Source organism: Klebsiella sp. Q11 (assembly GCF_964241505.1).
GTDB lineage: Bacteria > Pseudomonadota > Gammaproteobacteria > Enterobacterales > Enterobacteriaceae > Klebsiella > Klebsiella michiganensis.
On sequence record NZ_CAXSXW010000010.1, the window covers coordinates 57672 to 115342 of the forward strand.

Genomic DNA, 57671 nt, shown 5'->3' on the forward strand with positions numbered 1-57671 from the left:
GATAAATGTGAGGTTTTCCATCAATAGACAAAACTTACCGGCGCTGCGCCAGCCGGATGCGGCAGGATCCCCATCGGGATGCCGTAAATTTGTTCCAGGGTTTCGCTGCGCATCAGCTCCGCGGGCGTTCCCTGAGCGATCATCTCACCGCCGCGCAGCGCAACCAGATAGTCGCAGTAGCGCGCCGCCATATTGATATCATGCAGTACGGCGATCACCGTCAGCCCGCGCTGCTGGCTGAGGCGATGGACCAGCGCCAGCACATCCACCTGGTGGGCGATATCCAGCGCCGAGGTCGGTTCATCGAGCAGCAGGCAGCGGCTATCCTGAGCCACCAGCATGGCAATCCACGCGCGCTGGCGTTCACCGCCGGAGAGGCTGTCCACCAGCCGGTGGGCCAGCGGTTTTAGCCCGACCAGCGCAATCGCCTCTTCCACTTTCTCCCGATCCGCCGCGCCAAAACGCCCCAGCGCTCCGTGCCACGGATAGCGGCCGATCGCCACCAGCTCCCGCACCGTCATGCCTTCCGCCGGCGGCAGCTGCTGCGGCAGATAAGCCACTTTGCGGGCAAAGGCTTTACTGCCCCAGCTGTCGAGCGGCTGACCGTCGAGCAAAACCTCCCCGTCCGAGGGCGCCTGATGGCGGCCAAGCATTTTCAGCAGCGTCGATTTGCCGGAGCCGTTATGGCCAATCAGGCCCGTGACTTTTCCCGCCGGGAAGGTTAACGACAGAGGATGCAGCAGCGTTCGGCCGGGCACGCGGAAGGTCACGCGGTCCAGTGAAAACGTCGTATCGGAGTGCGGAGTGATTTCCTGCATAACGGAACCTGGTCAGAGGCGCGGCGAACCGCGCCCGTTAAGTGGTTAGAAACGGAAAGTCGCGGTCGCCACAACCTGGCGCTCAGCGCCCCAGTAGCATGCGTACTCGCTATAGCAGCTGGAAACGTATTCGCGATCGAACAGGTTGTTGACGTTGACCCCGATCGACGAACCCGGCAGACCAAAGCGCGCTAAATCATATTTCACGGTGGCATCCATTAACGCGTAGCCCGCGACGTTGAAGGCGTCATCTTTTTTCCCCGTCGAAGTATCGTTTTTGTAATAGCTTACCGTTGAACCGACATAGCGCGCCCCGGCACCCACCGTCAGGCCGCTCAGCGCGGTTTCGTGGAAGGTGTAGTCCGCCCACAGCGACGCCATGTTGCGCGGCACTTCCGCCGGACGCTTGCCGTTAAAGGTGGTGTCATGCTGGTATTGGGCGTCGGTATAGGTATAGGAAGCCGTCACGTTGACGTTGGCGTTAACCGCCGCCTTCGCCTCCAGCTCAATCCCGCGAGAGCGGATTTCGCCCGTCTGGATGCTGAACGAGGCGTTGTTCGGATCCGCCGTCAGGTTTTTATCTTTGGTCAGCTGATATACCGCGGCGGTCAGCACGACCGGCATATCCTTCGGTACGTACTTCACCCCGGCTTCATACTGTTCGCCGTGGGAAGCATCGAAGGGTTTGCCATCCCGCGACGATCCGGAAACCGGCTCAAAAGACTGGCTGTAGCTGAAGTATGGCGAGATACCATTATCAAACAGATAGTTAATACCGCCGCGCCAGGTGAACTGCTGATCGTGATTTTTGGCGAGGGTATTCGCAGGGCGCGTCAGGGTTGAAGCCATTGCATAGTCGTAGCGGCCCCCCAGCGTCATCACCCACTTATCCCACGCCATCTGATCCTGGGCATAGAGACCGGTCTGCTCCATACGGTTCAGCACTGAATAGGGGAAGTTAACGCTAACGTTTGCATTGCCATACTGCGGGTTTTGCATGTCAAGCGCGGAAGCCGTCCCGTAATCGGCGTTCACATCATTGCGCATGCGCGAATAATCCACGCCGGTTAGCAGAGTGTGCCCTACAGCGCCGGTAGCGAAATCAGACTGCAGCTGGGTATCAACGGTAAATGTATTAAGGTTCTCATCGGAGCGAACGTACGCACGGTTGATTTTGCCTGTCGGCGTATATCCGTTGCCGTAGACCGAACGGTAGAGGGTATGGACGTTGGCATAACGCAGGTTCTGACGTACGGTGAAAGTATCATCAAACTGATGCGAGAAGCTGTAGCCCACCATCTGCTGACGGCGGGACATCTTATTATCCGCCTCGCCTTCGTTAAAGTCCGTCGGCAGCTTATGCGCCTTACCGTTGGCGTCGTAATACGGCACCACCGTCCCTTCACGCGGCAGCCAGCCGTAATATCCGGCATACGGATCGCTCTGGAAATTACTCAGGAAAGTGAAGTCCGTTTTGTCATCCGGACGCCAGCTAAAGGAGGGGGCGACCGCGTAACGGGTAGACTTCGCCATTTGCTGCTGGGCGTCCTGGCTGCGGCCCAAACCGGTCAGACGATAAGACCACACGCCGTCATCATCAATGGCGTCGCTGAAATCAAATCCCGTCTGCCACAGATTATCGGTGCCCATTTTAAACTGGATTTCTTTCAGCGGCTCAGTGGTCGGACGCTTGCTGACCATGCTGACGATACCGCCAGGGTTGCTGTTGCCGTACAGCACCGACGTTGGCCCGCGCATCACCTCAACACGTTCGAGGAAATAAGGGTCCATCGATACTTCGGAATAGTTATTACCCTGCAGCTTCATCCCATCCAGATACTGGTTGGTATTCACCGTTGTCGACGTGGTGAAACCACGAATCGTCACCACATCATAGGTGGTTGAGCTGCCGCGAGTCGAGAATACGCCCGGCGTATAGGCCAGCGCTTCTTTCACCGTCGTCGGCTGCTTCATCTCCATTTCCTGACGGGTCACCACGGAAATAGACTGCGGCGTTTTTTCGATGGGGGTATCGGTTTTTGTTGCGGTAGCCGAATGTTTCGCCGCGATGGTCGCTGCCGGTCCCCAGGCGCTCTCCTGCGGGGCCGGAGCGGCGGTGACGGTAATGGTTTCTTCTTTCGGTTCAACTGCCGCCTGTGCATAAACAGACATGCCGCTAACCGCCGTGGCTACTACAACTGCGATTTTACGCAGCGAGTGATTTGGCTGAGCAGTTTTAAGACGCGCCATGGGTATATCTCTAATAGAAGTGAATGATAACGTAAACGAGAATTATTATTATAACGGGTGACATAATAGGCGAAACGCGCGCGGCAAGGCAAGAAATATGCCCCCTGTGAGCGATCAAAGGATGAATAAATAACCAGACGGTAAGTGTGGGGTTAAACGGCTGTTAATTAAATGACAGAGATAAAAAGGCCCCCTACTACCGGGGTAGTAGAGGGCCTATATTTCCGCCTCCATTTAACCGACACAGCGCCGGTTTACAGGATGCAGCGGCGGGTTAATTGCTGCCGAACATATCCTTAATCCAGCCCGCTACGCCATCGCTCTTCTCCTGCTTCGGCGGTTGCTGCTGCTGATTTTGCTGCTGCGGCTGCTGCCCGGACTGATTGAACGGGTTATTCGCCTGCTGCTGCTCAAGCTGCTGCTGTTGGATCTGTTCGCCCTGGCGGCACAGCGCGTCCGGCGTGGTCGTCCATACCGGCAGCGAGCGCATGCCGCCGCTGCAGACAAAGTTACCGCTGCCATCGACGCCCATATCCACCACGTCTTCAGGCGGAGTCAGCACCAGCGGCGTCGGCGTCTGGTTAGCCAGGTAGCGCTGATAAATTGACATCGCGCCGCTGGCGCCGTACAGCTTGGTCGGCTGGTTATTATCGCGACCCACCCAGGTAATGGTCACCTGACCGCCGTCAATACCGGCAAACCAGGTATCAACGTTGTTGTTGGTGGTCCCGGTTTTACCCGCCAGATGCAGGCCCGGATACTTCGCGCCCAGCTGGCGACCGGTACCGCGCTGCACCACCTGCTGCATGGTCCATAGCGTCATATACGCCGCCTGCGCCGGCACCGCGCGTTCCGCCTGCGGATAGCTCTGATAGAGCACGGTACCATCTTCAGCGATAACGGAACGCAGCGCGGACAGCGGTGCGCGGTTACCCCCGCTGGCAATGGTCTGGAACGCCTGCGCCACTTCAATCGGCGTCAGGTTCAGCGCCCCCAGCAGCATAGACGGCACGGCGTTCAGCTGATTCTTCGGCGCGCCCAGCTTAGTCCAGGTATCGACCACCGCCGGCAGACCCAGCGCCATCCCAAGGTTCACGGTCGGCACGTTCATTGAACGCGTCAGCGCGTCAACCAGCATCACTTTACCGCTATCGCTGTAGCGACGATCGTCGTTCTGCGGCGACCACGTCTGGCCGTTGGACAGGCGAATCGAGATAGGCGCATCGGCAATCCAGGTATTGAGACGATACTGGTTCGGCTGGCTTAGCGCGGTCAGATAGGTCGCCGGTTTTGCCAGTGAACCAATTGAACGGCGCGCCTGCATCGCGCGGTTATAGCCGGCAAACTGCGGCTCCGCGCCGCCGACCATCGCCCGCACCTCGCCGGTGAAGCGGTCGACCACCACCATCGCGGTTTCCAGATCCGGCAGCTTACGCTGTTTCTTCAGCGCCGGAATACCTTCCGTCGCCGCTTTTTCCGCCGCGTCCTGCGCGACCGAGTCGAAGGTGGTAAAGATCTTCACGCCGGAGAGATCTTTTACTTTGTCGCCCAGTTTCGCCTGCAGCTCCTGGCGCACCATCTGCATAAACGCCGGCTGCGGAGAGATCACCCCGCCGCGCGGCTGTACGCCCAGCGGACGCGCGCTCAGCATGTCATACAGCTCCTGATCGATAACCTGCTGCTGCTGCAGCAGACGCAGCACGAGGTTGCGTCGCTCCAGCGCCAGCTTCGGGTTACGCCACGGGTTGTAGACCGACGCGCCTTTTACCATCCCCACCAGCAGCGCCTGCTGATCGAGGCTCAGCTCTTCCACCGGACGACCAAAGTAATAGAGGCTCGCCAGCGGGAAGCCGCGGATCTCGTTATCGCCGCTCTGACCGAGGTACACCTCGTTCATGTACAGCTCAAGGATACGATCCTTGCTGTAGCGGGCATCGACGATCAGCGCCATATAGGCTTCATTAATCTTGCGCCAGTACGAACGTTCGCTGGAGAGGAACAGGTTCTTCACCAGCTGCTGGGTCAGCGTACTCGCCCCCTGCACCGTACGCCCGGCGGTCAGGTTCGCCAGCACCGCGCGGCCAATCGAGTAGAGGCTGATGCCGTCGTGTTCGTAGAAATGACGATCTTCCGTCGCCAGCAGGGTATCGACCAGCAGATCCGGGAAGCCGTTGCGCTTAACAAACAGACGCTGTTCGCCGTTGGCCGATTGCAGCATGGTGATCAGGCGCGGATCGAGACGGAAGAAACCGAACTGGCGGTTGTTATCCATATTCTCGATGGTGTCCAGACGATCGCCATTAAAGGTCAGACGCGCGCGCACCTGCCCTTCTTTACTGTCCGGGAAATCGAACGGACGGCGGATCATCTCGATACTGTTGGCCTGTACCGTGTATTCGCCCGGGCGCGTCATCGCACTCACCTGGCGATACTGCGTGGCATTGAGCAGGCGCACCATTTCGTTTTTGCTGATCTGCATATCCGGCTCAAGGTTGACCATCCGGCCATAAACCGCCGCGGGCAGATCCCAGACTTTACCGTCGATGCGGCTGCGGATTTTCTGATCGAGGTAGACGCCATAGGCGGCAATCAACACCGCGCAGACGACCCCAATCTTAATCAGCAGCCATAGCCAGGCGCGTTTACGACGAGGGGGTTTGCCGCCTTTGCCTTTTCCTTTCCGCGGCATCGGTTTTTCATCCTCATAGTCATCATCATCGTAATCGTCGTCGTAGTCCTCTTCCCGGACCCGACGGCGAGTTACCTTTTGTTTTGCCGGGCGCGAGGGTCTCCCCTTACGTCCGATCGGCTCGCGGTCATCTCCCGCCATGCTTTTTCTCCGCAACTTACAGGCGTAAAGGCCTGATTCTCAATGTTTCCCCGATTGGGGGAAAGAAGAAATCTCTCAAATTGACGCCCGACCGTTTTGGCTTTCAGGCGACCATTTATGAACTGCGCGACGCGTTATCATGTCGCTCGCATGATTTTCACTTTAAAAATTCACCATACAAATCACATTGTTACCGGCTTCATCGACAGAATAGTTAGGGACACGGTACTTGTTGTCCAGGCGATACAGGATAGCACTAAACCGCGACATTCTTAACCAGCATTTTACATGCTCATCAGGTAACAAAAGGGAAATTATTATGTTTTTTAACAACATAAACATGTCCGTCCGTATCCTTCTACATGCCGCCAAAAGAAAGCGGAACGGCAACGCCGGAAAATAGTATTTCCGCCATAAAAGAAAAATCATGCAGGTGAAAGAAAAACAAATTTAAAAGACGACAATGATAAAAAAGCGAGCCGCTTAACATTGATAATTTGGCAGATTTTCTGATGACTGCGGACAAATATTTGTTAAACTGTCAGCCAATTAATTTTTCCGATTAATATATTATGCGCAACTTTATTCTATTCCCGCTTATGGCGGTCGCCCTGCTCTCAGGCTGTCAGCAAAATCGTTCGACAACCCTCAGTCCTGCCGTGAGCGGTCAGGCCCAGCTTGAGCAGCTCGCCTCCGTCGCCGCCGGGGCGCGCTATCTGAAGAATAAATGCAACCGCAGCGATCTGCCCGCCGATGAAGCGATTAATCGTGCGGCAATAAACGTGGGTAAAAAACGCGGATGGGCGAATATTGACGATAATCTGCTAAGCCAGCGCAGCGCGCAGCTATATCAACAGCTCCAGCAGGACAGTACCCCGGAAGCCACAAAATGCAGCCAGTTTAATCGCCAGCTGGCGCCATTTATTGATAGCCTGCGCGGCAATAAATAGCGCTTATTTTTATTCCGCTCGCACTATTTTATTCAGCCTGCGGACTCTCCTCAATCGCCCCGCCCGGCCAGTCATCCAGCGCCGCGAGGGTAAACGTTTTACCGTTGAAGCTAAATACGGTGAGATCCTGCTGAATCTGCTCAATAACCAGGTTCGGCAGCGGCGAGTCGCCCTCCTTCCAGGACTGTCCGTTTAATACAATGCTGCGTTTCTCCGCCAGCGAGGCGTAGACGTGCGCGCTATAGCGCAGAGGCGGCAGAGTATCTTCATCGATCGCTATTTCTGGTTCAGCCTTCATTTCTGGCTCGGCTTTAACCGCCGTCACGGCAGTTTTGACCGCCGGTTGATTCAGCGGCACTAACGCCGCATGCGCTACCGGCTGCCTTATCTGCTGCGGCTCGGGCTTATTCCGCCACTGCTCGCCGCCGAACCAGCCGAGCGCAATCAGCAGCGCGGCGTACAGCGGTACGGTCACATAGGGGATCTGCACCATTTTTCCAACTACCGTCGGGGGCGCGGACTGCGGGTACGGCTCTTGCTGACGAACAAGCACGGGCTTCTCCTTAATCAAGACACGCCATCCCGGCCCGCGGTTATGACGCCGCGGGCCGGGAGGTTCAGGTCTTACTTGCTGCTGACCGGCAGCCCGGCGCCCTGGGCATCGCCCTGCGGCATTTCCAGCACCGCCACAGACCATGCCGGCAGCGTGACCGTGCCATCAGCGGCAATCTGCACGCCGTTTGCCAGCGAATTTTCGCCCGCCGCCTGCTGGATCGCGCTCAGCTGCAGCGTTTCACCGGCAAACTCATTCAGCGTACGGCTTTCCGGCGCGGCGTTAATCATCACCACCAGGCCGTCAAGACGGCTATCCAGGCTGGCGCCCGCTTTCACTCCATCATCCACGGTCATAATCAGCAGACCGGCCTGCTGGTCTGAACCGGTATTACGGAAATCAACGCGCTTCATCACCGCGCTGCCGTCGCCTAAGGTGAACAGCGGGGAGGATTTACGCAGCTCGGTCAGCTCCTGGTAGAACGCGGTCATCTGCTTCAGCTCCGCTTCGCCCGGAGTGGCAACCATCTCTTTGACGCGAGTAATCACGTCATAGTTGCTGCCGTCATCGCTGATGCGCGGCATCCCAACGTTGTAGTTGTTATCCTGCAGGGAATAATCCACGCGGTTGAACCAGTCGCCGGAGTCGTAGGAGTCGCGGGTAAAGGATTTCGAGCGCAGCAGTTCAGAACCCTGCTGGTCGAAAGCGATCCCCTGCCCGAGCATCACCGTCGCCAGCGAAACGGCCTGCATGCGAACGCGGGTCGCCAGGTCGGCTTCCAGGGACGCTTTATAGCTGATCATGTCCCACAGCGTCTGGTTGTCGTGCTTCGAAACATAGTTGACGACTTCCGTCGGGTCTGCGGCATAGCCGCCAGGCGCGCCGTTATAGTCAATTTCGCTGCCTTTCTTCACCGCACCGTCTTTGTCGATCATCACAAAGTCAGCGAGGTTACCGGCCATGCCCAGACGGGTCAGATCGGCCAGATGACGCACCTGGTCATCGCTCAGGCTGGCGAGTTCGTTTGGCAACACGCCCGCGCCGCTGCCGACGCCCTGGTTCTGACGCAGCGCATCGCCGGAATCGAACGGGCCGCCGCCGCGCACGGAGTCGCGCAGGCGATCGGAGAACGTGCCGATGCCGGTACCTTTCAGGTTGATCTGCGAGGCGATTTCAAAGCGGTCGCTCTGGTTCGAGTCCCAGCCTTCGCCGAAGAAGTAGATATCCGGGTTCAGGGCCTTAATGCGCTCCCACGCCGAGAGAATTTGCGCTTTCGGGTGATAGCCCATCAGATCGAAGCGGAAGCCATCGATTTTATAGTCCGTGGTCCACACCGCCAGCGAATCGGCGATCAGCTTGGCGAACATCCGATGCTCCGGCGCAGAGTCGGAACAGCAGGTGGCGGATTCAACGCTGCCGGTAATTTCATTCAGACGCTGATAGTACCAGGGTACGATCTTATCCAGCACCGACGTGCGGTCGGTCGGGCCCGCGGCGTTGGTGTGGTTGTATACCACGTCCATAATGACGTTCATCCCCAGATCCTGCTTGATCGCCTGAATCATGGTGCGGAACTCTTTGATGCGCGTCGTGCCTTCCGGATCGGTCGCGTAGGAGCCTTCCGGAACCGTGTAGTGGAACGGATCGTAGCCCCAGTTGTAGGAGTCGGTCTGCGCCACCAGCGTATTCAGCGCCTGCACCTGCGGATTATCCTGGCTATCGCTCTGCTTAAGCTGATTCAGCACCTCTTCCACGGTGGAGCCGCTGTCGCAGTATCCGGCGAACTCGCTGCTTTTCACCGCGCTGTTCACTTCGCACAGGCGGCTGAACGGCTGCTGAATATCGGCGACTTTGTCGCTGAACTCGTTCACCGTTGCCAGATCGAAGACCGGCAGCAGTTCAACGTGCGTGACGCCTGAAGCGGAGAGCTTCTTCAGATGCTGCACCATATTGCTGTCGCCGGCGGTCAGCGCAAGGTATTTACCGCGCAGTTCGGCCGGAACGGTCTGGTCCCAGGCGGAGAGATCGCGAATATGCGATTCATGAATCGTCATCTTCGCTAAATCCGCTTTTGTCTTCTGGGCATGCGGCATCGTCAGGCTATCCCAGCCGTCAGGCTTCAGGGCGCTGTCGTTGAGATCGACCACCTGGCTGTACTCCGAGTTGGTCGACAGGCTATGCGCATACGGGTCGGTGACTTCGTACTGTTCAACCTTGCGCGACTGCGGGTGATAAACCGTCATCGCATAGCGGTAGAACGCGCCTTTCAGATCGCTACCGCCCTGCCACGACCACGCGCCGGAAGCGCTGTCGCGGGTCATCGGATGGCTGCCAATCACTTTTTTGTCCGCGCTGTAGACCACCACATCCACCTGCTGAGCGGTCGGCGCCCAGACGCGGAAGGTGACGCCGCCGTCGGCCAGCTGCGCGCCGTAGCTCAGGGCTTCCGCCGCTTCGGCATAGGTATCATCCAGCACGCCCGCCGTCTGTACCTGGGTGGCGGAAATCAGGATCCCGTCCTCTGCGGCGGCAATGGCGACCGTTTCACCCTGCAGCAGCTCGTCAACGTTGGCGTTGTCCGGCAGCTTAAAGGCCGCATAGCTGGAAAGGTGCGGGAAGCGCATGCTGACCTGCTGGCTGACGGTAGTCGGCGTCAGTTTCAGGTAGCGGTCGGTAAATTTGCCTTCGCCGTCGGCCGCCACTTTACTGCTGTGGCTGTAGTAGAGGCGCACGAGGGGCTTATCCTGCCCGCCCGGCCACAGCAGCGTATTTTTATCGACCCAGTGGGCTTCGGCCAGCGCGACGCCAAAAGCGGCGCGGAAGGCGTCGGCGCGGGAGTCATAGACCGCGCTGTTGCCGGCGATCACCGATACCGTACGATCGGTAAAGTCGCCAAACGACACCCGCAGGTCGCTATCGATCAGCTTATCGGTGCCGTCGCGAACGATAACGTTAATACAGCCGCTCTCTTTGTTGAGCGGGATCACCCAGTACGGGCCATATTTATCGCTGCCGCTCGGCGTGGTGCTGACGTCATTCCAGTCCGCTACCGGCGCGCTCAGCGCGTCGCAGGTTTCGTTGTTCCATAAGTAGAGGTTTTTACTGCTGTAGTCCGCAGCGCTACTGCTGGTAATGCCGGCGATATCCACCAGGTGAATGACCGCCTGCTTTTCTGTCGCCGTGGCCGCTTCGCCGGGTACGGCAACGTCAGGTAAACGTACAACCACATCCTGATTACCAGGAGTGTCGGGATTTCCAGAGGAAGAAGAAGAGGATCCGTTATCGCAGCCGCTAAGTAAAACCAGCGATCCCAGAACCAGGGCATTACGGGTATATCTGAGCATTCGATAGTCCCTATACATGCTGATTAAATTATATGAAGTGTTATATACGCGAAACTATTCCTGGCGCACTTAAGCACCATAAAAAAATAACGAGCATATCTTTAAAGCGCCGATAATTAGATATTCTTGCTCTCTCCGGTTCAATCATCCATTCGCTCATTACGTGGGGGCGTAGGCGGCCGGAGGAGAAAAAATAAAAAGGGAATGACGACCGCAACAGCCAAACTCTTTATGATTCGCAGCGACCTACGCAGATTCCCGCAATAAGCACGCTCACAATAAAAAAAGCCCCACCAATATCGGCAGGGCGGTACCTTTTGCTGAGGGAAATAGAATGAGCAAAGGAATAAAAATGCATAATTCCGTGATGAGATTAACAATATCAAATAAAAAAATAATTAATTACGCGCCTCATATTGTGACGTCCATCATATTATTTTTTATCTGCCAGCAGCTCGCCCAATTAACCTGGAAAATAATTCTCCCGGTAAACTTTACGGATAACGCATTGAGCCCTGCCGATATGACTGCGCCCGCAACCCCCTCCCCGGAAACGGCGCTGCCGCGCTTTACGCTGTTTGGCCTTGCGGAGAAAACCTCCGCCTCCGCGCACGGCGGCAACCTCGACCAGGCGCCCGTATCGGCGCTCAAACTGCGCGTTACCGGCCTGCTCGCCAGCACCGATCCCTCTCGCGCCATTGCCATCATGATGAAAGGGAATCAACAGGTTAGCCTCGGGATTGGCGATAGCACGCCGGGCGGAGAGGCGAAAATCGTCGCTATTTTCCCCGACCGCCTGATTGTTAATTACCGCGGCAGAAATGAGGCTATCCCGCTGTTTAACGACCCGCCCGCCGCCGGCAAAAATAGCGCCGCGCCGCCAGCCCGCCAATTGGCGCAGGAGCTCCGCGCGCAGCCGCAAAATATTCTTCATTACCTCAATATTTCGCCGGTCATGGTTAACGACAAGCTCAGCGGATATCGTCTGAATCCGGGCAAAGACCCGGCGCTATTTCGCCAGGCGGGTCTCAAGGAAAACGATCTGGCGATAGCCCTGAACGGCCTGGATCTTCGCGATAAAGAACAGTCCCGCCAGGCATTAGCCCAGCTACCGGAATTAACTGAAATAACCCTTACCGTTGAACGCGACGGCCAGAAACAAGATATTTATCTAGCCCTGAGGGATGAATAATTGATCATCGCCAACGTCATTCGCCCATTTTCCCTGATACTGCTGGTATTCGCCGCGCTGTTATTCAAACCGGCCGCGGCGGAAGAGTTTTCCGCCAGCTTTAAGGGCACCGATATTCAGGAATTTATCAATACGGTGAGTAAAAACCTGAATAAAACGGTCATTATCGATCCCAGCGTACGCGGCACCATTACCGTGCGCAGCTACGATATGCTCAACGAAGAGCAATATTATCAATTCTTCCTCAGCGTCCTCGATGTCTATGGCTTCGCGGTGATTAATATGAATAACGGCGTCCTGAAAGTCGTTCGTTCGAAGGATGCGAAAACCGCCGCGGTGCCGGTGGCGAGCGATGCCGCGCCGGGCATTGGCGATGAGGTCGTCACCCGCGTCGTGCCCCTGACCAACGTCGCGGCCCGCGATCTGGCACCGCTGCTGCGCCAGCTTAACGATAACGCCGGCGCGGGCAGCGTGGTGCACTATGAACCCTCCAACGTCCTGCTGATGACCGGCCGCGCGGCGGTCATCAAGCGCCTGCTAACCATCGTCGAACGCGTCGATAACGCCGGAGACCGCAGCGTGGTGACCGTTCCCCTCGCCTGGGCCTCCGCCGCCGATGTAGTCAAGCTGGTGACCGAACTCAACAAAGACACCAGCAAATCGGCGCTGCCCGGCTCAATGGTCGCCAACGTGGTGGCCGATGAACGCACCAACGCGGTGCTGGTCAGCGGCGAGCCGAACTCCCGCCAGCGGATCATCGCCATGATTAAGCAGCTCGACCGCCAGCAGGCGACCCAGGGCAATACCAAAGTGATCTACCTGAAATACGCCAAAGCCTCCGACCTGGTGGAAGTGCTGACCGGCATCAGCAGCACGATGCAGAGCGAAAAGCAGGCCGCGAAACCGGTGGCGGCGCTGGATAAAAATATCATTATCAAAGCGCACGGTCAGACCAACGCCCTGATTGTCACCGCCGCCCCGGACGTAATGAACGATCTGGAGCGGGTGATCGCCCAGCTGGATATCCGCCGCCCGCAGGTACTGGTCGAAGCGATTATCGCCGAAGTGCAGGACGCTGACGGTCTGAACCTCGGCATCCAGTGGGCCAATAAAAATGCCGGGATGACCCAGTTCACCAACAGCGGTCTGCCGATATCCACGGCCATCGCCGGGGCCAACCAGTACAACAAAGACGGCACCGTCAGCAGCTCGCTGGCAAGCGCCTTAAGCTCCTTCAACGGCATTGCCGCCGGCTTCTACCAGGGCAACTGGGCGATGCTGTTAACCGCCCTCTCCAGCAGCACCAAGAACGATATTCTCGCGACGCCGAGTATCGTCACCCTCGACAACATGGAAGCCACCTTTAACGTCGGCCAGGAGGTCCCGGTGCTGACCGGCTCGCAAACCACCTCCGGCGATAACATCTTCAATACCGTCGAGCGCAAAACCGTCGGCATCAAGCTAAAAGTGAAGCCGCAGATCAACGAAGGCGATTCGGTTCTGCTGGAGATCGAACAGGAGGTCTCCAGCGTGGCGGACGCCGCCTCCAGCACCAGCTCGGATCTCGGCGCGACCTTCAATACCCGTACGGTCAATAACGCCGTGCTGGTCGGCAGCGGCGAAACGGTGGTCGTCGGCGGACTGCTGGATAAAAGCGTCTCCGACACCGCCGACAAAGTCCCTCTGCTCGGCGATATCCCGGTGATTGGCGCGCTGTTCCGCTCCACCAGCAAAAAGGTCTCCAAGCGCAACCTGATGCTGTTTATCCGCCCGACGGTGATCCGCGACCGCGACGAGTACCGTCAGGCTTCATCCGGGCAGTACACCGCGTTTAACGACGCCCAGAGCAAACAGCGCGGCAAAGAGAACAACGACGCGATGCTGAGTAACGATCTGCTGGAGATCTACCCGCGCCAGGATACCGCCGCGTTCCGCCAGGTCAGCGCCGCCATCGACGCCTTCAATCTGGGAGGCAATCTATGACCCCCGCCGCTGAACGACGCCCGCTGCTCCCCTTCGGCTACGCCCGCGCGCACAACGTGATGCTCCTGAGCAACGGCGAAAGCTGCGAGGTTTTCTGCCTCGCCGCCACCGCGCCGCAGGCGCTGCTGGAAGCCCGCAGGGTGGCCGGGATGCCGTTCAGCCTCGAGCGACTGGAAGCGGAGGCGTTCGAAAAGCTGCTGGTGCTGAGCTATCAGCGCGACTCCGCCGAGGCCCGGCGCATGATGGCGGATATCGGCAACGAGCTGGATCTGTACACCCTTGCCGAAGAGCTGCCGGACACCGACGACCTGCTGGATAGCGAAGACGACGCGCCGATTATCCGCCTGATTAACGCCATGCTCACCGAGGCTATCAAAGAGAAAGCGTCGGATATTCATATCGAAACCTATGAACGCCACCTGCAAATTCGCTTTCGCGTCGACGGCGTACTGCGCGAAATTCTGCGCCCCCAGCGCCGCCTCGCTGCGCTGCTGATCTCGCGCATTAAGGTGATGGCGAGCCTTGATATCACCGAAAAGCGCATTCCTCAGGACGGTCGCATGGCGCTGCGCATTGGCGGACGCGCCGTTGACGTGCGCGTCTCCACCCTGCCGTCGAGCTACGGCGAACGCGTGGTGCTGCGTCTGCTCGATAAAAACAGCGTCAATCTCGACCTGCTGACCCTCGGCATGTCGCCCGCGCTGCTTCAGCAGGTGGATGGACTGATCGCCCGCCCGCACGGCATCGTGCTGGTGACCGGGCCGACCGGTTCGGGAAAAAGCACCACCCTCTACGCCGCGCTGAGCCGCCTCGATGCCCGCGAGCGCAACATCATGACCATTGAAGATCCTATCGAATATGAGCTGGAGGGCATCGGTCAGACCCAGGTTAACGCGAAAGTCGATATGACCTTTGCCCGCGGGCTGCGCGCCATTTTGCGCCAGGACCCTGACGTGGTGCTGGTGGGCGAAATTCGCGACGGCGAAACGGCGCAGATCGCCGTTCAGGCTTCGCTAACCGGTCATCTGGTGCTCTCAACGCTCCACACCAACAGCGCGCTGGGCGCCATCTCGCGCCTGCAGGATATGGGCGTGGAGCCTTTTCTGCTCTCCACCTCGCTGCTGGCGGTGATGTCGCAGCGGCTGGTGCGCCGGCTCTGCCCGCACTGTCGCCAGCAGGAACCGGCCAATGCCGACGCCGCCCGCCAGATGGAGATCGCTCCCGGCACGGCGCTCTGGCAGCCCCGGGGCTGCGCCGAGTGCGGCTTTACCGGCTATCGCGGACGTACCGGCATTCACGAACTGCTGCTGGTGGACGATCGCGTGCGTATGGCAATCCACCGCGGCGAAAACGAGGTGACGCTGATCCAGCAGCTGGGGGCGGACTATATCACCCTGCGCCACGCCGGACGGGAAAAGGCGCTGGCGGGGATCACCAGCTGGCAAGAGGTGCTGCGGGTTAGCGAACAGCAGATCGCGGAGGCCTCCTGACATGGCGCTTTTTCGCTATCAGGCTGTTGATGAAAACGGTAAAACCCGGCGCGGCGTCCAGCAGGCGGACTCCGCCCGCCACGCTCGCCAGCTGCTGAGGGAAAAGGGCTGGCTGGCGCTGGACATCGCCCCGGCAGCCGGCAGCGGCGGGCAACTGCGCTTTATTCGCCGCACCAACGCCCGCGATCTCGCCCTCGTTACCCGCCAGTTGGCGACGCTGGTCGCCGCCGCCATCCCGCTGGAAAAAGCGCTCGACGCGGTGGCCCAGCAGTGTGAAAAAAACCAGCTGAAAACCCTGATTGCCGGCGTGCGCGGCAAAGTGCTGGAAGGCCATTCGCTGGCGGAAGCGATGCGCGGCTACCCGGGCTGCTTCGACGCGCTCTACTGCGCGATGGTCGCCGCCGGAGAAGCCTCCGGCCACCTCGACGGCGTGCTGAACCGGCTGGCGGACTATACCGAACAGCGCCAGCAGCTGCGCGCCCGGCTGCTGCAGGCGATGATTTACCCCATCGTGCTGACCCTGGTGGCGGTCAGCGTGATCGTCATTCTGCTATCGACGGTGGTGCCGAAGGTTGTCGAGCAGTTTATCCACCTTAAGCAGGCGCTGCCGTTTTCCACCCGCCTGCTGATGGCGATGAGCGATGTGCTGCGCGCCGCCGGTCCGTGGCTGCTGCTGGCCGCCGTGCTCGTCGCTCTGCTGCTGCGCTACCTGCTGCGGCAGCCGGCAAAGCGGCTGGCCTGGCACAGGCTGCTGCTGCGCCTGCCGCTGATTGGCCGGGTCGCGCGCAGCGTTAACAGCGCCCGCTACGCCCGCACCCTGAGCATTCTCAACGCCAGCGCCGTTCCGCTGCTGCTGGCGATGCGCATCAGCGCGGAAGTATTAAGCAACGCCTGGGCGAAGCGCCAGCTGGAAGCCGCCAGCGACGCGGTTCGCGAAGGCGTCAGCCTGCATCGCGCGCTCGAAATGACCCAGCTGTTCCCGCCGATGATGCGCTACATGGTCGCCAGCGGCGAACAGAGCGGCGAGCTCAACGGCATGCTGGAGCGCGCGGCGGATAACCAGGACCGGGATTTGAGCGCGCAAATTCAGCTGGCCCTCAGCCTGTTTGAACCTTTGCTAATAGTGGCGATGGCCGGCATGGTGCTGTTTATCGTCCTCGCCATCCTGCAACCGATACTGCAGCTCAATACCCTGATGAGTATGTAATTGTTCTAATGGAGAAAAATATGCAACGACAGCGCGGATTCACCTTACTGGAAATCATGGTGGTGATTGTTATCCTCGGCGTGCTCGCCAGCCTCGTGGTGCCCAACCTGATGGGCAACAAGGAAAAGGCCGACCGGCAAAAAGTGGTCAGCGATCTTGTGGCGCTCGAGGGGGCGCTGGACATGTACAAACTGGATAACAGCCGCTATCCCACCACCGAGCAGGGGCTGCAGGCGCTGGTCAGCGCGCCATCGGCCGAGCCGCACGCGCGCAACTATCCTGAAGGCGGCTATATTCGCCGTCTGCCGCAGGATCCCTGGGGCAGCGATTACCAGCTGCTGAGCCCCGGCCAGCACGGACAGGTGGATATTTTCAGCCTCGGGCCGGACGGCGTACCGGAGAGCAATGACGATATCGGCAACTGGACAATCGGGAAGAAATAGTGCGACAGCGCGGCTTTACGTTGCTGGAGATGATGCTCATTTTGCTGCTGATCGGCGTCAGCGCGGGCATGGTGATGCTGGCCTTCCCCGCCTCGCGCGACGATAGCTCGGCGCAGGCGCTGGCGCGCTTTGAGGCGCAGCTGCGCTTTGTCCAGCAGCGAGGGCTGCAAACCGGCCAGTTTTTTGGCGCCTCGGTGCATCCCGATCGCTGGCAGTTTCTGGTCTTACAGCCCCGCGAAAGCAACGACCCGCCCCCGGCCGGCGACGACTGGAACGGCTATCGCTGGCTCCCCCTGCGCGCCGGACGCGTCGCCACCTCGGGCAGCGTCGCCGGGAACACGCTGCATCTCACTTTTCCGCAGGGCGAGGCCTGGACGCCGGGCGACAATCCCGATGTGCTGATCTTTCCCGGCGGTGAGATGACGCCGTTCCGGTTGACCGTCGGCGAGGGACCGGGTATCGCGTTTAATGCGCGCGGCGAAAGCCTGCCCGAACCGCAGGAGGCGCCATGAAAAAGCAGGCCGGTATGACGCTGATTGAAGTGATGGTCGCCCTGGCGGTCTTCGCCCTCGCCGGGCTGGCGGTGATGCAGGCCACGCTCCAGCAAACCCGCCAGCTGGGTCGTATGGAGGAGAAAACCCTGGCCGGCTGGCTGGCGGATAATCAGCTGGTGCAGCTCCGGCTGGAAAATCGCTGGCCCGCGCTGAGCTGGTCGGAAACCACGGTGCAGGCGGCGGGCGTCAGCTGGCACATTCGCTGGCAGGGGGTGGAGACCGACCTGCCGCAGCTGCGGGCGCTGGACGTTGAAGTCCGCCGCGCCAAAAGCGATAAAATGCCCGTCTCTTCGCTGCGCACCTACGTGACGCCGCCATGATCCAGCGCGCTCGCGGATTTACCCTCGTCGAAATGCTGCTGGCGCTGGCTATCCTCGCCGCGCTCAGCGTCGCTGCGGTCACGGTGCTGCAAAACGTGATGCGCGCCGATACGCTCACCCGCGATAAGGGCGGGCGCATGCAGGCGTTACAGCTAACGTTCAGCCAGATGGCGGCGGACTTTAGCCAAATCATTCCCCGCCGCAGCCGCGACAGCGCGAGCCTCTTTTTTGCCGGACGTTTTCAGCTCGGCAGCGACGACTGGGCGATCGCCTTTAACCGCAACGGCTGGCCCAATCCTTTGGGGATCCTGCCGCGTTCGGAAATTCAGAACGTCAGCTACCGCCTGCGCGGGGATCGGCTGGAGCGTCTGAGCTACGACCAGCAGGACCCGCTGCCCGGTAGTCTGCCCACGGTGACCGTTATGCAGCGCAACGTGCAGGCGTTTCGCCTGCGCTTTTACGCCAGCGGCCGCTGGCAGGATGAATGGCAGCAGACGCAGACGCTGCCGCAGGGGCTGGAAGTCACCCTGACGCTGGAGCAGTCCGGCGAGATCCGCCGGCTGTTTCTGCTTACGTCGGGAGGCAGCCAATGAATACCCGCCAGCGCGGCGTCGCCCTGCTTATGGTGCTGCTGATCCTCGCTCTGATGATGGTGCTGGCGAGCGCCATGACCGAACGCAGCGCGCGGATGTATCAGCAAACCGCCACTACCCTCGATAACCTGCAGGCTAAATGGTACGCGCTGGGGGCGGAAACCCTGGCGGCGGCGCTGCTGCAACGCGACGCGCTCGACTCGCCGAACCAGACCCATCTGGCGCAGAACTGGGCCCAGCAGGGGCGCCGCTTTGCGGTCAATGATGGCGAGATCTACGCCACGATTACCGACGCTCAGGCCTGCTTCAACCTCAACGCCATTAACCAGCTCAGCGGCGACGAAAGCGTTGAAATCCCTTATCCCGCGCAGGTTTTTACCCGACTGCTGGAGAACCTCGGCAGCGAGCCGCTGCGCGCCTTACAGCTGACCGCCGCCCTGCGCGACTGGGTGGATAGCGATCGCCAGGCGCTGCTGAACGGCGCGGAAGACGAAGTCTATATGGCGCAATCCCCCGGCTATCTGACCGGCAATCAGCCGCTGCAGGACGTCAGCGAGCTGCGTCTGCTGGCCGGGATGGACGCCGCGCTCTATCAGCGTCTGCTGCCCTACGTCTGCGCCCTGGCGGACGAGACGCTGCAGGTGAACGTCAATACCCTGCAGCCCGCTCAGGCCGCGCTGCTGGCGGCGCTCTTCCCCGCTGAACTCACCCTCGTCGAAGCCCGGCAGCTGCTGCAGGCCCGCGCGACCACCGGCTGGAGCAGCGTCGCCGCCTTCCTGTCGCAGCCGCTATTACAAAAAACCGATACCGCCGCCGCGCGTCCGTGGCTGGCGGTGCACAGCGAGCGCTTTATCGCCACATTCAGCGTGGTGATGGGCAGCGCCCGCTATCAGCAACGCAGTCTCCTGCAAAAGCAGGGGCGAACCTTCAGCGTCGTCCAGCGGCGCTACGGAATCTATTGGGTAGCCGATGAATAACCACCATACTTTTTCCGCCGCCGTGCTGATTATTCGCCTCAATCCCGATGCCGCGACGGCGATATGGCGGCTGGCCGCGCCGGGCGACGCGGCGCAGACTGGCGAGTGGCATCCTGACGCTGGCGACCCGACGCTCAGCCTGCTGGCGCAGCGTCATCCGGCCTGGGTGCTGGTGCCCGCCAGCGACTGCGCGTTTCATCGCGTTACCCTGCCCGCCGGCGCGCGCCGAAATGCGCAGCAGGCGCTGGCGTTTTTACTCGAAGAACAGCTGGCAACGGAGATCGAAGAGAGCCATTTTGCCCTGATCCACCGGGATAAAAGCGACTGTGCCGTGGCGGTGGTCGGGCGGGAGAAGATGCGCGCATGGCAGGCCTGGTGCGAGGGGCTCGGACTGAACGTGCTGGCCCTGACGCCGGATGCCCTTACCCTGCCGCAGAACCCGACCGGCTGGAGCGCCGTACGCTGCGGCGAACAGTGGCTGTTTCGCTGCGAGACGTGCAGCGGTATGGCGGTGGAAACCCCATGGCTCGGCGAACTGCTGGTTCACTGGCCTGACCTCGCGCCCATCGCCTGCTACTCGCCGCCGCCGGATATCGCCGCGCCGTGGCAGCCTCGCCCGGCGCAGGATTTGCTGGCGCTGGCGGCGAGCAACCCGCAGGCGCGCAAAATCTGCTTACGCCAGGGCAATTTTGCCGCGAAACGCCGGCCGCCGACGCCCCGACGCTGGCGGCCGGCGATTGTCGCAACCCTGGCGCTACTGCTGCTGTGGAGCGGAAATCGCCTCCACGACCATCTCGCCCTGGCGCGTCAGGCCGACGCCGCCGTGCAGGCCAGTCGTGATTTTTACCGCCAGTGGTTCAAAGCGGAAAAAAATCTCGTCAATCCACGCCTGCAAATGCAGCAGCATCTGCGCCGTCTGGAAAGCGTGAGCGCCCGGCCGGAGCTCATCTCGCGGCTCGGCGCCCTACAGCAAATCATCGCTGAAACGCCGGGCATTCGCCTGCGCACCCTGAGCTATGATGCCGGGCGCAACGCGCTGCAGCTGGAGATATCCGCCGTTTCATCGCAGGCCCTGGCGCAGTTCAGCCAGCGGGCGCGGGCGGGGTTTCGCGTGCAGACCGGCGAGATGAAGCCGCGCGCCGACGGTATTGAAGGGCGTCTGACGCTGGAGGGGAACGATGGATAACCTGCTCGCCTTATGGCAACAGCGTACGCGCCGCGAACGGCATCTGCTGCTGGGGATGGGCGTCATGCTGATTATCGGCCTGATTTATTACGCCTTCTGGCAGCCCTGGCAAAATCGCGAGGCGCAGTGGCGGCAAACGCTGGCCAGGGAGCAGTCCAGCCTGCGGTGGATGCGCCAGCAGACCCCGCTTCTCCAGCAGCTTAACCAGCGGAAACCTTCTGCCGCTCCGGAAGAACCCTCGACGGTGATTATGCGCGAAGCCGGCCGCCACGGTATCGCTATCGTTCGCCTGCAGCCGCAGGGCTCCCGCCTGAGCCTTACCGTGCAGCCCGCCGATTTCCAGGCGCTGATGGCATGGCTGGACGCGCTGGGGCAGGCGGGGATGACCACCGCCACCCTGGCGGTGACCGCCGTGGCGCAGCAGCCCGGTTGGGTGACGATTAATACGCTGGTGCTGGAGCGCAGCGATGAAAAATAAACTCACTATCGCCCTGCTGCTGGCGGCGGTCTATCTCTTCTGGCTGCTGTTTAGCGCGCCGGCGCGGCTGCTCACTCTGGCGCTACCGGACGGCGCGCGGCTCGGCGAAACCACGGGCACCCTGTGGCAAGGAGAAGCCCGTCAGGCCAGCTGGCGCGGTTTTGACATCGCCCATTTACGCTGGGAGTTTGGCTTTTCGTCGTGGCTTCCCGGCTGGCATATCGCGTTTAACGACCCCTCCGGCCTGCGCGGCCAGGCCTGGCTGCACGGTCTGAACGACGTTGTGGTGCGCGAGGGACGACTCGCGGCGCCGGCCCGGACGATCGGCCAGCGGTTAGCATCCGGCATACCGCTGGAGGCCCGCGGTCAGGTTGTGCTGACGCTGCCCGAGGCCCGCTTTAACGCCGGCGGTTGCCGACAGATGACCGCCAGCACCGTGCAGTGGCGGGACGCGGCGCTCAGCTCCCCCGCCGGGTCGCTCGAACTGGCCCAGGTCAACGGCAAACTAAGCTGTACCCCGGCGGGCGCGCTGGCTGTCGCCCTGACCCAGGACTCCCGTCAGCTTAGCCTCGCAGGACAGGGCGTTCTGACGCCCAACGGGCGCTATACGTTTAACGGTACGCTGCAGACCCGCCAGACGGCTCCGGCGCTGCTGACGCTGCTGCTCGCGCAAAACGGCCGCAAAGATGAGCAGGGGCGCACGCCGTGGCAGTGGCAGGGGCAGTGGCGCTCCGGGGAGAAAAAATAGAGATGGAAAATATCGCGCTGTTACCCGAGTTCGCCGCGCAATTCCCGTTAATCTGGGGCGGCTTTTTATTCCTGTCCGGACTGGCGTTCGGCAGCTTTTTTAACGTCGTTATCCATCGTTTACCGCTGATGATGGAACGCGCAGAGGGGGTGAATCTCTGCCTCCCCGCGTCGTTCTGCCCGCAGTGCCGTCAGCCTATCGCCTGGCGGGACAATATCCCGCTGCTGAGCTTTTTATGGCTCAGGGGGCGCGCGCGCTGCTGCGGGCAGCCGATCTCGCGTCGCTATCCCCTGATGGAGCTGACGACCGGCGCGCTGTTTGTACTCGCGGGGTACCTGATGGCTCCGGGCATGCCGCTGCTGGGCGGGCTAATTTTCGTGTCCGTACTGCTGATCCTCGCCGCCATCGACGCGCAAACGCAGCTGCTGCCTGACAGGCTGACGCTGCCGCTGCTGTGGGCCGGTCTGCTGTTCAATCTTTCCGATACCTTCGCGCCGCTGGCGGAGGCGGTCATTGGCGCGATGGTCGGGTATTTGTCGCTGTGGTCGGTGTACTGGGTGTTCCGTCTGCTGACCGGTAAAGAGGCGCTGGGCTACGGCGATTTCAAGCTGCTGGCAGCGCTCGGCGCGTGGCTCGGCTGGCAGCCGCTGCCGCAGACGCTGCTGCTGGCTTCCGCCAGCGGTCTGGTCTGGACGCTGCTGCAGCGCCTGGTAACCCGTCGTTCGCTCGAACAACCTCTGGCCTTCGGCCCCTGGCTGGCGCTGGCGGGCGGCGGCATCTTTTTGTGGAGCCAGGTATAAAACATCCCCTGCTCGCGCTGCGCTTAGCAGGGCTACTGGCGGTGCTGGTCCGGTAGCCCCGATAAGGCGTTTACGCCGCAACCCGGGAACTCTCCGGCTACGAATACTTTTTGGTGCGCCGGGTCGGGGCGGTATTGGCCGGATCGTCGGGCCAGACGTGCTTGGGATAGCGCCCTTTCATCTCTTTTTGCACCTCGCGGTAGCTCCCCTGCCAGAAGGCGCCTAAATCGCGGGTGATCTGCAGCGGGCGCTGCGCCGGCGAAAGCAGCTCCAGCACGAGCGGCACGCGCCCCTGGGCGATAGTCGGAGTGGTCGCTTCGCCAAACATCTCCTGCATCCGCACCGCCAGCGCCGGCGGGTTTTCATCGTGATAACGAATGGCGATGCGGCTACCGGTCGGCACCGTATAGTGCGTGGGCAGCTCGCTGTCCAGCTTCTGGCGCAGCGGCCACGGCAGCCAGTTTTGCAGCGCCTGACGCACGTCCAGCGCCTTCAGGGCGCGCAGCGAATGGACGCCCGCCATCTGCGGCAGCAGCCACTGTTCAAGCGAGGCCAGCAGCGACGCCTCGTCAACGGCCGGCCACGCCTCCTCCGGCAGCCACCGCGCCGCACAGTGTAGCCGCAGACGCAGCTGCTCCGCCTCCGGCGTCCAGCTGAGCACGCTCAGTCCCTTCTCGCGGATCCCGTTGAGCATCGCCTGGTGCAGCTCCTCCTCCGACGGCTTCGCCAGCGGCTGGGTCTTAATCACCAGGCGTCCGATACAGGTGCGCCGCCAGGCCTTCAGCGTTCCTAACGCCTCATCCCACTCGACGATATCGGAACGCCGGGCCAGGGCCGGACACTGCTCAATCAACGCGTGAATATCGACCGGCAGCGCCAGCAGGATCCGCGCGTCCGGCGATGCGCTTCCCTGCAGCAGCAGCGGCGCAATCAACCATTCGTGGCGGCCCAGCGCATCGTCGGCGTCGAGCATCGCCCCCATCCCGTTAGCCAGCTGGTAGCGCCCCTCCTGGCCGCGACGATGGGCGATACGGTCGGCAAAAGCGGAGGCCAGCAGCGCCGCGATGCTGTCGGCGTCGGGCTGACCGCCGCGAAACGCCAGCCTTTTCATCAGCTGCTGCGCCCGCTGCTGCCAGTTACCCTGCTGACGGGCAAACGCCGCGCTAAGATCGCTATTGCCACCGCGCGGCGGCTCTTCAAGGATTGCCGCCAGTTTAGCCGCCGTGGCGGCGCTATCGGCATCCTCCGCCGCGGTCAGCATCGCCGCCAGGCGCGGATCGTTGCCCAACGCCGCCATTTTGCGCCCGTGCGCCGACAGCCGCTCGCCTTCCAGCGCAGAAAGGTCGGTGAGCAGACGCCGGGCCGCCGCCAGGTTGGTCGCAGGCGGCAGATCCAGCCAGCTGAGCTGGGCCGGGTCCTGGCATCCCCACTGCAGCAGCTCCAGCAGCAGCGACGACAGATCGCTTTGCAGAATTTCCGGGTCGCCCTGCGCCGCCGCGCGCTCGGCCTGCTCTTTAGCCAGCAGATGCAGGCAGATACCCGGCGCCAGGCGCCCGGCGCGTCCGGCACGCTGGGTCATTGAGGCCTGGCTGATGCGCTGCGTGACCAGGCGGGTAAGCCCGGTGCGGGCGTCAAAGCGGGCGACCCGCTCCTGGGCGCTATCCACCACCAGCCGAATCCCCTCGATGGTCAGACTGGTCTCGGCGATATTGGTCGCCAGCACCACTTTGCGCATCCCGGCGGGCGCGGGCAGTATCGCCTTACGCTGCTCGCTCAGCGGCAGCGCGCCGTACAGGGGGCAAAGGATCACATCGCTCGCCACCCGCTCCGCCAGCCGCTCCTGAACGCGCTGAATCTCTCCCACCCCGGGCAGAAACAGCAGCATTGAGCCATTTTCGCTGCGCAGCAGCTCCGCGGCGGCCACCGCCACCGCCTCGTCAAAGCGCTGATGGGCCGGCAGCGGCAGAAAACGCCGCTCAACCGGAAACGCGCGCCCTTCGGAAACGATAACCGGCGCCTCCGGCAGCAGCCGCTGCAGGCGTTCATTGTCCAGCGTCGCCGACATAATCAGCAGTTTGAGATCGTCGCGCAGTCCCTGCTGAACGTCGAGCAGCAGCGCCAGCGCCAGATCCGCCTGCAGGCTGCGTTCGTGGAATTCATCGAGGATCGCCAGCCCCACGCCGCTCAGCTCCGGATCGCGCTGGATCATCCGCGTTAAAATGCCCTCCGTCACCACTTCGAGGCGCGTGTTCGGCCCGATGCAGGTCTCCGCGCGCATGCGATAGCCCACGGTCTCGCCGGGCTTCTCTCCCAGCAGTTCCGCCAGCCGCTGCGCCACGTTACGCGCGGCCAGCCGCCGCGGCTCCAGCAGGATTATGCGTCCGTTGATGTGACCTTCGGCGAGGATTTGCAGCGGCAGCCAGGTGGATTTCCCGGCGCCGGTTGGCGCATTAAGCAGAACCTGCGGCGCATGCCGCAGGGCAGAAAGAAGTTCAGGGAGGACGGCGGCAACCGGCAATGAGGACACGAAACGCTCCGGAGGTTAACATTTGCGGGCAAGCATTGTAGCATCCCGGTAATTCATTACCGAGTCTCTATCATGTCCGAGCCGAAAAGGCTGTTTTTCGCCATTGAACTTCCCGGGGACGTTCAGCAGCAGATCGTGCACTGGCGCGCCGCCAGCTTTCCCGGCGATGCGGGTCGACCGGTGGCGGCGGCTAACCTCCATCTGACGCTGGCGTTTCTTGGCGAGGTGAGCGCGGACAAGCAGCGGGCGCTGTCAGCGATGGCCGGACGGATCCGCCAGCCGGGCTTTACCCTGACGCTTGACGATGCCGGGCAGTGGCTGCGTTCGCGGGTGGTGTGGCTGGGCACCCGTCAGCCGCCGCGCGGAGTGCTGCAATTAGCGAATATGCTGCGCGCCCAGGCCGCCCGCAGCGGCTGCTATCAGAGCCCGCAGCCGTTTCATCCGCATATCACCCTGCTGCGCGACGCGCGCCACGCGGTGCCGATTCCGCCGCCCGGATTTAGCTGGGCGTTTGCGGTCAACGAATTTGTGCTCTACGAATCCAGCTTTAGCCGCGGGCGCACCCGCTATCAGGCGCTGGAACGTTATCCCTTCGACAAGGAAAGCTGATGCTGTTCACTCCTCCCCTGCAGTCCGCCACCCTGGTTAAACGTTACAAACGGTTTCTCGCCGACGTGGTCACCCCCGACGGCCGCGAGCTGACCCTGCACTGCCCCAACACCGGCGCCATGACCGGCTGCGCCGCGCCGGGCGATACCGTCTGGTATTCCACCTCAGATAATCCTAAGCGTAAATATGCCCACACGTGGGAATTAACTGAAACCGTAGAGGGCGCGACAATTTGTGTTAATACTCTACGTGCTAACACGTTGGCAAAAGAGGCGATTCTGGCAGGAAATATTCCCGAGCTTTTGGGCTATAACACGCTGAAAAGCGAAGTGAAGTATGGTGATGAAAGCAGCCGCATTGATATTCTGTTACAAGCAGATGACCAACAAAACTGCTATATTGAAGTGAAATCGGTTACGTTGGCGGAAAAGGAATACGGTTACTTCCCCGATGCGGTTACCGCACGCGGTCAGAAGCACCTGCGGGAGCTGATGAGCGTGGCGGCAGCGGGCGATCGGGCGGTGATTTTGTTCGCCGTGCTGCACTCGGCGATAGACCGTTTCTCACCCGCGCATCATATTGATGCCAGATACGCACAGCTATTGATTGAGGCGCAAAACAAGGGGGTGGAAATTCTCGCCTACAAGGCGGAACTTTCTACCGAGATGATGACTCTGAATAAGCCGATTACCGTGGTGTTAACCCCCGGTAAATAAACGGCTAAATAGTATTCGGGTCGCGAGCGCAAATACGCTTTTCCTCACAGGGTTGTCAAGTGTAACGTTTAGATAATTGCTATCCGGAAAAGCATCTGCTATTTATAGCGGCCTGATTTTTCCCCCAACACGGGGATCGATAGTGCGTGTTAAGGAGAAGCAACATGCAAGAAGGGCAAAACCGTAAAACATCGTCCCTGAGTATTCTCTCCATCGCTGGGGTGGAGCCGTACCAAGTGAAGCCGGGCGAAGAGTATATGAACGAAGCCCAGCTGGCGCACTTCAAGCGCATTCTTGAAGCGTGGCGTAATCAACTTAGGGATGAAGTGGATCGCACCGTAACGCATATGCAGGATGAAGCTGCTAACTTCCCGGATCCGGTAGACCGTGCCGCTCAGGAAGAAGAGTTCAGCCTGGAGCTGCGTAACCGCGACCGCGAACGTAAACTGATCAAAAAGATCGAGAAAACGCTGAAAAAAGTCGAAGACGAAGATTTCGGCTTCTGTGAATCCTGTGGCGTTGAGATTGGTATCCGTCGTCTGGAAGCGCGTCCGACCGCCGACCTGTGCATTGATTGCAAAACGCTGGCGGAAATTCGCGAAAAACAGATGGCAGGCTAATCACTTCGCTGACGCATCTCTGGCGGGAGCTTTCTCCCGCCCTGATGCTTTAGTCATACGATGACAGATTCCCACTACATCGGGCGCTTTGCCCCCTCACCTTCCGGCGAACTCCACTTCGGCTCATTGATTGCCGCGCTTGGCAGCTATCTTCAGGCTCGGGCGCAGAACGGTATCTGGCGCGTGCGCATTGAAGATATCGATCCGCCGCGTGAAGTCCCCGGCGCCGCCGAGACTATTCTTCGTCAGTTAGAGCACTTCGGCCTGCACTGGGACGGAGAGGTACTCTGGCAGTCAAAACGCCACGAAGCCTATCGTGAGCGCCTGGCCTGGCTACGCGAGCAGGGCCTCTGCTACTACTGCACCTGCACCCGCGCGCGTATCCACGCTATTGGCGGCCTTTACGACGGCCACTGCCGCGATTTACGCCTCGGCGCGGAAAACGCCGCCCTGCGCCTGCGGCAAACGCGTCCGGTCCTTGAATTTTATGACCAGCTACGCGGTACGATCGTCGCCGACGAACCTCTGGCGCGTGAAGATTTTATTATCCACCGTCGCGATGGGCTGTTTGCCTATAATCTGGCGGTGGTGGTGGACGATCATTTTCAGGGCGTCAGCGAAATCGTCCGCGGCGCCGATCTTATCGAGCCGACGGTGCGGCAAATTTCGCTCTATCAGCATTTTGGCTGGCAGGCGCCGGACTATATCCATTTGCCGCTGGCCCTCAACGCGCAGGGCAATAAACTGTCGAAGCAAAACCACGCTCCGGCGTTATCTACAGGCGATCCGCGCCCGGAAATTGTGCGGGCGCTAACGTTTCTTAATCAGGATGTCATTCAGGAATGGCAGACGCTGAGCATTGAAGATTTACTCAAGTACGCGGTAGCGAACTGGCGGCCGGAGCAAATCCAGCATTCTCAAATGCGTTCTGCTGAGCTATGATTAGCCGCTATTTTTTTGTCCTGAAGTCCGTCTGACACTACGAGGTGTACCATTTTTACCCGAGTCGCTAATTTTTGCCGTAAGGTGCTAAGCCGTGAAGAGCGCGAGGCAGAAGCCGCCGTCGAACAACTACATATGACGGTTATCCCGCGCGAGCAGCATGCAATTTCCCGCAAAGATATCAGTGAAAATGCCCTCAAGGTCATGTACAGACTCAATAAGGCGGGCTACGAATCGTGGCTGGTCGGCGGCGGCGTACGCGATCTGCTGCTGGGCAAAAAACCCAAAGATTTTGACGTCACCACCAACGCCACGCCGGAGCAGGTGCGTAAGCTGTTCCGCAACTGCCGTCTGGTCGGCCGTCGCTTCCGCCTGGCGCACGTGATGTTCGGGCCGGAAATTATCGAAGTCGCGACCTTCCGCGGCCACCATGAAGGCCACACCACCGATCGCGTCACCTCCCAGCGCGGCCAGAACGGCATGCTGCTGCGCGACAACATCTTCGGTTCGATTGAAGAAGACGCCCAGCGTCGCGACTTTACCATCAACAGCCTCTATTACAGCGTGGCGGATTTCACCGTCCGCGACTACGTCGGCGGCATGAAAGATCTGCAGGATGGCGTCATCCGGCTGATCGGCGATCCGGAAACCCGCTATCGCGAAGATCCGGTGCGCATGCTGCGCGCGGTGCGTTTTGCGGCGAAGCTCAGTATGAGCATCAGCGAAGAGACCGCCGAGCCGATCCCGCGCCTGGCGACGCTGCTGCACGATGTACCGCCGGCGCGCCTGTTTGAAGAGGTGTTAAAACTGCTGCAGGCCGGCGACGGCTATCAAACCTATATTCTGCTGCGCGAATATAATCTGTTCCAGCCGCTGTTCCCGACCATTACCCGCTACTTCACCGAGCGCGGCGATAGTCCGATGGAGCGCATCATCAGCCAGGTGCTGAAGAATACCGATAACCGCATTCGCAACGATATGCGCGTTAACCCGGCGTTCCTGTTCGCGGTAATGTTCTGGTATCCGCTGCTGGAAACCGCGCAGAAAATCGCCCAGGAAAGCGGGCTGGCCTACTACGACGCCTTCGCGCTGGCGATGAACGACGTGCTGGACGAAGCCTGCCGCACGCTGGCGATCCCGAAACGCATCACTACTCTGGTGCGCGATATCTGGCAGCTTCAGCTGCGGATGTCCCGCCGTCAGGGCAAACGCGCGTGGAAGCTGATGGAGCATCCCAAATTCCGCGCCGCCTACGATCTGCTGGAGCTGCGCGCCGGCGCCGAAAACAGCAGCGAACTGCAGCGTCTGACCAAATGGTGGGGCGAGTTCCAGGTCGCCGCGCCGCCGGATCAGAAAGATATGCTGGATGATTTAGGCGACGATCCGGCTCCGCGCCGCCGCCATCGTCGTCCGCGTAAACGCGCGCCGCGCCGCGAAGGCAGCGCATGACGCTCGCTTATATCGCTATCGGCAGTAATCTGGCCTCGCCGCTGGAGCAGGTTAACGCTGCCGTTAACGCGCTGGCGGAGATTCCTGACAGCCGGGTGATAAGCGTTTCCTCTTTCTACCGTACGCCGCCGCTGGGGCCGCAGGATCAACCTGACTACCTCAACGCCGCCGTGGCGCTGGAGACGTCTCTCGCCCCAGAGGCGCTGCTCGACCACACTCAGCGCATTGAGCTGCAGCAGGGCCGCACGCGTAAAGCTGAACGCTGGGGACCGCGCACGCTGGACCTCGACATCATGCTGTTCGGCAATGAGGTGATTAACACCCCGCGGCTGACCGTGCCGCACTACGATATGCAAAACCGCGGCTTTATGCTGTGGCCGCTGTTTGAAATTGCGCCTGAGCTATGTTTCCCCGACGGTTTGGCATTGCGCGACGTGCTGGCCAATCTCGGCGCGGAAAAACCCGCGAGCTGGTAATACCCCTTCATTTTTTAGCAATTACGGCGATCGTGGTAATCGGTTGCCTAAAACCATTGCCCCCCTGAATGCGGCTGCTAGAATGCCGGTTAAAATGACTTTCATCATCAGGAAACGTTATGAAACCGACCACTATCGCCCTGCTGCAGAAATGCAAACAGGAGAAGAAACGCTTCGCCACTATCACCGCCTATGACTACAGCTTTGCAAAGCTGTTTGCCGATGAGGGTATCAACGTGATGCTGGTCGGCGATTCGCTGGGCATGACGGTGCAGGGCCACGACTCCACCCTGCCGGTGACCGTAGAAGACATTGCCTATCACGCGCGCGCGGTGCGCCGCGGAGCGCCCAACTGTCTGCTGCTCGCCGATCTGCCGTTTATGGCTTACGCCACGCCGGAACAGACCTTCGAGAACGCCGCCATCGTGATGCGCGCGGGAGCCAATATGGTCAAAATCGAGGGCGGCGCATGGCTGGCGGATACGGTGAAAATGCTCGCCGAGCGCGCGGTGCCGGTGTGCGGGCACCTCGGTCTGACGCCCCAGTCGGTGAACGTCTTCGGCGGCTATAAAATTCAGGGCCGCGGCGATGCCGGGCAAGTTCTGCTGGATGACGCGCTGGCGCTAGAAGCGGCGGGCGCACAGCTGCTGGTGCTGGAGTGCGTACCGGTCGAGCTGGCGAAACGCATCACCGAGGCGTTAACCATCCCGGTGATCGGCATCGGCGCGGGCAACGTCACCGACGGGCAAATCCTCGTCATGCATGACGCATTCGGCATTACCGGCGGCCATATTCCCAAATTTGCCAAAAATTTCCTGAGCACAGCGGGCGACATGCGCGCCGCGGTACGGCAATATGTTGCCGAAGTGGAGTCCGGCGTCTATCCGGGCGAAGAACACAGTTTCCATTAAGGAGTGTTGTTGTGCTGATTATTGAAACCCTGCCGCTGCTGCGCCAGCATATCCGTCGTTTACGCCAGGAAGGCAAGCGCATTGCGCTGGTTCCCACCATGGGCAACCTGCACGATGGTCATATGAAGCTGGTTGATACCGCCAAAGCCAGCGCGGATGTGGTGGTGGCCAGTATCTTCGTCAACCCCATGCAGTTCGACCGCGCCGAGGATCTGGCGCGCTACCCGCGTACCCTGCAGGACGATTGCGAAAAGCTGAACAAGCGTAAGGTCGATTTTGTCTTTGCCCCTGCCGCGGCGGAAATCTATCCGCACGGCATCGAAAATCAGACTTACGTGGATGTTCCGGGGCTGTCGACGATGCTCGAGGGCGCCAGTCGTCCAGGCCACTTCCGCGGCGTTTCCACTATCGTCAGCAAGCTGTTCAACCTGATCCAGCCGGACGTCGCCTGCTTCGGCGAAAAAGACTTCCAGCAGCTGGCGCTGATCCGCAAAATGGTGGCCGATATGGGCTACGACATCGAGATTATCGGCGTGCCGATAATGCGCGCGAAAGATGGGCTGGCACTCAGTTCGCGCAACGGCTATCTCAGCGCAGACCAGCGCAAAGTTGCGCCGGGGCTGTATAAGGTGATGAATGGCGCGGCGGAGAAGCTGGCGGCCGGCGAGCGCAATCTTGACGAGATTATCGCGATTGCCGCGCAGGAGCTGAACGAAAAAGGCTTCCGCGCCGATGATATCCAGATCCGCGATGCCGACACGCTGCTCGACCTGACGGAAAACAGCCAGCGCGCGGTGATCCTGATGGCGGCATGGCTCGGCGAAGCGCGTTTGATCGACAACCAGATAGTGGCGCTCGTTCGGTAGACACGGGTTAAAAATCGGGCAATACTGCCTGGAATTTCCTCAAGGCGGGCGTCACGTCCGCTTTGTTATCGTTAAGCTTTAAAGGTAGACGTTATGATTCGTAATATGCTGCAGGGCAAACTCCACCGCGTAAAAGTCACGCAGGCCGACCTGCACTATGAAGGCTCCTGCGCTATTGATCAGGATTTCCTGGATGCGTCCGGCATCCTTGAAAACGAGGCTATTCATATCTGGAATGTGACCAACGGTAATCGTTTCTCCACCTACGCCATCGCCGCGGAGCGCGGTTCGCGAATTATCTCCGTGAACGGCGCGGCAGCACACTGTGCAAGCGTCGGCGATATTCTGATTATCGCTAGCTTCGTCACCATGCCTGACGAAGAAGCCCGCACCTGGCAGCCGAAAGTGGCCTATTTCGAAGGCGAAAACGAAATGAAGCGCCAGGCCAAAGCTATTCCGGTGCAGGTTGCCTGATCTACCCCTGCGGCTGGTTGCTTATCAGCCGCGACATTGTCTCCAGCGAATCCGTTCTTAATATATACAGCCTTTTCAACAAGAACGGATTATCGCCCGGCTTTACCTTCCCTCTCACCGTAGTCACCGCCAGATGAAAACCGGCGTCGTTGGCGGCCTGGACCGCCTTAGCGTTATAGCCGCCAAACGGATAAGAGAGATACAGTACGTGGGGGTTAAACTGTGCCAGCGCCCGCCGCGAATGCGCAAAATCAAACAGAATATTGTGATAGCTGCGGCTGAGGAGAATCGGATGACGTTCAGCATCAACCCGATGCAGGAAATGGGTATGCGACTGCACGTCAAAGACGTCCTGGATCTGTTTTAGCTCGGAAATACTCATAAACTGCAGCGATTTAGGCGCCCATTTCTGCGGATGGCGCTTGATGCGCGACGAGATAATAAACGCCGTGGCGTGAAAGCCATACTGTTTGAGGATTGGGTAGGCATAGCGGTTGACCGACTTCAGCCCATCGTCAAAGGTGATCGCCACCGCACGCGCCGGAAGATTCACTTTATTACGCAGATAGCCTTCCAGTTGATACATGCTGAGCGTGGTGTAGCCCTGGTCGCGTAGCCAGGTCATCTGATTGCTGAAGGCGCGCACGGAAGTCGTCGTTGAGGTATGGCGAAAGCGGGTATTTTCTTCATCACGCAGGATATGGTGATAAGTCAGTACTGGGATGCCGTTATCTTCTTGCGCATCCAGACTGCTCACCCACGCCAGGCGGTTGCCGATACGAATCTGAAACCAGGTTTGATTAAGCCGATCTTTGAGTTTGCTGATAATCGGATAACGCAAATTATTCGCCAGGGTGCCAAATGGCGCGCTGCCCACGGCGGGGGCATCATAGATTGGCGTATCTTTCCAGGTAATGAGGTTTTGGTTGCTTAGAGGCTTATGCAGATCGCCAAGGCTATCCTCCACCCGCTGCTTACCCTGTACCGGCCCCAGGTGGCCTTTATCGATAAAGCCGGTCGCAAAGCCAAAATTAAACTCATAGTAATCCGCCGCCGTCGGTACTACCGCCAGAATTTGCCCTGCCCGCACGTTGCCGACGCTCACCACCTGATTGCCAACCTGCGCCCAGATATCCGCATCTTCGGTCGTTTGCATATAACGTGCCGGCACACCCTGCTGGCTCAACAGGCTGGCAGAGGCGCTTAGCGCCGTGAAAAGGAGGAGTAAAGCAAGAATTCGGGCAAACATGCGCATCGAGCCGGTAGACAAGAACTGCCGTCATTGTAACAAAAGCCTCATCAATACCAACGCTTAATTCCCGTACGGCTCATGCAGTAGTCGAAAAGGTGGATTTTTTTGCTGCTGATGCCAGAGGCTGCTCACCGCCGGGCCTCCGGCGCTGACAATGGCGTGTCGGAAGGCTTCGCTGCTCAGGTTCTGGCGCAGCAAATACATGCTTTCCAGTAATGGATAGTCGATCCCGGAAATCACTTCACAGTGGGTGTGCTTATGGCTCAGCAGCGCCGCCACGCGATAAGGCGCCGCGCCGGTATTATCGGTCAGAAAAATGACCCCGTCTCCGCCGTCCGTCTCATGCAGCGCGTCGCACAACATGCGGCTCAGCATATTGCTGCTGAGATTACGCCAGTAGTTGACCGCCCGACACTGCGTCAGCGGCCCAAACTTTTTCTCCAGACGATCCAGCATCTCCTGCGCCAGTTCGTCATGACAGGTAATCACCCAACCTAACATCGCCCACCTCCTTAGCAGGCAAACAATGTAGCAAGGGAAGAGATGAATATCGGTGATGACAATCAAAATTGTTTGCCGGCGCTTCGCTGAACGGGGCAGCGAAGCGCCGTGGTTGACTAAATTAGCTGCGAAGCCCGCGTCCGCGCTGGATCAGATACCAGCACAAGAGATAAAACGCGACGATAAACACCACCAGCACGCCGAAGGTGGTGGCGAGCGGAACATCGTTAATGCCGAGGAAACCGTAGCGGAAACCGCTGATCATGTAGACGATCGGGTTCAGATGCGACAGCCCTTGCCAGAACGGCGGCAGCAGGGTCAGCGAATAAAAAACCCCGCCGAGATAGGTCAGCGGCGTCAGCACGAAGGTCGGAATAAGGCTGATATCGTCAAAGGTTTTGGCAAACACCGCATTCAGCAGACCGGCCAGCGAAAATAGCACGGCGGTCAGCACCAGGGTCAGGGCGACGAATATCCATGAGTGAACCTGGAACGGTACGAAAAACAGCGAAATCGCCGTCACCAGAATCCCGACGCACAGACCGCGGGCAACGCCGCCGCCCACATAGCCGGCGATAACCACGTGGGTGGGAACCGGCGCGACCAGCAGTTCTTCAATATTGCGCTGAAATTTCGCGCTGAAGAAGGAGGACGCCACGTTGGCGTAGGCGTTGGTGATCACCGCCATCATAATCAGGCCCGGCACGATAAACTGCATATAGGTGAAACCGTGCATTTCACCGATGCGCGAGCCGATCAGATTGCCGAAAATAACAAAGTAGAGGGTCATGGTTATGACCGGCGGCACCAGCGTCTGGATCCAGATACGCATAAAGCGGTGGATCTCTTTGGTCCAGATGCTTTTCAGCGCGACCCAATAAAGCTGCATCATGCTGATTCTCCTTTCCGGTCATGGACCAGCGTGACAAACAGCTCTTCCAGACGGTTAGCTTTGTTACGCATACTTAATACCTGTACGCCCTGCGCGCTTAACTGAGTAAATACGCTGTTAATCCCCTGCTCACGCAGCACCTCAACCTCCAGCGTCGACGTATCAACCAGACGATACTGATAGCCTTCCAGTACCGGTAATGGACTCTTAGGTGCCAGATCGAGAATAAAGGTTTCCGATTTCAGTTTGGAAAGCAGCGACTTCATCGAGGTGTTTTCCACCAGCTCACCGTTCTGAATAATGCCAATATTGCGACACAGCATCTCGGCCTCTTCCAGATAGTGGGTAGTGAGGATAATCGTCGTGCCTTTATCGTTGAGATCTTTCAGGAAGCCCCACATCGAACGACGCAGCTCGATATCCACTCCCGCCGTGGGTTCATCAAGAATCAGCAGCTTCGGCTCGTGCATCAACGCGCGGGCAATCATCAGGCGACGCTTCATGCCGCCGGAGAGCATCCGCGCGCGTTCGTTGCGTTTTTCCCAAAGATCGAGCTGTTTAAGGTACTTTTCGCTACGGGCGATCGCTTCTTTGCGCTCGACGCCGTAGTAGCCCGCCTGGTGAATCACAATCTGCTGCACGGTTTCGAACGGGTTAAAGTTGAACTCCTGCGGCACCAGGCCGAGCTGGCGCTTGGCGTTCACCACATCCTTTTGCAGGTCATAGCCAAACACGTTGACCTCGCCGGAGGTTTTATTCACCAGCGAACTGATAATGCCGATAGTGGTGGATTTTCCCGCGCCGTTTGGCCCCAGGAGCGCGTAAAAATCGCCCGCCTCAACCTGCAGATCGATTCCGCGCAGCGCCTGAACCCCGCCGGGGTAGGTTTTTTTAAGCTGTTTTAGTTCCAGAGCAATGGTCATTAAATGTCTCTTCTCGTGTCGTGACACGCGATGGGTTGTTTTAAAAAATGTGAGGTTAACCTATATTAGCGCAACGCACTTACTTGGTTACAGGCCCGTAAACATCCATGAACGATATAGATACACTCATCAGCAACAATGCACTATGGTCAAAAATGCTGGTGGAGGAAGACCCCGGTTTCTTTGAGAAACTGGCACAGGCGCAGAAGCCGCGCTTTCTGTGGATTGGATGTTCAGATAGCCGCGTCCCCGCTGAACGTTTGACCGGCCTGGAACCTGGCGAGCTGTTTGTACACCGTAACGTCGCCAACCTGGTGATTCATACCGATCTGAACTGTCTTTCCGTCGTGCAGTACGCGGTCGACGTACTGGAAGTTGAACACATCATCATCTGCGGCCACTACGGCTGCGGCGGCGTGCAGGCGGCGATTGAAAATACCGAGCTTGGCCTTATCGACAACTGGCTGCTGCATATTCGCGATATCTGGTTTAAGCACAGCTCGCTGCTGGGGGAAATGCCCGAAGAGCGCCGCCTTGATACGCTGTGTGAATTGAATGTGATGGAGCAGGTTTACAACCTTGGCCATTCAACGATTATGCAGTCGGCGTGGAAGCGTGGACAGAAGGTGACAATTCACGGCTGGGCCTACGGCATTCACGATGGCATGTTACGCGATCTGGACGTGACCGCCGTCAGCCGCGAAACGCTGGAGCAGCGCTATCGCCAGGGCATTTCCAACCTTAAAAGCAAGCACGTCAATCACAGATAATTCACGCGCCCCTCTTAACTATCCCGGATAAGCCGGGATAGACACTCCGCGTTACTCGTCCAGCAGCGTCACTTTGCCGATATACGGCAGGTGGCGATAGCGCTGAGCATAGTCGATACCGTACCCCACCACGAACTCGTCCGGGATCGCAAAACCGACAAACTCAACCGGCACCTTCACTTCGCGGCGGCTTGGCTTATCGAGCAGCGTACAAATCGCCAGCGATTTTGGTTCACGCAGGCTGAGGATTTCACGCACTTTTGACAGCGTATTGCCAGAGTCGATGATGTCTTCCACGATCAGCACATCTTTACCGCGGATATCTTCATCCAGGTCTTTGAGGATTTTGACGTCACGGGTGGTGGACATGCCGCTGCCGTAGCTCGAGGCGGTCATGAAATCCACTTCATGGGGTACCTGAACCTCACGGCACAGGTCGGCCATAAACATAAATGAACCGCGTAATAGCCCCACCAGCACCATTTCGCTGCCGCTATCTTTGTAATGTTCATTAATTTGACGACCGAGCTCAGCGATACGGGCTTTGATCTCAGTTTCCGGGATCATCACTTCTACAGTATGTTTCATAAAACTAACCATTTGATTCTTAATGTAAATCATCAAAGCCGCTGCGATTGCACCGACGTTGACCGGCAAGCCACGCAGTATACCAGTAAAAAGAAATATGCGATGCAGTGATTAATAAAGCCCATTTTGTGATTCCGATCACACTTGTTAAATCCTATAATTAATTGCAGTTAAAAAATTAACAAACAAACGAGTGTCCTTCTATGGCAGAAACAAAATCTCAACAATCACGGCTACTCGTGACGCTGACGGCTCTTTTTGCAGCGTTCTGTGGCCTGTATCTTTTAGCGGGCGGGGCCTGGCTGGTCGCTCTTGGCGGCTCATGGTACTACCCTGTCGCAGGCCTGGTCATGCTTGGCGTCACCGTCCTGCTGTTCCGCGGCAAGCGTTCTGCGCTTTGGCTGTACGCCGCGCTGCTGCTTGCCACTATGATCTGGGGAGTATGGGAAGTTGGTTTCGACTTCTGGGCGCTGACCCCGCGTAGCGACATTCTGGTCTTCTTCGGCATCTGGCTTATCCTGCCGTTTGTCTGGCGCCGCCTGCCGATTCCCTCCTCTGGCGCCGTTGCCGGGCTGGTTGTCGCCCTGCTGATTAGCGGCGGTATCCTGACCTGGGCCGGCTTCAACGACCCGCAGGAAGTCAACGGTACGCTGAGCGCTGATGCAACGCCAGCAGCCCCCATCTCCGACGTAGCCGATGGCGACTGGTCGGCGTATGGCCGAAATCAGGAAGGCCAGCGCTACTCGCCGCTGAAGCAGATCAACGCCGATAACGTGAAGAACCTGAAAGAAGCCTGGGTCTTCCGTACGGGCGATCTCAAGCAGCCTAACGATCCGGGTGAAATCACCAATGAAGTCACGCCGATTAAAGTGGGCGACACGCTTTATCTGTGTACCGCTCATCAGCGCCTGTTCGCGCTTGACGCGGCCACAGGTAAAGAAAAGTGGCATTTCGATCCGCAGCTCAACGCTGACCCCTCTTTCCAGCACGTGACCTGCCGCGGCGTTTCATATCATGAAGCCAAAGCGGATAACGCGCCGGCGGATGTGGTTGCCGACTGCCCGCGTCGTATCATTCTTCCGGTCAACGATGGTCGCCTGTTCGCCATCAATGCCGAAACCGGTAAGCTGTGCGAGTCCTTTGCCAATAAAGGCATTCTCAATCTGCAAACCAACATGCCTGTCACTACGCCGGGTATGTATGAACCAACATCACCGCCGATTATTACCGACAAAACTATCGTCATTGCCGGCGCCGTGACCGATAACTTCTCCACCCGCGAGCCGTCGGGCGTTATCCGTGGCTTTGATGTGAATACCGGTAAACTGCTGTGGGCCTTTGACCCGGGCGCGAAAGATCCCAACGCGATTCCTGATGATGAACATCATTTCACGCTGAATTCACCAAACTCCTGGGCGCCAGCGGCCTATGACGCGAAGCTGGATCTGGTCTACCTGCCTATGGGCGTAACCACCCCGGATATCTGGGGCGGCAACCGTACGCCTGAACAAGAGCGCTATGCCAGCTCCATCGTGGCGCTGAACGCGACGACCGGTAAACTGGCGTGGAGCTACCAGACCGTTCACCACGATCTGTGGGATATGGATATGCCGTCTCAGCCGACGCTGGCGGATATCGACGTCAACGGTAAAACCGTGCCGGTGATCTACGCTCCGGCAAAAACCGGTAATATTTTTGTCCTCGATCGCCGCAACGGTGAACTGGTTGTCCCGGCGCCGGAAAGACCGGTTCCGCAAGGGGCGGCGAAAGGTGACTACGTCGCGAAAACTCAGCCGTTCTCCGACCTGAGCTTCCGTCCGAAGAAAGACCTGACCGGCGCGGACATGTGGGGCGCCACCATGTTCGACCAGCTGGTGTGCCGCGTTATCTTCCATCAGCTGCGCTACGAAGGGATTTTCACCCCGCCGTCAGAACAAGGCACGCTGGTATTCCCGGGTAACCTGGGGATGTTCGAATGGGGCGGCATCTCCGTCGATCCGAACCGCCAGGTGGCGATTGCTAACCCGATGGCGCTGCCGTTTGTCTCAAAACTGATCCCTCGCGGCCCAGGTAACCCGATGGAGCAGCCAAAAGACGCCAAGGGTTCCGGTACCGAAGCCGGTATTCAGCCACAGTACGGTGTCCCTTACGGCGTTACGCTTAATCCGTTCCTGTCACCGTTTGGTCTGCCCTGCAAACAGCCAGCCTGGGGCTATATCTCCGCGCTGGATCTGAAAACCAACGAAGTGGTGTGGAAAAAACGTATCGGTACGCCGCAGGATAGCCTGCCGTTCCCGATGCCGATTAAGCTCCCGTTCACAATGGGTATGCCGATGCTGGGCGGTCCAATTTCGACGGCCGGCAATGTGCTGTTTATCGGCGCGACCGCGGATAACTACCTGCGCGCGTACAATATGAGCAACGGTGAAAAATTATGGCAGGCACGTCTGCCGGCAGGCGGCCAGGCGACGCCGATGACCTATGAAGTGAATGGCAAGCAGTACGTTGTCATCTCTGCGGGCGGTCACGGTTCGTTTGGCACGAAGATGGGCGACTATATCGTCGCTTATGCTTTACCGGACGACGCGAAGTAAAAAACAGAAGGCCCGGTTTCCGGGCCTTCTCTCTATGGTACGTCTCTCTCTTTTCTATCGAAGCAAGCCACACGCCTCGCCCTTAGACGGGAAGCGAATTCTACACCGTAAATCCCAGCATCATTCCCGTATCTTCATGCTCCAGCAGATGGCAGTGCGCCATATAGGCATGCTCTTTCGACGCATCGTGATCAAATTTCACCAGCACTTCACTGACATCGCCTTCAACCCTGACGGTATCTTTCCAGCCGCTCCTGTGGGGTGCCGGCGCTTTGCCGTTTTCGGACAAAATACGGAACTGAGTGCCGTGAATATGGAACGGATGCAGCATCATGTCGCCTTTGCCAGAAATCACCCACCGCTCATACTGCCCTTTCGCCGCCGCAAACAGGGGAACATTCATATCAAAGGCTTTACCGTTGATCCGATTCGCATTATGGAAATCAAACTCCTTATTACCGTGCTTCATCTGCGCCGTGCCGCCATGATTCATGCTTCCCATGTCACCGTGGTTCATATTGTTCATATTCCCCATATCTCCGTGATTCATCATCATGCCATGGTCCATGCCTGACATGGCCTGGTCGCCATATTTTTGCATCAGCGCCTGCATGCCCATCATATCGAGCATCGGATCCATCGAGAGCTGCAAAGTACGCTGAGTCAGGCCCTGAAGCGAGGGCAGCGCTGGCATAGCGGCCAGCACATCCGGCAGCTTACCGGAAGCCTGGATAGTCAGCGGCTGCACGCGTAACACTGGCTGCGGCCGATCAAACGGAGCGATCGCCATCCCCATCTGGTTGACCGGGAGCGTAATTAAATCGAAGGGCTTCCCGTCAGTGGTATCCACCAGCACTTCGAAACGCTCGCCCATCAGCACCGGCAGCGCGTTAACTTTCACCGGCTCAGCCAGGAGACCACCATCGCTTGCCACGACGTACATGGGCCGCTTATCGCTGGTGGCGAAATTCAAAGAACGCGCATTACAGCCGTTCAGCAGACGTAAACGTAGCCAGCCGCGAGGCGCAGCGTGCTCCGGGTACAGTGCGCCGTTAGTGAGCAGCGTATCGCCAAACCAGCCCACGGCTGCGCTCATAATATCGAGCTGATAATCAATCTCTCCCGCTGAGGTGAATTTTTTATCCTGCACAATCACCGGGACATCATCAATTCCCCACTGCTTTGGCAGGAGCAGCTTTTCGCTTTCTGCATCAGAAATCAGCACCAGCCCTGCCAGCCCCATCGCGACTTGTCTGCCGGTTTTACCATGCTGATGGGGATGGAACCAGCAGGTCGCCGCCCGCTGCGTTGGGGTAAAGGTCACCGTGCGGGAGCCTCCGGCGGCAATCACGCCCTGGGGACCGCCGTCCACGGCGCCGGGAACCTCCAGACCGTGCCAGTGCACGGTGGTCTCCTCCGCCAGACGGTTATGAATGTCGATGGTCGCCTCCTCACCCTGCTTAAGCTGTAGGGCCGGTCCCAGCAGATTGCCGTTATAGCCCCAGGTGGTCGCCAGATGAGGGCCGAACTGCGTTTTTCCAGCCTGGATGATTAACGAGATGCGATTGCGCGCGTCGGCGGTAAGCAGTTCGGGTACAGGCAAAGATGGGCGGCTGGCGGCAAAAACCGAGCGGCTCCATAGCGGCAATGCGCTGGCCACGCTGACCGCAGCGGTTAGTTTAAGAAACTCACGACGTTGCATTTTCACATCCTTTTTATTCTGCTGGTGAATAATTGAGCTTAAACCCTCCCCCAACAGGAAGGTCAAGCAGAAGAGTAAGAATAAAGCTCGGCGCACTGTAACGAAGTGTGCTAACTTTGTTTGTCCGTGATTCAATGGTAGAAAAAATGAAGACGCTTTTCAGAACAATAGTGCTTGGCAGCCTGCTGACTCTCTCCGCCAATAGCTATGCATTAAGCGAGTCCGAAGCGGAAGATATGGCTGATTTAACGGCAGTATTCGTCTTCCTGAAGAACGACTGCGGTTATCAAAATCTGCCTAACACGCAGATTCGCCGTGCCCTGGTCTTTTTTGCTCAGCAGAATCAATGGGATTTAAGCAATTACGACAGCTTCAATATGAAAGCGCTCGGCGAAGATAGCTACCGGGACCTTAGCGGAATCCAGATTCCCACCACTAAAAAATGCAAAGCGCTGGCCCGCGATTCGCTTAGCCTGCTCGCTTACGTGAAATAACCCCCTTCATTTCATAATACGGTAGCCGTGCGAATACGGCTATGACGCCGCATAATAATAGCAATTCAATTAACAACAGCACTTAATTTATATCTCAATTCATAGAATTCAATGATAATTCATTAAGCATTCAACATATTAATATATACCCTAAATAATTAGAGTTACTTGAAGGCGGCAAGGGGTAAGCGAGCGTAGCCAACGCATAAGCAGCGTGAAATATGACGGGTATAACTAATATTAAAAGTACGCCATCAAAAATCATAAACTCTATTATTGCATTCTTCTTTTTCGCACACTATTATCGCCCGATAACACCTCTTTTTATCAATGGAATGAAACCTTGAACAGATCCTTATTTACAAGCATAGCCCCTCTGGCCCTCATTTTATTAGCGGGTTGTAATTCAATACAACCCAGGCAATCCGCCGGATTAGTGAAACCCTTATCTGAGTCGACATTAAACCAACAGCAAACCGAACAGCAGAGAATCGCCGATGAGCAAGCGCGTTTAGACACTTGCCGTAAAGCGCTGGAGTCGCTGAAAGAAGTGAACCCCAAACAGGCGGACAAACTCGGCAATGAGTTCACTGCCCTGCTTAGCGCGGCATCACAATATAATTCTGTGCGCAGTAAAGTGGCAGAACCGACAAAACAGGGGATCGATTCGATGTACCAGTTCAAATCAATCAAGCTGTGCGCTGATATTGAAAAGGAGCTGATCGATAGCCTTGTTAAACGTGGTGAAAATGTTCAGCCATGAACGGGAAAATAGCCAAAAACTTCAATCCGGTATCGCTGGCAGCAGTTTTTGTGCTGGCGCTATCGCCGGATGCCTATGCGGAAAAAGACGCCCTTATCAGCGTCACGGCGAGCTCAAATAGCGATGCCTCAGGCCCGGCATTTTTAAATTATGCTAAAGAGCAGCAGGCGCAAAAAATCAGCGAGCCGGTAAAGCCCGTTGAGGAGAAAAGCAATAATACAAAAACAACGAATAAAAAAACCGTCCTGAATACCCATGAAGTTTCCCGTCAGGCTGCAATCATTGCTCAAAAAGATAAACTCATCCGCCAACTTCGGCAGCAGCTTGATGCGAAGCCGGCCACGGTGAACGCCGAAGCAGACAACCAAAAAGCGCTGAAAGATAAAATTCAGCTGCTTGAGAAAAAGTTAGCGACTGCCGTAGCCGAAAAACAACAATTAATAGATAACGCGCTATCCGCCGCGGCTGAAATAAAACAGATCGAGGGCCAGCGTAATACCACAGAAAATAAAACGCTGCAGCAGGAAAAAAGAGTGGCATTAGTAGAATCCGCGAAACAAAAAGTTGAGCTTCAGCTGGCTGAGGCAACCGCCGAAAAGCAATCCCTGCAGCAGAAGCTCGCGGCGCTGGAAACAGAAAAGCAGGATACGCTCTCAAAGCTGGCGGCGGCCGCAGCGGAGAAACAAGCGCTCACCGGTAAGTTCACGACAGAGGCGAAAGAGAGGCAAGCTCTCGCAACAAGGCTCGCTGCTGCAGAGGCAGCTCAGCAGGAAATGCTAACAAAACTCGCCGCGGCTGACGCCGCACAGCGGGCGCTGCAAACGAAACTGGATGCGTCTCAAACCGAGCAGAAAGCAGCGATAGCGAAGCTCGCCGCCAGTGAAGCGGAAAAAACAGATTTAACGACAAAACTGGCGGCCGCGGCAGTAGAAAAACAGGCGCTCACGGCTAAACTGGACGCCGTTATCATCAGTACGCCGCAGCCGTCCCTTCAGGCGGATGCTGGCCGTCAGCAGGCCGATCAGGACAACGCCCTACAGCAGGCCAGCGCCGATGAAATTACCCGGCTAAAGGCCAGGCTTGCTGACGCCGAGGCGAAAAAGCCGCTGGCTATCGACTTTGCAAAAGAGCCTCTGCGGCAGGCTTACGCTATCGGCGTATCGATGGGCGAGGAGGTGCTGCAGCTCTTATCTACCCGGGCATCTCAGGGCGTAAAAACCAGTAAAGATACCGTTTTACAGGGGATTATGGATTCTTTTTCAGGGGATATCGCCCTTGATGAGAAAGCGCGCAATAAAGCCTTATTCGATGTGTCTAAAAAAGTCTTTCAGAACCTAAAGAAGCTCGAACAGCAAACCCTTAGCGAAGGAAAGAAATATCAACAAAACTTCGCGAAGCAAAAAGGGGTGGTATTGAAAGACGGCATTTACAGTCGCATAGATTATGCCGGCAAGGGCAAGATTCTCGACAGCGATATCGTTACCGTCACTATCAAGGAAACGCTTACCGACGGAACCGTCATTAACGATATGGAAGCGGAGGGGAAAGTCTGGTCCCAGCCTCTGAAATCTTATCCTCCCATCTTCCTTGGGCCACTCAAGCGGCTGGGAAACCACGGAGCGATAACGGTCGTGATCCCTCCCAATCTCGCCTACGGCAGCGAAGGCAAACCGCCTAAAATCCCGCCGGGAGCGACCATGGTATATACCGTCAGAATCATTGACGCCACTGCGGCAGAACCACAGGCTAAAAAACCCTGATCCTGGCGCCTCCCATCGGGGAGGCGCTTTCCCCTCTTTGTGAACGGGTAATGCCCCACGCTTCATTTGCTGAAATATCCACCGTGCATCATCTTCTATAGTTGGCTATGATGTTGCGCTCATTTTTGATGGGTGTAACAGGTGTTAACAAAGGAGGATCTGCCCGTGGCCGATAGCAATCTGTGGCATGAAACGCTGCACGACCATTTTGGTCAGTATTTCAGCGTTGATAACGTTCTGTATCATGAGAAAACCGATCATCAGGATTTAATCATTTTCGAAAACGCAGCCTTTGGCCGCGTGATGGCGCTGGACGGCGTGGTACAAACCACCGAACGTGATGAGTTTATCTACCATGAAATGATGACTCATGTTCCTCTGATGGCCCACGGCCAGGCGAAACATGTGTTAATTATCGGCGGCGGCGATGGCGCCATGCTGCGCGAAGTCTCCCGTCACCGCAGCGTCGAAACCATCACCATGGTAGAAATTGACGCTGGCGTGGTTTCATTCTGTCGCCAGTACCTCCCCAACCATAATGCGGGTGCGTACGACGACCCGCGCTTTACCCTGGTGATTGACGATGGCGTCAATTTTGTTAACCAGACGGCGCAAACGTTTGACGTCATTATCTCCGACTGCACCGATCCTATCGGTCCCGGCGAGAGCCTGTTTACTTCCGCCTTCTATGAAGGCTGCAAGCGCTGCCTCAACCCAGGCGGGATCTTCGTCGCTCAGAACGGCGTCAGCTTCCTGCAACAGGATGAGGCCGTCGATAGCCATCGCAAGCTCAGCCATTACTTTAGCGACGTAAGCTTCTATCAGGCGGCGATTCCCACCTACTACGGCGGCATCATGACCTTCGCATGGGCCACGGACAACGAAGCGCTGCGCCATCTTTCCAGTGAAATCATCCAGGCCCGTTTTCACAAGTCGAACCTGAAGTGCCGTTATTACAATCCGGCCATTCACGCGGCGGCATTTGCTTTACCGCAGTATTTACTGGATGCGCTATCCACCGTTAAGTAAGGAGGTGATCTAAATTGAAAAAATTGAAGCTGCACGGCTTTAACAATCTGACCAAAAGCCTGAGTTTTTGCATTTACGATATCTGCTACGCAAAAACGGCAGAGGAGCGCGATGGCTACATCGCCTATATTGACGAACTCTACAACGCCAACCGCCTGACGGAAATTTTGTCAGAGACCTGTTCGATTATCGGCGCCAATATTCTTAACATTGCCCGCCAGGATTATGAACCGCAGGGCGCCAGCGTGACGATCCTGGTCAGCGAAGAGCCTGTCGATCCGCAGCTTATCGATCAGACAGAACACCCGGGTCCGCTACCGGAAACCGTGGTGGCGCATCTCGATAAAAGCCATATCTGCGTTCACACCTATCCGGAAAGCCATCCTGAAGGCGGACTGTGCACCTTCCGCGCCGATATTGAAGTCTCAACCTGCGGGGTCATTTCACCGCTGAAGGCCCTGAACTATCTGATTCACCAGCTAGAATCCGATATCGTCACGATTGATTATCGCGTTCGCGGTTTTACCCGCGATGTGAACGGCATGAAGCACTTCATCGATCATGAAATTAACTCCATTCAGAACTTCATGTCCGAGGATATTAAGTCTTTGTATGACATGGTGGACGTGAACGTTTATCAGGAAAATATTTTCCATACCAAGATGTTACTTAAGGAGTTCGACCTTAAGCACTATATGTTCCACACGAAGCCGGAAGATTTGAGCGAAGAGGAGCGTAAGGTGATTACCGACCTGCTCTGGAAAGAGATGCGCGAAATCTACTACGGACGCAATATCCCGAGCGTGTAACACCGTATCGGCTGGCGGTATCCTTAACGTTCAGGCTGTACCAGCGTAAGGGCAACGGACTGCGCTTTCAGCTCAGCCTGAACGGGAAGAGGCAACCCCCCATCGGTAATAATGTCAGTGAAGCGGCTCAGCGGAGCGACGTTGAACAGCGAGTGGGCGCCATATTTGCTGCTGTCGGCCAGTAAGATCTTACGCTGGGCGTTGGCAATGATCTCCTGCTTCAGCCCCGCCTTTTCTTCCGTCGGCGTCGTCACGCCCTTTTCCACGCTCCAGCTGTTACAGCTCATAAAAGCGATATCGGGATAGACGCTACGTAACATCTTACGACCAAACTCGCCGATACAGGACTGACTGCTGTCATCAATGCGACCACCGACGATGGTCACTTCTATCTGGCGGAACTCGGATAAAAACAGAGCGATATGCAGATCGACTGTGATCACCCTGAGCGGAAGATGGGTCAGGCATTTTGCCAGCTCCAGCATGGTGGTGCCGGCATCCAGTACCACCGCGTCGCCCGCCTGCACCATCGAGGCGGCAAAACGCGCAATCGCCCGCTTTTCCGCAGGCGATCGTAGCTGCTTTTCATTGGTGGTAGGCTGAGAAGGCTCAAAGCGCCGCAGGGCAACACCGCCGTGGCTGCGGCTGATCACGCCCTGCTCATCCAGTTTGATCAGATCGCGTCGTATCGTTGCCGGCGATGCTTCTACCGCATCCACCAGCTGTTCCACGGTCACCAGCGTATGATTTTTCAAATACGCCACAATCTTATCCAGACGGTGTTGTCCTTTCATGACAGGAAATTACGCCAGTTGCATTGCCAGTTTAATCGATACGGCCATGCTCTCAGATTTTGCTTTTCCCGTCCAGGCTATATCAAACGCGGTGCCGTGATCGGCAGAGGTGCGGATGAACGGCAGACCCGCGGTGATATTCACCCCATCGTAGAAGCCAAGCAGTTTGAGCGGAATATGTCCCTGATCGTGGTACATCGCCACCACCATGTCATATTGCCCCTCGTACGCCTGTAGAAACACGGTGTCCGGCGGGCAGGGCCCGTAAACATCGATTCCCTTCGCTTTCATGTTTTCGATGGCCGGCGACACAATGCGTATTTCTTCATCGCCAAACAGACCGTTTTCGCCCGCATGGGGATTGACCCCGGCAACGGCAATGCGCGGGTGGGTGAAGCCGACGCGTTTCAGGAAGCGATCCGCGATGCCGATGACCGTCTCCACGCGCTGGCCATTAAGCGTATCGAGGAACTTACGCAACGCAATATGGGTCGAGACATGAATGACCTTCAGCTTGTCGGTGTAGAGCACCATGGCGTAATCGCGGCTTTCAGTCAGCGTCGCCAGCAGCTCGGTATGACCAGGATAATTGTGCCCGGCCAGATGAAGCGCTTCTTTATTCAGCGGTGCGGTCGCGATGGCGTGTACGTCGCCTTTCATCGCCAGCGCCGTCGCCCGCTTCACGCAGCGGTAGGCCAGATCGCCCGCCTGGGCCTGTACTTTACCCGGCTCCAGCGCGTCCGGCTGGGCCAGCGGCTCGTCGATGACATGAATCACGCCAGGAGCAAATCGCGCCTCCGCGACCTCGGCGATCGCGCGAAAGGTGACGCCTTCCGCCAGCCCTTTGTCCTGCAGACGTTTCAGGGTTTTCAGACACCCGACCACCACCAGCGGCGCGCCGTTGAGCTCGTCTTCACAAAGCGCTTTGACAATAATTTCCGGACCGATGCCCGCCGGGTCGCCCATCGTAATCGCAATTGTTTTAGTTACCACTGTACATCTCCTCAATAAAATAAAGCGCATCACAAAGGGTGCTGTCTGAACCGAATCCGCCGGCTTTAGTGATAACCGGCAGATCGTCGATTTCACTGTTAACGAACGTCCCGCAGGGAATACAGGGCGCCACCTCACTCTGAATGCGATAGCCTTCCGCCCCGAGCGCGGCGGCGACCGCGGTGGCGATATCTCCTCCGGTCAGGAACAGCCCGCCAATACGAGCCTGTTCGATAATGCGCAGCGTAATCATCCCGAGGCGTTCGCTAAGCATCTCACCGAGCTGCTGGCGGCTCAGGCCAGCCTGAGCGCACAGGCCGTCGATCATCTGCCGATCGTCCGCACTCCGGCTGGTACGTAAAATGGTGTGCTGCTGGCGACTGAGCAGCGCACAGGCCTGTTCAACCGCCGCGGCCATTTCCTGCTCGTACTGCGCCGAGGCCAGCCGCGAGGCGTCAATATCCACGACGCTGGCGCGCGCCTGGCAGAGCGCTTTTTCAACCTGCCGCCGCGTGGCCTCGCTCATCGATCCGGCCACCGCCAGTACCGGTAGCTCCTGCTTTTCCTGCATGAAGGTGCTGACCGGTAGCGCGTTCGCCAGCCCGGCAGCGCCTACCAACAGCGGCATCTCTTTTTGTTCACAAATAGCCTGGGCAATCAGCAACAGATCGCGATCTTCCACGGCATCCACCACCACCATGCACTCCCCCTCGGCGGAAAAAGCCGTCAACAGGGCGCTCAATTGCCCCCGACGAACGTCTTCGAGCGACACTTCATGAACCGGGATATCGCTTTGCAGGGCGATCAACGTCGCAATGCGTGAGGAGATAATGGGCGTTTTCGGATCGCTGGCGAATTCGGTTTCCAGCAGTGGCGTACCGTTGACCAGGCATAATCCGTCGCGGGTGGTGCGCCCGGCTGCGGGGATAGCCGCCGCAATTACGGCCAGCTTCCGGTTTGCAGCACGCATTGCCGCCGTCACTTCAGCCCCCACGTTGCCGCGGAAAGTAGAGTCGATTTTCTTGTAAACCAGCGGACGCGCATCACCATCGCACCACGGCGCTAACGCCTGCGCTACCGCTTTCCCGGCTTCAGCTGCAGGCATCGCGCGGCTTTCGGTGTTGATCACCAGCACATCAGCGCGACGCGAAGGTTTTTGATCCGGCGTTAGCATCACTTCCGTGCGCGCCCCCTTCTTTGCCAGCTGCACGCCGGTATCGTTAGAACCCGTAAAGTCGTCGGCGATAACGATCATTTTCATGCTTTTTTCTCCTCGGCAACCTGACGCGCTTGCTTCTTAGCCACCCATGAGGTGAGGACCGGCGTCAGAATCGCGGTGGTGATCACCGATGCGGCAATCAGCGGCGCGGCCGCGGCGGCAACCTCTGCCAGAGAGGGATCGGCCTGGGCAATCGCCAGCGGCGTCGCCACGGCGTTTCCGGCGGTACTGGACGCCGCCGCGCCGGCAATCCCGGTTCCGCCCACCAGACGGTCGGCACGAATGTTAAAGAAACCGCCGATAAAGGTCGTCAGCACGCCGAGCAGAATGCCCGCCAGACCGCCCTGTAGCAGCATTTCAAGGTTGATCCCTGCGCCCAGCGCAAAAGCGAAGAATGGGATCAACAGCGGGCCGCCTTTGGTCAGGAAGTCGCGCATGTTGGGATCGAGGTTACCCAGGATCATTCCCACCACCAGCGGCACCAGCACGGCGACCAGCGCCATAATGGGAATGTTGGCCATCCCCGCCGCGCCCAGCGCGATCATCGTAAAGAATGGCCCGTCATTCAGTGACAGGATGGAGATCGCTCCCACATCACGCTCGTTACCAAACTCGCCAACCAGCGCGGCGTAAAGCCCGCCATTCGAGTTACTCATCGCGGCGATGATCGCCACGCCGCTTAAGCCGAAGATCCCTTCAGCGCCAAAGAGCTGTTCCACGCCGAGGCCAATCGCAATGGCGATCAGGAGTTTGGTCAGCGTAATGGTACCGCCCTGCAACAGCGCCTGTGGCGCTGCCTTGACGCTAATTCCCGCCCCCATACAGAGCAGGAAGGCGCCAATCAGCGGCGCTGCGCCGTTTTTAAACAGCGCGGTGGTGAACCCGCCGATCTCAAGCGCTTGCGGGGCAAAGGTATTGATAATGGCGCCGATCACCAGTGGCACAACCATCATGCCGCCAGGTACACGTTCTATAGCCTTTTTGATGTTCATGGTCTTCCCGCCTGTTGTTATACTGTGATTAAATAAAATCATAAAGATTATATTCAATCAAATAAACTTCACAAACGCGCCAGATCACAGTTTTAAAATGATTAATAAAAATCAAACCAGGCCATTAAGGCTAAAAAAAGCCGGACATAACTGTCCGGCCGTGGAAATGATTAACGTTGCTCAGGATTGACCTACAAATTTTCGATAGGCGTTGACGACCTGAAGAAAGTCTTCCACGCCGCATAGCGAGAGGCTTTCTTCGTCATAGTAGCTCATCCCCTCTTCTATCTCATCGCCGGAAAAATCCAGTTGGTTAGCGCGGATCATCACTTCTTCGCCGTCCAGCCATAGTGTGTATTCATGGCCGACGCGTTGCCAGGAACGTTCACTGCCTTTAACGGTGCGCGCGGCCTGCTCGACTTCGTCCAGCAGGGCAAGGTTATCTTTAACCTCTTCGTTGAACCAGTGGCCGATCGCCTCATGATCCATCGACATTCGCACCTTTACCACTCCGGTAATATCGCGCAGAAATTCGTAATCCATAGTCTTTTCCTCTGCAAGGGCAGTGCGTCACCGCTGCACTGTACCCATACAGTCATTATCGCAGCAGTGGAAGAGAAAAAAAGCGTGGTAGACGGAGGGACGGGAAATAAAAATGCCCGGTGATGCAAAGTTCACCGGGCATTGGCGGGATTATGTACAGCGCTGAGTTAGCGCATTACACCGCGGTCTGGAAAATAACCCCGTCGGCCTTCTCGGTGTACTGACCGAGCTGGTCGAAGTTCAGATAACGATAGGTATCCGCTGCGGTTTTATCCACCTGAGCAACATAGGTCTGATACTCTTCCGGCGTCGGCAGTTTACCGATAAGCGCGGCCACGGCCGCCAGCTCCGCAGAGGCCAGGAAGACGTTAGCGCCGGTACCTAAACGGTTCGGGAAGTTACGGGTTGAGGTAGAGACCACCGTCGCACCGTCGGCAACGCGCGCCTGGTTACCCATGCACAGGGAACAGCCAGGGATTTCAATACGCGCACCGCTCTTACCAAACACGCTGTAGTAGCCCTCTTCAGTCAGCTGCGCGGCGTCCATACGGGTTGGCGGCGCCACCCACAGACGAGTCGGCAGCTGGCCTTTGTGGTTGTCCAGCAGCTTACCGGCCGCGCGGAAGTGGCCGATGTTGGTCATGCAGGAACCGATAAACACTTCATCGATCTTCTCGCCCTGCACGTCGGACAGCAAACGCGCATCGTCCGGATCGTTCGGCGCGCAGAGGATGGGCTCTTTGATATCGGCCAGATCGATATCGATCACCGCCGCATATTCCGCATCCGCATCGCCTTCCAGCAGCTGCGGATCCGCCAGCCATTTTTCCATGCCCTGAACGCGACGCTCCAGCGTACGACGATCGCCGTAACCTTCGGCGATCATCCACTTCAGCAGGACGATGTTGGAGGTCAGATACTCAACGATCGGCTCTTTGTTCAGCTTAATGGTACAGCCCGCAGCGGAACGCTCGGCGGAGGCATCGGTCAGCTCAAACGCCTGCTCAACTTTCAGATCCGGCAGACCTTCAATTTCCAGAATGCGGCCGGAGAAGATGTTTTTCTTACCTTTCTTCTCCACGGTCAGCAGACCCTGTTTGATCGCATACAGCGGGATGGCGTGTACCAGATCGCGCAGGGTGATGCCCGGCTGCATTTTGCCTTTAAAACGTACCAGTACCGATTCCGGCATATCCAGCGGCATGACGCCAGTTGCGGCGGCAAACGCCACCAGGCCTGAGCCTGCCGGGAAGGAGATACCGATCGGGAAACGGGTATGCGAATCACCGCCGGTACCCACGGTATCAGGCAGCAGCATACGGTTCAGCCAGGAGTGGATAACGCCATCGCCCGGACGCAGCGATACGCCGCCGCGGTTCATGATGAAGTCCGGCAGCGTGTGGTGCGTGGTGACGTCCACCGGCTTCGGATAGGCGGCGGTATGGCAGAAGGACTGCATCACGAGGTCGGAAGAGAAGCCCAGGCACGCCAGGTCTTTCAGCTCATCACGGGTCATCGGGCCGGTGGTGTCCTGAGAGCCTACGGAAGTCATCTTCGGTTCGCAGTAAGCGCCCGGACGAACCCCGGCCACGCCGCAGGCGCGACCCACCATTTTCTGCGCCAGAGAGTATCCGCGGCTGCTTTCCGCCACGTCTTTCGCCTGACGGAACACATCGCTGTGCGGCAGGCCCAGCGCTTCACGCGCTTTGGTGGTCAGGCCACGGCCGATGATTAGCGGGATACGGCCGCCGGCGCGCACTTCGTCGATCAGCACGTCGGTTTTCAGCTCGAAGGTCGCCAGCAGTTCGCCGGTTTCGTGGTTACGTACTTCACCTTTGAACGGATAAACGTCGATCACGTCGCCCATGTTCAGGTTGTTTACGTCCACTTCAATCGGCAGCGCGCCGGCATCTTCCATGGTATTAAAGAAGATAGGCGCAATTTTGCCGCCGAGAACCAGACCGCCGCCGCGCTTGTTCGGCACGTGCGGAATATCGTCGCCCATAAACCACAGCACCGAGTTGGTGGCGGATTTACGCGATGAGCCGGTACCCACGACATCGCCGACGTACGCCAGCGGGAAACCTTTTTGCTGCAGTGCTTCAATTTGTTTAATCGGGCCAACGGCGCCGGGCTGATCCGGGTCGATGCCTTCGCGGGCGTTTTTCAGCATTGCCAGCGCGTGCAGCGGAATGTCCGGGCGGGACCAGGCGTCAGGAGCTGGAGACAGGTCATCGGTGTTGGTTTCGCCAGTGACTTTAAAAACGGTCACGGTGATTTTGTCAGCCAGCTGAGGACGGCTCAGGAACCACTCAGCGTCGGCCCAGGATTGCATAACCTGTTTGGCGTAGGCATTGCCCGCCTTGGCTTTCTCTTCTACATCGTAGAAGTTGTCGAACATCAGCAGGGTGTGGGACAGCGCTTTCGCGGCGATCGGCGCCAGTTTTGCGTCGTCCAGCGCGTCAATCAGGGGATGGATGTTGTAACCGCCCTGCATGGTGCCCAGCAGTTCGACAGCTTTTTCACGGGTAACCAGTGGAGAAGTCGCTTCGCCTTTGGCGATCGCGGCAAGGAATCCGGCTTTAACATAGGCGGCTTCGTCGACGCCCGGCGGTACGCGGTTAATTAACAGGTCTAACAAGAATTCTTCTTCACCCGCTGGCGGGTTTTTCAGCAGTTCTACCAGCGCGGCCATTTGGGTTGCATCTAAGGGTTTCGGTACAATCCCCTCGGCGGCACGCTCAGCTACGTGCTTACGGTATTCTTCTAGCACGACGGTTCTCCTCGCTCTCATTGTAAAATGCGGTAGGCGATTCTCTTCACGCTCCTGTGAGACAGCAGTTTGTAGGGTAAATGCCCGATACCGCGTCGGCAGCATAGCAGGATTTTGGCGGGGTGTTAATCTGTTTACAAAAAAGCAACATTAAAAATTAGCTGAATCGTTAAGGGCAGAATAATGCAGGTTTTCTGTCAATTTAGCGGTATATAAAATTAATTCTGTTACACATAATTGAGCGAAATCCCAACTAAAATCAAAAACGCAAATACGCGCTCTCTATACTCAGGCAATCCCCCGCTTTTCGACAATACTCTGTCAAAACGGGCCAATTATTGTGCCGGGAGTTCTCATGACACTGCCTTTCAAACCCCATCTGCTCGCGCTACTCTGTAGCGCCGGGCTATTAGCCGCCGCGGGTACGCTCTACGTCAAAAGCCGAGAGCCGCAAACGGTTCCCGAGCCCCCCGCCGTTGCGCAAACGGCGCAGGCAACCGCCGCCGCCCAGCCGGTGACCACAACCTATACACCCGCGCAGATAGACCAGTGGGTCGCGCCAATCGCGCTCTATCCGGACAATCTGCTGTCGCAGGTGCTGATGGCTTCGACCTACCCGAGTAACGTTGTCCAGGCGGTAGAGTGGTCGCAGGATAACCCCACAATGAAGGGCGATGCGGCGGTGCAAGCGGTGGCAAATCAGCCCTGGGATCCCAGCGTAAAATCGCTGGTCGCCTTCCCTTCCCTGCTCGCGTTAATGGGAGAAAATGCGCCGTGGGTGGAAAACCTGGGTAACGCCTTTCTCGCCCAGCCGCAGGCCGTCATGGATTCGGTGCAGCGCTTACGCGCCATCGCCCAGCAGACCGGAACGTTAAAATCCACGCCGCAGCAGAAAGTCATCACCGCCACCCGCTCCGCGGCACCGGCTCCGGCAACGTCCACGGCCACCGCTTCCCGCAGCAGCAGCAGCAGCGCCGTGACATCCACCGCCCCGGCGCAGGTGATTAAAATCGAATCCACCAATCCAAATGTGGTGTACGTGCCGGCCTATAACCCTTCAGTTGTTTACGGCGCCTGGCCTGACACCTCCTATCCGCCGGTCTACCTGCCGCCGCCTCCGGGGGAGCAGTTTACCGACAGCTTCGTCAAGGGGTTTGGCTATAGCCTCGGCGTCGCCACAACCTACGCTCTGTTCAGCAGCATCGACTGGGATGATGACGATCATCACCACCATGACGATGACGATCACCATCACGATGATGATCATCACGGCGGCTACGCGCACAACGGCGATAACATCAACATCAACGTCAATAATTTCAACCATATTACCGGGCAGAACCTGCCGGGAAACCACGCCAGCTGGCAGCATAATCCGGCCTACCGCGGCAATATTCCCTATCCGAACAATACGATTGCGCAGCATTACCATCAGACCAATGTTCCCGGCGGCCTTAGCGCGACCCAACATCAGCCCGCCGATCGCAACGCGCAGCGCCAGGCGGCCATGACGCAGCTACAGCAGCGTACCGGGCCTGCGGATAACGCGCTTAATCACGCGCCTTCCCGCGATGCCCAGCGCCAGGCCGCGTCGCAGCAGCTCCATCAGGTGACCCAGCGCAATAACTATCGCGGCTATGACGCCACGCCGGCGGTAAAAAATAGCGCCGTACAACAGCAGCATCGGGAAGCGGTCAAAACGCAAATTCAGCATCCGACGGCGCAGCAGCAACAGCGCCGTGAACAGTTCCGGGCCGCAACGCCCGAACAACGTCAGCAGAAGCTGAATAATCTGCACGCCAATGCCCTGAGCGGTAACGATATCCGCTCTCCCTCCTGGCAGTCTCAGCAGGAGCGCGGCCTGCAGAGCCGCCATATCTCGGGTTTAAGCAGCGAGCAGCGCAGCGCGGCCAGAGAACATCTTTCCGAACACCGTGAACTGCGCCGCCGCTGAGGATAATCAGATGAAAAAATTATTAAAAATGACGCTGCTGGCGCTGGCCCTGACGCCCGCCATGGCGCTGGCTCAGCAGCAGTTTTCCTCTCCGGAACAGGCCGCAAGCGCGCTGGCTGAGGCAATCGGCAGGCATGATGAATCTGCCCTCAACGGGCTGCTCGGCGATAGCTGGCAGCAATTTTTACCGCCGGAGGGCATCGACCCTGACGCCGTCGCTCGCTTTCAGCGCGACTGGAAAGTCAGCCATCGTATCGTTCAGCAGCAGAATAGCGCCTGGCTGGAGGTGGGACAGGAAGCATGGCGGCTACCGATCCCCATCATTAAGGATAAGAGCGGCTGGCGTTTTGATATGGCCGCTGCTGAAGATGAGATCCTGACTCGCGCGATTGGCCGCAATGAGCTGTCAGCCATTCAGGCGATGCACGCTTACGTTGATGCCCAGCAGGATTTTTATCGGCTAAACCACACCTGGGCACAGAGGATTATCAGCAGCGATGGTAAGAAAGACGGCCTCTACTGGCCTGCCGCTCCCGGCGAAGCGCCCAGCCCGCTAGGGCCCGCGTTTAGCCCCACCGAACCCGGCGAAGGCTATCACGGCTACCGTTTTCGCATCATTCAAGATGGCGAGGGTCAGGGCGTCGCCCTGCTGGCGTGGCCTGTGGAATGGGGAAAAACCGGCATCATGAGCTTTATGGTCAACCAAAATGATGAGGTTTATCAGGCTAATTTAGGGAATGAGACGCAGAGCAAGGCGCGCGCCATTTCGCAGTTTTCGCCGGATTCAGCCTGGCAGGTCATCAATCAATAGAAAAAAGCCCAGCGTGCGATAACGCCGCCGGGCCATATCTGCGTGCTGATTTAGCCCTGATGGGGCATCAGAGACGGGTCGCCCGCAAAAGCCGGTTTAGTGCTGGTCAGCGCCGCTTCATCAGAGCTGATGCTGCCGGAATTCGCCGCCCATACCCCTTCGCTGGTCTTTGTTATCTGCTGATGCTGCATATTCAAATCCTGGCCCATCGCCGCAATATGGGTGCTTTCGGTCCCGCCGCTGTTATCAGCCCAGGGAATAACAGCATCAGCCGCACAGGCCATACCCGAGACCAGCGTTGCTGCCAGCAGCGTCGTCGTTAAAACTTTTTTCATCACACACCTCACATATAGTTAACTACCTATAAGTTTACCTAGTAACTATTTTTCAAGTATTAATAAGATATGCAATTTTATTAACGGCGACACAGTTCTAAACATCACTAATAAAAAAAGCGGCTCATTGAGCCGCTTTTTGGATTTTGCCTGAAAGAAAAACTTACTTTTTCTTCGCTTTCGCGTTCGGCAGGTCGGTGATGCTGCCTTCGAAGACTTCTGCTGCCAGGCCAACGGACTCGTGCAGAGTCGGGTGAGCGTGGATGGTCAGCGCGATGTCTTCAGCGTCACAGCCCATTTCGATCGCCAGACCGATTTCACCCAGCAGCTCGCCGCCGTTGGTGCCGACAATCGCTCCGCCGATAACGCGGTGAGATTCTTTGTCGAAAATCAGTTTGGTCATACCGTCAGCGCAGTCGGAAGCGATGGCACGGCCAGAAGCAGCCCACGGGAAGGTGGCGGTTTCATAGCTGATGCCTTTCTCTTTCGCTTCTTTCTCAGTCAGACCAACCCACGCAACTTCCGGCTCGGTATAGGCGATGGACGGGATAACTTTCGGGTCGAAGTAGTGCTTCATGCCGGCGATAACTTCGGCAGCAACGTGGCCTTCGTGAACGCCTTTGTGCGCCAGCATCGGCTGACCGACGATATCGCCGATAGCGAAGATGTGCGGCACGTTGGTACGCAGCTGTTTATCAACGCGGATAAAGCCACGCTCGTCAACTTCAACGCCTGCTTTACCGGCATCGAGGTTTTTACCGTTCGGCACGCGGCCGATAGCTACCAGCACGGCGTCGTAGCGCTGCGCTTCAGCCGGGGCTTTTTTGCCTTCCATGGAAACGTAGATACCGTCTTCTTTCGCTTCAACGGCGGT

General features: G+C 58.1%; 53 protein-coding genes (2 of these 53 cut by a window edge). 32 read left to right on the plus strand and 21 right to left on the minus strand.

All coding sequences use genetic code 11. The annotated features are described in order from the left end of the window. The 4 genes from fhuD to mrcB all read right to left on the minus strand — a co-directional run. Positions 1-21 carry the start of a Fe(3+)-hydroxamate ABC transporter substrate-binding protein FhuD gene (fhuD, locus tag ACESQ2_RS17500; protein WP_224260336.1) on the minus strand. 870 nt of this gene lie to the left of the window's left edge, so only the first 21 of its 891 coding nucleotides appear in the window; the start codon lies at positions 19-21; its stop codon lies beyond the left edge, outside the window. After that, positions 21-818: a Fe3+-hydroxamate ABC transporter ATP-binding protein FhuC gene (gene fhuC / locus ACESQ2_RS17505; RefSeq protein WP_004098728.1), complete on the minus strand. Its 798-nt coding sequence runs from the start codon at positions 816-818 to the stop codon at positions 21-23. Before fhuC ends, fhuD begins: the two co-directional genes overlap by 1 nt. 45 nt (positions 819-863) lie before the next feature. After that, positions 864-3068 (minus strand): ferrichrome porin FhuA, encoded by a 2205-nt coding sequence (fhuA, locus tag ACESQ2_RS17510; RefSeq protein ID WP_049082182.1) that lies wholly within the window; start codon positions 3066-3068, stop codon positions 864-866. 274 nt (positions 3069-3342) lie between these two features. Then, positions 3343-5898, minus strand: coding sequence for a bifunctional glycosyl transferase/transpeptidase (gene mrcB / locus ACESQ2_RS17515; RefSeq protein WP_025107374.1), 2556 nt, complete (start codon positions 5896-5898; stop codon positions 3343-3345). Positions 5899-6470: 572 nt separating this feature from the next. Between mrcB and pulS the strand changes: the two genes are divergently transcribed. Further along, complete coding sequence (pulS, locus tag ACESQ2_RS17520; RefSeq protein ID WP_004098724.1) at positions 6471-6848, plus strand: GspS family T2SS pilot lipoprotein variant PulS; 378 nt, start codon at positions 6471-6473, stop codon at positions 6846-6848. Positions 6849-6876: 28 nt separating this feature from the next. On the opposite strand, the gene gspB is transcribed toward pulS, so the two are convergent. Together gspB and pulA are read right to left on the minus strand one after the other, a co-directional pair. Further along, a complete protein-coding gene (gspB, locus tag ACESQ2_RS17525; protein WP_032720571.1) occupies positions 6877-7401 on the minus strand; it encodes a type II secretion system assembly factor GspB in 525 nt (174 codons plus the stop codon). A 71-nt stretch (positions 7402-7472) separates the two neighbouring features. Then, the gene (pulA, locus tag ACESQ2_RS17530) at positions 7473-10745 is read right to left on the minus strand and encodes a pullulanase-type alpha-1,6-glucosidase (RefSeq protein WP_224260334.1); all 3273 of its coding nucleotides are present in this window, start codon (positions 10743-10745) and stop codon (positions 7473-7475) included. 352 nt (positions 10746-11097) lie between these two features. Between pulA and gspC the strand changes: the two genes are divergently transcribed. From gspC to ACESQ2_RS17595, 13 genes are read left to right on the plus strand one after another with little or no spacing between them, the layout of a single operon-like run. Further along, on the plus strand, positions 11098-11937 hold the full coding sequence (gspC, locus tag ACESQ2_RS17535) for a type II secretion system protein GspC (protein WP_032694390.1): 840 nt from the start codon (positions 11098-11100) through the stop codon (positions 11935-11937). After that, entirely contained in the window at positions 11938-13920 is a 1983-nt protein-coding gene (gene pulD, locus ACESQ2_RS17540; RefSeq protein WP_046877776.1) for a GspD family T2SS secretin variant PulD, read from the plus strand. Next, on the plus strand, positions 13917-15410 hold the full coding sequence (gspE, locus tag ACESQ2_RS17545) for a type II secretion system ATPase GspE (RefSeq protein WP_049069161.1): 1494 nt from the start codon (positions 13917-13919) through the stop codon (positions 15408-15410). The genes pulD and gspE overlap by 4 nt, the downstream gene beginning before the upstream one ends. Position 15411: 1 nt before the next feature. Beyond that, positions 15412-16617, plus strand: coding sequence for a type II secretion system inner membrane protein GspF (gene gspF / locus ACESQ2_RS17550; RefSeq protein WP_102803157.1), 1206 nt, complete (start codon positions 15412-15414; stop codon positions 16615-16617). Positions 16618-16637: 20 nt separating this feature from the next. Further along, entirely contained in the window at positions 16638-17060 is a 423-nt protein-coding gene (gene gspG, locus ACESQ2_RS17555) for a type II secretion system major pseudopilin GspG (protein ID WP_004098709.1), read from the plus strand. Then, on the plus strand, positions 17060-17572 hold the full coding sequence (gene gspH / locus ACESQ2_RS17560) for a type II secretion system minor pseudopilin GspH (RefSeq protein WP_025107367.1): 513 nt from the start codon (positions 17060-17062) through the stop codon (positions 17570-17572). The genes gspG and gspH overlap by 1 nt, the downstream gene beginning before the upstream one ends. Continuing rightward, positions 17569-17934: a type II secretion system minor pseudopilin GspI gene (gene gspI / locus ACESQ2_RS17565; RefSeq protein ID WP_009654631.1), complete on the plus strand. Its 366-nt coding sequence runs from the start codon at positions 17569-17571 to the stop codon at positions 17932-17934. Before gspH ends, gspI begins: the two co-directional genes overlap by 4 nt. Continuing rightward, positions 17931-18527 (plus strand): type II secretion system minor pseudopilin GspJ, encoded by a 597-nt coding sequence (gspJ, locus tag ACESQ2_RS17570; protein WP_373171013.1) that lies wholly within the window; start codon positions 17931-17933, stop codon positions 18525-18527. Before gspI ends, gspJ begins: the two co-directional genes overlap by 4 nt. Then, positions 18524-19504 carry a type II secretion system minor pseudopilin GspK gene (gspK, locus tag ACESQ2_RS17575; RefSeq protein WP_014227974.1) on the plus strand — a complete coding sequence of 327 codons (981 nt, stop codon included), beginning with the start codon at positions 18524-18526 and terminating at the stop codon, positions 19502-19504. Before gspJ ends, gspK begins: the two co-directional genes overlap by 4 nt. Beyond that, complete coding sequence (gene gspL, locus ACESQ2_RS17580) at positions 19497-20690, plus strand: type II secretion system protein GspL (RefSeq protein ID WP_224237264.1); 1194 nt, start codon at positions 19497-19499, stop codon at positions 20688-20690. Before gspK ends, gspL begins: the two co-directional genes overlap by 8 nt. After that, positions 20683-21168: a type II secretion system protein GspM gene (gene gspM / locus ACESQ2_RS17585; RefSeq protein WP_032694397.1), complete on the plus strand. Its 486-nt coding sequence runs from the start codon at positions 20683-20685 to the stop codon at positions 21166-21168. The genes gspL and gspM overlap by 8 nt, the downstream gene beginning before the upstream one ends. Next, positions 21158-21916, plus strand: a complete 759-nt coding sequence (locus tag ACESQ2_RS17590) for a type II secretion system protein N (protein ID WP_046877783.1) — start codon at positions 21158-21160, stop codon at positions 21914-21916. The genes gspM and ACESQ2_RS17590 overlap by 11 nt, the downstream gene beginning before the upstream one ends. A 2-nt stretch (positions 21917-21918) precedes the next feature. Continuing rightward, positions 21919-22716 carry an A24 family peptidase gene (locus ACESQ2_RS17595; RefSeq protein ID WP_046877784.1) on the plus strand — a complete coding sequence of 266 codons (798 nt, stop codon included), beginning with the start codon at positions 21919-21921 and terminating at the stop codon, positions 22714-22716. 97 nt (positions 22717-22813) lie between these two features. On the opposite strand, the gene hrpB is transcribed toward ACESQ2_RS17595, so the two are convergent. Then, on the minus strand, positions 22814-25243 hold the full coding sequence (gene hrpB / locus ACESQ2_RS17600) for an ATP-dependent helicase HrpB (protein ID WP_373171017.1): 2430 nt from the start codon (positions 25241-25243) through the stop codon (positions 22814-22816). Positions 25244-25315: 72 nt separating this feature from the next. Here hrpB and thpR point away from each other — a divergent pair, with 72 nt between their 5' ends. The 9 genes from thpR to panD all read left to right on the plus strand — a co-directional run bounded on the left by thpR (position 25316) and on the right by panD (position 32306). Next, positions 25316-25852, plus strand: a complete 537-nt coding sequence (gene thpR, locus ACESQ2_RS17605; protein WP_014837425.1) for an RNA 2',3'-cyclic phosphodiesterase — start codon at positions 25316-25318, stop codon at positions 25850-25852. After that, entirely contained in the window at positions 25852-26568 is a 717-nt protein-coding gene (sfsA, locus tag ACESQ2_RS17610; RefSeq protein ID WP_004098690.1) for a DNA/RNA nuclease SfsA, read from the plus strand. Before thpR ends, sfsA begins: the two co-directional genes overlap by 1 nt. Positions 26569-26732: 164 nt before the next feature. Then, a complete protein-coding gene (gene dksA, locus ACESQ2_RS17615) occupies positions 26733-27188 on the plus strand; it encodes an RNA polymerase-binding protein DksA (protein WP_004098689.1) in 456 nt (151 codons plus the stop codon). A gap of 60 nt (positions 27189-27248) precedes the next feature. Continuing rightward, the gene (gene gluQRS / locus ACESQ2_RS17620; RefSeq protein ID WP_014837424.1) at positions 27249-28130 is read left to right on the plus strand and encodes a tRNA glutamyl-Q(34) synthetase GluQRS; all 882 of its coding nucleotides are present in this window, start codon (positions 27249-27251) and stop codon (positions 28128-28130) included. Between the two features lie 51 nt (positions 28131-28181). Continuing rightward, positions 28182-29579 (plus strand): polynucleotide adenylyltransferase PcnB, encoded by a 1398-nt coding sequence (gene pcnB, locus ACESQ2_RS17625; RefSeq protein WP_071846143.1) that lies wholly within the window; start codon positions 28182-28184, stop codon positions 29577-29579. Next, entirely contained in the window at positions 29576-30055 is a 480-nt protein-coding gene (gene folK / locus ACESQ2_RS17630) for a 2-amino-4-hydroxy-6-hydroxymethyldihydropteridine diphosphokinase (RefSeq protein ID WP_025106514.1), read from the plus strand. Before pcnB ends, folK begins: the two co-directional genes overlap by 4 nt. Positions 30056-30174: 119 nt before the next feature. Then, on the plus strand, positions 30175-30966 hold the full coding sequence (panB, locus tag ACESQ2_RS17635) for a 3-methyl-2-oxobutanoate hydroxymethyltransferase (protein WP_373171023.1): 792 nt from the start codon (positions 30175-30177) through the stop codon (positions 30964-30966). 11 nt (positions 30967-30977) lie between these two features. Next, the gene (panC, locus tag ACESQ2_RS17640; RefSeq protein ID WP_032748013.1) at positions 30978-31832 is read left to right on the plus strand and encodes a pantoate--beta-alanine ligase; all 855 of its coding nucleotides are present in this window, start codon (positions 30978-30980) and stop codon (positions 31830-31832) included. Between the two features lie 93 nt (positions 31833-31925). Next, complete coding sequence (panD, locus tag ACESQ2_RS17645; protein WP_004098675.1) at positions 31926-32306, plus strand: aspartate 1-decarboxylase; 381 nt, start codon at positions 31926-31928, stop codon at positions 32304-32306. A gap of 1 nt (position 32307) precedes the next feature. Here panD and ACESQ2_RS17650 read toward each other — a convergent pair whose 3' ends face one another. From ACESQ2_RS17650 to ACESQ2_RS17665, 4 genes are all read right to left on the minus strand, one after another. Beyond that, complete coding sequence (locus ACESQ2_RS17650; protein ID WP_025106512.1) at positions 32308-33561, minus strand: polysaccharide deacetylase family protein; 1254 nt, start codon at positions 33559-33561, stop codon at positions 32308-32310. A gap of 57 nt (positions 33562-33618) precedes the next feature. Next, complete coding sequence (locus ACESQ2_RS17655) at positions 33619-34059, minus strand: PTS sugar transporter subunit IIA (RefSeq protein ID WP_032748011.1); 441 nt, start codon at positions 34057-34059, stop codon at positions 33619-33621. Positions 34060-34180: 121 nt separating this feature from the next. Then, on the minus strand, positions 34181-34951 hold the full coding sequence (locus ACESQ2_RS17660) for an ABC transporter permease (RefSeq protein WP_004098668.1): 771 nt from the start codon (positions 34949-34951) through the stop codon (positions 34181-34183). Further along, positions 34948-35874, minus strand: coding sequence for an ABC transporter ATP-binding protein (locus ACESQ2_RS17665; protein ID WP_004098667.1), 927 nt, complete (start codon positions 35872-35874; stop codon positions 34948-34950). Before ACESQ2_RS17665 ends, ACESQ2_RS17660 begins: the two co-directional genes overlap by 4 nt. A gap of 107 nt (positions 35875-35981) precedes the next feature. On the opposite strand from ACESQ2_RS17665, the gene can reads away from it, so the two are divergent. Further along, on the plus strand, positions 35982-36644 hold the full coding sequence (gene can / locus ACESQ2_RS17670; RefSeq protein WP_004098666.1) for a carbonate dehydratase: 663 nt from the start codon (positions 35982-35984) through the stop codon (positions 36642-36644). A gap of 51 nt (positions 36645-36695) precedes the next feature. On the opposite strand, the gene hpt is transcribed toward can, so the two are convergent. Then, positions 36696-37232 carry a hypoxanthine phosphoribosyltransferase gene (gene hpt, locus ACESQ2_RS17675; RefSeq protein WP_014227950.1) on the minus strand — a complete coding sequence of 179 codons (537 nt, stop codon included), beginning with the start codon at positions 37230-37232 and terminating at the stop codon, positions 36696-36698. Positions 37233-37435: 203 nt separating this feature from the next. On the opposite strand from hpt, the gene ACESQ2_RS17680 reads away from it, so the two are divergent. Beyond that, the gene (locus ACESQ2_RS17680) at positions 37436-39826 is read left to right on the plus strand and encodes a glucose/quinate/shikimate family membrane-bound PQQ-dependent dehydrogenase (protein WP_064405747.1); all 2391 of its coding nucleotides are present in this window, start codon (positions 37436-37438) and stop codon (positions 39824-39826) included. 100 nt (positions 39827-39926) lie between these two features. Here the strand turns inward: ACESQ2_RS17680 and cueO are convergent, their stop codons facing one another. Continuing rightward, entirely contained in the window at positions 39927-41528 is a 1602-nt protein-coding gene (cueO, locus tag ACESQ2_RS17685) for a multicopper oxidase CueO (protein WP_046877789.1), read from the minus strand. Between the two features lie 146 nt (positions 41529-41674). Here cueO and ACESQ2_RS17690 point away from each other — a divergent pair, with 146 nt between their 5' ends. The 5 genes from ACESQ2_RS17690 to speD all read left to right on the plus strand — a co-directional run bounded on the left by ACESQ2_RS17690 (position 41675) and on the right by speD (position 46383). Next, a complete protein-coding gene (locus ACESQ2_RS17690; RefSeq protein ID WP_014227947.1) occupies positions 41675-42022 on the plus strand; it encodes a YacC family pilotin-like protein in 348 nt (115 codons plus the stop codon). 343 nt (positions 42023-42365) lie between these two features. Beyond that, a complete protein-coding gene (locus ACESQ2_RS17695) occupies positions 42366-42785 on the plus strand; it encodes a permease (protein WP_046877790.1) in 420 nt (139 codons plus the stop codon). Then, positions 42782-44545 carry an FKBP-type peptidyl-prolyl cis-trans isomerase N-terminal domain-containing protein gene (locus tag ACESQ2_RS17700; protein WP_373171024.1) on the plus strand — a complete coding sequence of 588 codons (1764 nt, stop codon included), beginning with the start codon at positions 42782-42784 and terminating at the stop codon, positions 44543-44545. Before ACESQ2_RS17695 ends, ACESQ2_RS17700 begins: the two co-directional genes overlap by 4 nt. A gap of 165 nt (positions 44546-44710) precedes the next feature. Beyond that, complete coding sequence (gene speE, locus ACESQ2_RS17705) at positions 44711-45574, plus strand: polyamine aminopropyltransferase (protein WP_004098658.1); 864 nt, start codon at positions 44711-44713, stop codon at positions 45572-45574. A 14-nt stretch (positions 45575-45588) separates the two neighbouring features. Continuing rightward, positions 45589-46383 carry an adenosylmethionine decarboxylase gene (gene speD, locus ACESQ2_RS17710; RefSeq protein WP_004098656.1) on the plus strand — a complete coding sequence of 265 codons (795 nt, stop codon included), beginning with the start codon at positions 45589-45591 and terminating at the stop codon, positions 46381-46383. Between the two features lie 23 nt (positions 46384-46406). Here the strand turns inward: speD and ACESQ2_RS17715 are convergent, their stop codons facing one another. The 6 genes from ACESQ2_RS17715 to acnB all read right to left on the minus strand — a co-directional run bounded on the left by ACESQ2_RS17715 (position 46407) and on the right by acnB (position 53697). Continuing rightward, positions 46407-47177: a DeoR/GlpR family DNA-binding transcription regulator gene (locus ACESQ2_RS17715; protein WP_032748007.1), complete on the minus strand. Its 771-nt coding sequence runs from the start codon at positions 47175-47177 to the stop codon at positions 46407-46409. A gap of 9 nt (positions 47178-47186) precedes the next feature. Continuing rightward, on the minus strand, positions 47187-48170 hold the full coding sequence (locus ACESQ2_RS17720; RefSeq protein WP_224260326.1) for a D-threonate 4-phosphate dehydrogenase: 984 nt from the start codon (positions 48168-48170) through the stop codon (positions 47187-47189). After that, on the minus strand, positions 48160-49431 hold the full coding sequence (locus tag ACESQ2_RS17725) for a four-carbon acid sugar kinase family protein (protein ID WP_219677613.1): 1272 nt from the start codon (positions 49429-49431) through the stop codon (positions 48160-48162). Before ACESQ2_RS17725 ends, ACESQ2_RS17720 begins: the two co-directional genes overlap by 11 nt. Beyond that, on the minus strand, positions 49428-50381 hold the full coding sequence (locus ACESQ2_RS17730; RefSeq protein ID WP_025106505.1) for a 2-keto-3-deoxygluconate permease 1: 954 nt from the start codon (positions 50379-50381) through the stop codon (positions 49428-49430). The genes ACESQ2_RS17725 and ACESQ2_RS17730 overlap by 4 nt, the downstream gene beginning before the upstream one ends. A 180-nt stretch (positions 50382-50561) precedes the next feature. Then, on the minus strand, positions 50562-50924 hold the full coding sequence (gene yacL / locus ACESQ2_RS17735; protein ID WP_004098646.1) for a protein YacL: 363 nt from the start codon (positions 50922-50924) through the stop codon (positions 50562-50564). Between the two features lie 175 nt (positions 50925-51099). Next, positions 51100-53697, minus strand: a complete 2598-nt coding sequence (gene acnB / locus ACESQ2_RS17740) for a bifunctional aconitate hydratase 2/2-methylisocitrate dehydratase (protein WP_004098644.1) — start codon at positions 53695-53697, stop codon at positions 51100-51102. A 355-nt stretch (positions 53698-54052) separates the two neighbouring features. Between acnB and ACESQ2_RS17745 the strand changes: the two genes are divergently transcribed. Together ACESQ2_RS17745 and ACESQ2_RS17750 are read left to right on the plus strand one after the other, a co-directional pair. Further along, positions 54053-55651: a DUF3300 domain-containing protein gene (locus tag ACESQ2_RS17745; RefSeq protein WP_046877794.1), complete on the plus strand. Its 1599-nt coding sequence runs from the start codon at positions 54053-54055 to the stop codon at positions 55649-55651. Positions 55652-55661: 10 nt separating this feature from the next. Further along, a complete protein-coding gene (locus ACESQ2_RS17750; RefSeq protein WP_373171027.1) occupies positions 55662-56462 on the plus strand; it encodes a DUF2950 family protein in 801 nt (266 codons plus the stop codon). Positions 56463-56512: 50 nt separating this feature from the next. Here ACESQ2_RS17750 and ACESQ2_RS17755 read toward each other — a convergent pair whose 3' ends face one another. Together ACESQ2_RS17755 and lpdA are read right to left on the minus strand one after the other, a co-directional pair. After that, complete coding sequence (locus ACESQ2_RS17755) at positions 56513-56797, minus strand: hypothetical protein (RefSeq protein WP_049069182.1); 285 nt, start codon at positions 56795-56797, stop codon at positions 56513-56515. 163 nt (positions 56798-56960) lie between these two features. Then, positions 56961-57671 carry the end of a dihydrolipoyl dehydrogenase gene (gene lpdA, locus ACESQ2_RS17760; RefSeq protein WP_004098637.1) on the minus strand. Its footprint extends 714 nt past the window's final position, so only the last 711 of its 1425 coding nucleotides appear in the window; its start codon lies beyond the right edge, outside the window; its stop codon occupies positions 56961-56963.

Excerpts from the sequence above, each read along its gene's own strand:
- ACESQ2_RS17745 (WP_046877794.1), top strand. The coding sequence starts at position 54,053 with ATGACACTGCCTTTCAAACCCCATCTGCTCGCGCTACTCTGTAGCGCC.
- yacL (WP_004098646.1), bottom strand. The coding sequence starts at position 50,924 with ATGGATTACGAATTTCTGCGCGATATTACCGGAGTGGTAAAGGTGCGA.
- ACESQ2_RS17650 (WP_025106512.1), bottom strand. The coding sequence starts at position 33,561 with ATGCGCATGTTTGCCCGAATTCTTGCTTTACTCCTCCTTTTCACGGCG.
- pulA (WP_224260334.1), bottom strand. The coding sequence starts at position 10,745 with ATGCTCAGATATACCCGTAATGCCCTGGTTCTGGGATCGCTGGTTTTA.
- gspJ (WP_373171013.1), top strand. The coding sequence starts at position 17,931 with ATGATCCAGCGCGCTCGCGGATTTACCCTCGTCGAAATGCTGCTGGCG.
- fhuC (WP_004098728.1), bottom strand. The coding sequence starts at position 818 with ATGCAGGAAATCACTCCGCACTCCGATACGACGTTTTCACTGGACCGC.
- ACESQ2_RS17755 (WP_049069182.1), bottom strand. The coding sequence starts at position 56,797 with ATGAAAAAAGTTTTAACGACGACGCTGCTGGCAGCAACGCTGGTCTCG.
- can (WP_004098666.1), top strand. The coding sequence starts at position 35,982 with ATGAACGATATAGATACACTCATCAGCAACAATGCACTATGGTCAAAA.
- ACESQ2_RS17725 (WP_219677613.1), bottom strand. The coding sequence starts at position 49,431 with ATGAAAATGATCGTTATCGCCGACGACTTTACGGGTTCTAACGATACC.
- ACESQ2_RS17715 (WP_032748007.1), bottom strand. The coding sequence starts at position 47,177 with ATGAAAGGACAACACCGTCTGGATAAGATTGTGGCGTATTTGAAAAAT.
- ACESQ2_RS17730 (WP_025106505.1), bottom strand. The coding sequence starts at position 50,381 with ATGAACATCAAAAAGGCTATAGAACGTGTACCTGGCGGCATGATGGTT.
- gspK (WP_014227974.1), top strand. The coding sequence starts at position 18,524 with ATGAATACCCGCCAGCGCGGCGTCGCCCTGCTTATGGTGCTGCTGATC.
- ACESQ2_RS17590 (WP_046877783.1), top strand. The coding sequence starts at position 21,158 with ATGAAAAATAAACTCACTATCGCCCTGCTGCTGGCGGCGGTCTATCTC.
- gspE (WP_049069161.1), top strand. The coding sequence starts at position 13,917 with ATGACCCCCGCCGCTGAACGACGCCCGCTGCTCCCCTTCGGCTACGCC.
- gspG (WP_004098709.1), top strand. The coding sequence starts at position 16,638 with ATGCAACGACAGCGCGGATTCACCTTACTGGAAATCATGGTGGTGATT.
- ACESQ2_RS17655 (WP_032748011.1), bottom strand. The coding sequence starts at position 34,059 with ATGTTAGGTTGGGTGATTACCTGTCATGACGAACTGGCGCAGGAGATG.
- dksA (WP_004098689.1), top strand. The coding sequence starts at position 26,733 with ATGCAAGAAGGGCAAAACCGTAAAACATCGTCCCTGAGTATTCTCTCC.
- ACESQ2_RS17680 (WP_064405747.1), top strand. The coding sequence starts at position 37,436 with ATGGCAGAAACAAAATCTCAACAATCACGGCTACTCGTGACGCTGACG.
- mrcB (WP_025107374.1), bottom strand. The coding sequence starts at position 5,898 with ATGGCGGGAGATGACCGCGAGCCGATCGGACGTAAGGGGAGACCCTCG.
- folK (WP_025106514.1), top strand. The coding sequence starts at position 29,576 with ATGACGCTCGCTTATATCGCTATCGGCAGTAATCTGGCCTCGCCGCTG.
- panD (WP_004098675.1), top strand. The coding sequence starts at position 31,926 with ATGATTCGTAATATGCTGCAGGGCAAACTCCACCGCGTAAAAGTCACG.
- panB (WP_373171023.1), top strand. The coding sequence starts at position 30,175 with ATGAAACCGACCACTATCGCCCTGCTGCAGAAATGCAAACAGGAGAAG.
- cueO (WP_046877789.1), bottom strand. The coding sequence starts at position 41,528 with ATGCAACGTCGTGAGTTTCTTAAACTAACCGCTGCGGTCAGCGTGGCC.
- gspF (WP_102803157.1), top strand. The coding sequence starts at position 15,412 with ATGGCGCTTTTTCGCTATCAGGCTGTTGATGAAAACGGTAAAACCCGG.
- ACESQ2_RS17750 (WP_373171027.1), top strand. The coding sequence starts at position 55,662 with ATGAAAAAATTATTAAAAATGACGCTGCTGGCGCTGGCCCTGACGCCC.
- ACESQ2_RS17665 (WP_004098667.1), bottom strand. The coding sequence starts at position 35,874 with ATGACCATTGCTCTGGAACTAAAACAGCTTAAAAAAACCTACCCCGGC.
- gluQRS (WP_014837424.1), top strand. The coding sequence starts at position 27,249 with ATGACAGATTCCCACTACATCGGGCGCTTTGCCCCCTCACCTTCCGGC.
- ACESQ2_RS17660 (WP_004098668.1), bottom strand. The coding sequence starts at position 34,951 with ATGATGCAGCTTTATTGGGTCGCGCTGAAAAGCATCTGGACCAAAGAG.
- thpR (WP_014837425.1), top strand. The coding sequence starts at position 25,316 with ATGTCCGAGCCGAAAAGGCTGTTTTTCGCCATTGAACTTCCCGGGGAC.
- gspL (WP_224237264.1), top strand. The coding sequence starts at position 19,497 with ATGAATAACCACCATACTTTTTCCGCCGCCGTGCTGATTATTCGCCTC.
- gspI (WP_009654631.1), top strand. The coding sequence starts at position 17,569 with ATGAAAAAGCAGGCCGGTATGACGCTGATTGAAGTGATGGTCGCCCTG.
- ACESQ2_RS17595 (WP_046877784.1), top strand. The coding sequence starts at position 21,919 with ATGGAAAATATCGCGCTGTTACCCGAGTTCGCCGCGCAATTCCCGTTA.
- ACESQ2_RS17700 (WP_373171024.1), top strand. The coding sequence starts at position 42,782 with ATGAACGGGAAAATAGCCAAAAACTTCAATCCGGTATCGCTGGCAGCA.
- hpt (WP_014227950.1), bottom strand. The coding sequence starts at position 37,232 with ATGAAACATACTGTAGAAGTGATGATCCCGGAAACTGAGATCAAAGCC.
- ACESQ2_RS17690 (WP_014227947.1), top strand. The coding sequence starts at position 41,675 with ATGAAGACGCTTTTCAGAACAATAGTGCTTGGCAGCCTGCTGACTCTC.
- fhuA (WP_049082182.1), bottom strand. The coding sequence starts at position 3,068 with ATGGCGCGTCTTAAAACTGCTCAGCCAAATCACTCGCTGCGTAAAATC.
- gspC (WP_032694390.1), top strand. The coding sequence starts at position 11,098 with ATGCATAATTCCGTGATGAGATTAACAATATCAAATAAAAAAATAATT.
- sfsA (WP_004098690.1), top strand. The coding sequence starts at position 25,852 with ATGCTGTTCACTCCTCCCCTGCAGTCCGCCACCCTGGTTAAACGTTAC.
- pulS (WP_004098724.1), top strand. The coding sequence starts at position 6,471 with ATGCGCAACTTTATTCTATTCCCGCTTATGGCGGTCGCCCTGCTCTCA.
- gspM (WP_032694397.1), top strand. The coding sequence starts at position 20,683 with ATGGATAACCTGCTCGCCTTATGGCAACAGCGTACGCGCCGCGAACGG.